This window comes from Castellaniella sp., assembly GCF_049650445.1.
GTDB lineage: Bacteria > Pseudomonadota > Gammaproteobacteria > Burkholderiales > Burkholderiaceae_B > Castellaniella.
The window spans coordinates 1-56,440 of record NZ_JBASAD010000003.1 but is presented as its reverse complement, the minus strand read 5'-3'; the positions used below and the strand labels follow the sequence as shown (position 1 = coordinate 56,440).

Below are 56,440 nucleotides of genomic sequence, written 5' to 3'. Positions count from 1 at the left end.
GGGTGATAGAGCGCGTGATGCGCCAGGCCATGAGGATGCTCAGCAAGAGTGCGCCCAGACCGATCAGGACAATGGTCCGGCGCGCGCTGTCAGCCTGTTCGCCGGCTTGTTCCCCCTCGGCCAGGGCGTTGCTTTTTTCCATGGCCGCCACTTCTTCGCAGGTCTTCGAGAGGAGGCCCAGCTCGACCAGGGTGACCGTCTTCAGTTCCCGAGTGGCTGCTTCTACCTGACCGGAGTCCAGCAGTTCGTAAAAGCGGCCTTGCGACTTCACGTAGTTCAGGCGGGCCTGTTCGGCCTTCTCCAGCAGGGCGCGGGCCTCGGGCAGATTGACGGTATCTTGCAGCAGCTTGTATGCGGCCACAAAGCTTTCGCGTCCCTGCAGGATCTCCTGGCGTAGCTGCTGGCGCTCCTGGTCGCTGCTGATGAGCTGCTGCACCGTGCGGCGCGCGTTGGCGGCGGCCGCATGGATCAGGTCGGCGGCCGCGTCAGTCTTGGCCCATTCTTCGTTGACGATGTGGCGCGTGGTGGTGTTGATGCTGGTGAGGCGCAGCAGGGCTACGGCGACGATGCAAAGCATCATGGCGATGATCACGGCAAAGGCCAGGCCGAGACGGGTGCCGATGCGCAGGCTGCGCGTGGCAGTCAAAGAGGAGGTCGTGGAGGGCATGGAAGAGACTTGGGCTGAGGAGGATGCGAGGGATGTCGTGCAATCCGGGTGGCGCGTGAAGCATGGCGTCACGTTGCTGCCTCCCCACATCAAGCCCGACCTGTTTTTTATAGCGCACCCGATCGGGTCGGATAAAGACCATCTTTGCTGTAGGGTTGATTTACATCAAATTAAAGATCGAATTATTTCCTCACAATGGGCCCGGCTTGAAAATCAAGCCCTTGCCTGTGACTTCATGTATTACTCGAGGATTTATCAAAAAATGGTGATGGAAAGCCCTGCCGGGTTCGATCTTTCGAAGCAGCAGCACAATGCCGCCAAGGCGCTCGATGAAACGTTGCGGGCTCAGATGGCGCAGGCCTGCAGCGGGCTGTCGCCGATCGCCCTGGCCATGGCTCACGCCGATTGGGCCATGCACCTGATGGCTTCACCGGGCCGACAGTCGTTGCTGGCCCAGCGTGCCCTCGAACTGTCGCTGCAGACCTGGCGCAACGTTCTGGCTCAGCCCGAACAGGGCGAGAAGGACAGCCGGTTTGCCGATGAGGACTGGAATGCCTGGCCCTATGTCGCATTGAAAGAAGGCTTCAAGGCCTGTGACGCCTGGTGGCGCGATGCGGCGCAGCAGGGCGGAGGGGTTTCGCGCCATCATCAGCACATGGTGAATTTTTTCACCGGACAGGCGCTGGATGCGATGTCGCCGTCGAACTGGCCCTGGACCAACCCCGAGGTCCAGCGGACGGCTCAGGAAACCCAGGGCCGCTCGCTGCAGGAGGGCATGCGTTTTTTCATGAAGGACTTGCAGGAAACGCTGTCCGCTCACCCCGATACGCCTTCCGAGGCACTGCCGCCGCTCGACTATGCGGTAGGCAAGGACGTGGCCGTGACGCCGGGCAAGGTCGTATTCCGCAACCATCTGATCGAGCTGATCCAGTACACCCCCACGACCCGGGAAGTGCTGCCCGAGCCGGTGCTGATCGTGCCCTCGTGCATCATGAAGTACTACATCCTGGATCTGTCGCCGCACAACTCCATGGTCAAGTACCTGGTGGACCAGGGTCATACGGTGCTCATCGTGTCCTGGCGCAATCCCGATGCTTCCGATCGCGATCTGAAGATGCAGGATTACCTGTGCGGCGTGCTGGCGGCCATCGCTGCCGCCAAGGCGAGCACGGGCGCACCGCGCCTGCACACGATGGGCTATTGTCTGGGCGGCACCTTTCTGGCGATCGTGGCGGCGGCGCTCGGGCGCCTGTCGCGCAAGCCGGGCAGAGCGCGCACGGCCAAGGAAAAGGCGCTGATTCCGGACGATCTGCCCGAGCTGGCCTCGGTCATCCTGTTGGCCGCACAGACCGATTTCACCGAGCCCGGCGAGCTGGGCGTTTTCATTGATGAAGAACAGCTCGCCACCCTGCGCCAGACCATGGGCGAGCGCGGCTACCTGTCGGGCAAGCAAATGGGCGGGTCCTTTGTCTATCTGGCGTCGCGCGGCCTGTTGTGGGGGCGTAATACGCGCCGCTACCTGATGGGAGAAGAAGACGCGAACTTCGATCTCATGAGCTGGAATGCCGACACCACGCGTTTGCCTGCGCGCATGCATTCTGAATATCTGACGGCCTTGTTCCTCAATAATGCGCTGGCCGCCGGCCAGTACCGCTTCGCCGGGGCGACCGTGGCGCTGATGGACATCCGGGCGCCCATGATGGTCGTGGCCACGACGCGCGATCATGTCTCGCCCTGGAAATCGGTCTACAAGATCCATCTGCAGACCGACACCCACGTCACCTTCGTTCTGGCTGAAGGGGGGCACAATGCGGGTATCGTCTCCGAACCGGGCCGTCCGCGCCGCAGCTACCAGATGGGCAGCGTGGAGGACAACATGGGCTGGATCGATCCCGATGACTGGAAAGCCGAGGCGCCTGTGACCCAGGGGTCCTGGTGGGAGGCCATGCATGCCTGGCTCGCAGAACGCTCGGGCCGGCCGGGCAAGCCGCCGGCTTTCAAGCGTGAGCAGGTGCTGTGTGATGCGCCGGGCGAATACGTGATGGTGCGTTATGCCGACTAAGACGGGTTCGAGTATGACCTCGACGCGGCATCGCACAGAGCGCATGGCCCATTCGATGCACACCATCAGCATGCGCATCGCGCTGTTGGCCCGGATGCTGGGTCTGGATTTGAGTCGGGAGAGCGACGTGCGCCGTGTCCTCGACCCGCAGAGTGACGAAGGCGACGGCGCGCGCCAGCGACTCAGGCACCAGGAACTGCACGCGCTGATGCTGATGCGCTACAGCCTGGCCAGCCGTTGCGCGCTGGACATGGGAGCCGACGCGACCTGTTCGATCCTGTTGGATGCCCAGGCGCGCTTTGTCCGCTCGGGCTTCAAGCCCGGCGCCTCGGGTGCCGACGTGAGCCGTCTTTTCGCGCGCTGCTGACGTTCGGCCGGTGAGCGAACCGCCGGCCTGTCCCGGCTATTCATGCTGTTTCTCTGGGGAACGCCATCCGCCCTGCGGGGCGGCGTTCCCCGGGTTTTATTTTATTTTCGAGAACTCGACCATGACACACAATGTCTTTAACCTGGCCGGCAAGAAGGGCCTGGTCCTGGGCCTGGCCAACGACCGTTCCATCGCCTGGGGATGCACCCGGCTGCTGCGCGATATGGGCGCCGAAGTCGTGGCATCCTGCCTCAACGAGAAGGCGCGCAAATACGTCGAACCGCTCACGCAGCCTTTGGGCGTGGATCTGGTGAGTTGCGACGTGGAACAGGACGGCCAGCTCGCCGCCCTCGTCGATCATGCGGTCGTCAAGTTCGGCCAGCTCGACTTCCTCATCCATTCCATCGCCTGGGCGCCGCTGGAGGATCTGCATGGCGACGTAGTGGACAGTTCGCGCGAGGGGTTTGCGCGCGCCATGAGCGTGTCCTGCCACTCGTTCGCCGAGGCTGCCCGGCTGTGCGCGCCGCACATGCCGGATGGCGGCAGCATGCTGGCCATGACCTATCTGGGCTCCGGCGAGGCCGTGCCCCGTTACGGCCTGATGGGCCCCGTGAAGGCGGCGCTGGAATCCATGGTGCATTACATGGCGCTGGAACTGGGCGGCAAGAACATCCGTGTCCATGCCGTCTCGCCCGGCCCCATCCTGACGCGCGCGGCCTCGGGCATTGCCGAATTCGACACGCTGATGGCGACCGCCAAAGCCAAGGCGCCGCTGCAGCGCCTGGTGACGCTGGACGAAATCGCCCAGCTCAGTGCCTTTCTGTGCTCGGACGCAGCCTCGGGGATGACGGGGCAGGCCATCTTCGTGGACGGCGGCGTGCATGCCGTGGATTGATGAACGACCCAAAGGAATTTTCGACATGAATACCCGAGCACCCGATCCCGACTGGATGGAAAACGTCACCTATGATGAGCTGAGTCTGGGCCAGAGCGCCCGGCTGCTGCGCACCGTGACGCTGGCGGACATCCAGGCGTTTGCCGCCGTCTCCGGCGACATCAACCCCGCCCACCTGAACGCCGAGTACGCGGGTGAGACCATATTTCACGGCGTCATCGCCCACGGCATGCTGGGCGCAGCGCTGATCTCGGCGCTGTTTGGCACGCAATTCCCCGGCCCCGGCACCATTTACCTGGGGCAGGAACTCAAGTTCACCAAGCCCGTGCGCATCGGCGACACTTTGACCGTGCTGGCCACCGTCAGCGAAAAGGACGACGAGAAAAAGCGGGTGGCCATGGATTGTCTGGTGACCAACCAGAACGGCGAGGTCGTGCTCAAGGGCGTGGCCCGTCTGATGCCGCCCGTGCAGAAGGTGCGCGTCCCCAAGGTTCATGCACCGCAGATCCAGCTGTTCGACCCCGAAGCCCGCCTCAAGGATCTGCTGGCGCGTGCGGAAGGTCTGGAAGCGGTGCGCTGCGCCGTGGTTCATCCGTGCGATGCGGGGTCTCTGGCCGGCGCCCTGGACGCGGCAAGCCACGGGCTCATCGAACCCGTGCTGATCGGTCCCGAGGGCCGCATCCGCCGCGTGGCCGAGGAGGCCGGCCTCAGCCTGGAAGGCGTCGAGATCGTGTCGGTGGAACATAGCCATGCCGCCGCCGAACTGGCCGCCGGCATGGCGGTGCGCCGCGAGGTCGAGATCCTGATGAAGGGCAGCTTGCACACGGACGAATTGCTGAAGGCCGTGCTGTCCCAGAGCGCGTTGCGCACGGGCCGGCGCCTGTCGCATATCTTCCGCTTCGACGTGCCGCTGTACCCCAAGCCCCTGCTGATCACCGACGCGGCCATCAACATCGAGCCGACGCTGCAGGAAAAGGTCGACATCATCCAGAACGCCATCGACTTTGCGCGGGTCATGGGCACGGACGCGCCCAAGGTGGCGATTCTGTCGGCCGTGGAGACGGTGACGCCCGGCATTCCTTCCACCATCGACGCGGCTGCCTTGTGCAAGATGGCCGATCGTGGCCAGATCACCGGCGGTTTGCTCGACGGGCCGCTGGCCTTCGACAACGCCATCTCGCAGGAGGCCGTGGCCATCAAGGGCATTGTTTCCGAGGTTGCGGGCCAGGCCGACATCCTGGCGGTGCCCGATCTGGAGAGCGGCAATATGGTCGCCAAGCAGCTCGAATACCTGGCTGGCGCCAGCGGCTCGGGCCTGGTGCTGGGCGCGCGCGTGCCCATCGCCCTGACCAGCCGGGCCGACGGCCCCAGAGCCCGTGTGGCATCCACCGTGCTGGCGGTGCTGGTTGCCCATGATCAGCGCAAACAAGAGGCTGAAAACGCCTGGAAACGTGGCTGAAGCGTACGATCACTGACATCGAAAGGATAGTTTCATGGCCATACTCGCCATCAATGCCGGTTCCTCGTCGCTGAAATTTTCGCTGCATCCCCTTGAGGACAGCGTGGTTCGCGCGCATGTGCTGTCGGGCTGCATTCAGGGGCTGGAACCCGGCGGCAACCCGTCCATGGACTGGCAATACCAGGGGCAAAAATACCGGGAAGCCCTGGCGTTTCCGGAGGAGGGCGCCATTTTTGTCACCGCGCTCGAACGCCTGCGCGCCCTGGTGCAGACGCTGCGGGGCGTCAGCATCCGGGCCGTGGCTCACCGCGTGGTGCATGGTGGCGGCGAATACACGGAAAGCGTGCAGGTGACCGACGAGGTGCTGGAGCGCCTGTCGCGCTTTACTTCGCTGGCGCCGCTGCATCAGCCGCACAATCTCGAAGGCATCCGCCAATTCATCGCCGCGTTTCCCGATCTGCCGCAGATCGCCTGCTTCGATACCGCCTTCCATGCCCATATGCCCGAGATGGACTATGCGTTCGCGCTCCCTCGCAGCTTGCAGGATCAGGGCGTGCGCCGCTATGGTTTTCACGGCCTGTCGTACCAGTACATCATGTCCGTGCTGCAGCAGCGGACCCCGCGCGCCGACGGCCGGGTGGTCATGGCGCACCTGGGCAACGGCGCCAGCCTGTGCGCCTGCCGCGATGGCGTCAGCATGGCCACGACCATGGGCTTCTCGGCACTCGACGGTTTGATGATGGGCACGCGCAGCGGCTCGCTGGATGCCGGCGTGCTGCTGTATCTGCTGGAGCAGGGCTGGACGCATGCACGGATCGAACGGCTTCTGTACAAACAGAGCGGCTTGCTCGGTGTGTCGGGCATTTCAGCCGACATGCGCAGATTGCGCGACGAAGTCGCCAGGAACGGTGAGCGCCGTGCGGATGCGCAGCGCGCCATCGACCTGTTCACTCACCGCGTAGTGCGCGAAACCGGGTCGCTGGTGGCCTGCCTGGGCGGGCTGGACGTGCTGGCCTTCAGCGGGGGCATCGGTGAGAACGACGCCGTGTTGCGCGAGCAGGTCTGTGCGTGCCTGGACTGGCTGGGCGTGCGCATGGACGGGCAGCGCAATCGAGAGGTCGATGGCCGGGGGGGGCATGCCGTCCACGCGCCCGACAGCGCCGTGGAGATCTGGGTCGTCCCCACCGACGAAGGCCGGGTAGCGGCGCGTGAGGCGGCTGCCTTGCTGGCGGTGACCGAGCCGGCAGAGTCGTAAAAAAATGCCCGTCACGGCGAACCGTGACGGGCATTTTTCAAGGCCGGGTACCGGCCGGCGCGCAGGACGCCGACCGGGAAGGGCAGGGGCTTAGAAGCCGCCCATGCCGCCCATGCCACCCATGCCGCCCATGTCGGGCATCGGAGCAGCGGGCTTGTCTTCGACGATTTCGGCCACGGCGGCTTCGGTGGTCAGCAGCAGGCTGGCGACCGAGGCGGCGTTTTGCAGCGCGGTGCGAGTGACCTTGGTCGGGTCGATCACGCCTTGCTCGACCAGATCGCCGTACTCGCCGGTGGCGGCGTTGTAGCCGTAGTTGCCTTCGCCTTGCGCAACCGCGTTGACGATCACGCTGGCTTCGTCGCCGGCGTTGCTGACGATGGTGCGCAGCGGGGCTTCGATGGCGCGCAGGACCAGCTTGATGCCGGCGTCCTGGTCAGCGTTGTCGCCCTTGACCTTGGCCACGGCGGCCTTGGCGCGGATCAGCGCGACGCCGCCGCCCGGGACGATGCCTTCCTCGACGGCCGCACGCGTGGCGTGCAGGGCGTCTTCGACGCGGGCCTTCTTTTCCTTCATTTCGACTTCGGTCGCAGCGCCGACGCGGATCACGGCCACACCGCCCGCCAGCTTGGCGACGCGTTCCTGCAGCTTTTCACGGTCGTAGTCGGACGTGGCTTCTTCGATCTGGGCGCGGATCTGCTTGACGCGAGCTTCGATGTTCTTGGCATCGCCGGCGCCGTCGATGACGGTGGTGTTTTCCTTGGCCACTTCGATGCGCTTGGCCTGGCCCAGCTCGGCCAGGGTCGCCTTTTCCAGCGACAGGCCCGTTTCTTCGGAGATCACCGTGCCGCCCGTCAGGATGGCGATGTCTTCCAGCATGGCCTTGCGGCGGTCGCCAAAGCCCGGGGCCTTGACGGCGGTGGTCTTCAGGATGCCACGGATGTTGTTGACGACCAGGGTCGCCAGGGCTTCGCCTTCGACGTCTTCAGCCACGATCAGCAGCGGACGGCTGGACTTGGCGACTTGTTCCAGGACCGGCAGCAGGTCGCGGATGTTGCTGATCTTCTTGTCGAAGATCAGGACGTACGGGTCTTCCAGGACGGCGACTTGCTTGTCCGGGTTGTTGATGAAGTAGGGCGACAGGTAGCCACGGTCGAACTGCATGCCTTCGACGACGTCGAGTTCGTTTTCCAGGGACTTGCCGTCTTCGACGGTGATGACGCCTTCCTTGCCGACCTTGTCCATCGCGTTGGCGATGATTTCACCGACGGAGGTGTCGCTGTTGGCCGAGATCGAACCGACCTGGGCGATGGCCTTGCTGGTGGTGCAGGGCTTGGACAGGGCGTGCAGGCTGTCGACGGCGGCGATCACGGCCTTGTCGATACCGCGCTTCAGATCCATGGGGCTGATGCCGGCGGCCACGTACTTCAGGCCTTCTTCGACGATGGCCTGGGCCAGCACGGTGGCGGTGGTGGTGCCGTCGCCGGCGTTGTCGGAGGTCTTGGAAGCAACTTCCTTGACCAGTTGGGCGCCGATGTTCTCGAACTTGTCCTTCAGTTCGATTTCCTTGGCGACGGAGACACCGTCCTTGGTCACGGTGGGGGCGCCGAAGGAGCGGTCCAGCACCACGTTACGGCCCTTGGGGCCCATGGTGGTCTTGACGGCGTTGGCCAGAATGTTGACACCGCGGACGATGCGGGAGCGGGCGTCGTCGCCGAAATAAACTTGCTTTGCAGCCATGTTGAAATTCCTTGGGATTGAGCAGTGAGGTGGCTTACTGGATCACGGCGAGGATTTCTTCCTCGCGGATGACGAGCACTTCCTCGCCATCGACCTTGACGGACTGGCCAGCGTACTTGCCAAACAGGACCTTGTCGCCGACCTTGACGTCGACGGCGATGACTTTGCCGTCTTCGGTCTTTTTGCCGGGGCCGACGGCCAGGACTTCACCCTGATCGGGCTTTTCAGCCGCGCTGTCAGGGATGACGATACCCGAGGCGGTGGTGCGCTCGTTGTCCAGACGCTTGACGATCACGCGATCGTGCAAAGGACGCAGTGCCATGGAGGAACTCCTGTACATAAGAAATTGAGGGTGCGGGGGCAGGGCATTGTTAGCACTCCACCCCATCGAGTGCTAATTATAAGGACGATTCCTGGGGTTTCAAGAGGGGGGAGGACCTTGTTACAAGTGGATCGCCTGTCGACAGAAGGTTCGACAGATGTCGAACGCCACTGAGTTCTGAACTTCCGCCGCTCAGTTCCGGTTCGCTCGCCGCGTGTGATTCCAGGCAGAGATTCGGGGCCGTGGTCGGGCCGCCGACAGCCGCTGGGGGCATTACATGTTCGTCATGGTTGTAATTTTTTTAGGGATTTCCCGGGGGGGTTCAGGGGTCGCTCCTGATTCATTTCAACAGCAACGATAAGTTTTAGAAATAGTTTTGCTGTGCATTTCCTCTCAAGATGCACTGGTTCGCTACCCGAAAGACTTGGCTGGGTACCGAGCCGGCATTGTGTTCAGGCTCGGTAGCCATCACTACAGGAGAGCCCCCGAATGACTGCTTTTACCATCGCTCCGATAGGAACCTGCCGCATCCATACGCCGCTGCGCGATGCCGTGGGACGCTACCCGATCAAGCTGCAACTCGGCCGCAACTACGGTTTCGTGCATACGGCCGCCGAAGCGCTGCAGCAGGCGCGATTCATGTTCAGCCAGACCGACATCCCCGCCGACGTCCAGCGCCTGATCTTCCGGCCTTCGAATGGCGAGCAGGCTCGCAGGGGTACGCACACGCCGGCCGACATGTACATGATCGAGCTGTCTTCGCGCAAGCTCCTGACCATTGACGGCTTTCCCATTCAATCCAACTACCTGGTCCGCTATTTCAGCGAGTTCTTCGCCGATCGGACGCGTACCCGGCAGTTCTGGTCCATGGCCAACGACCAACGGCTTGCTGAACGCTGCGCCATCCTGGACCAGGATCCGGTCTTCAACAGCCTCAACGCGGACGATCGGGACTTGCTCGCCCGCATCGTCAAGCACGACGAGACGGACGAGGAGGTCGAACAGGAAATGCGCCAGCTCGTCGAACTGCTGGGCAGAGACAAGGTGGTGTTCGTCACGCACGTCAACGCCACTACGCCGGACAACGTGACCATCGAACAGCGGGCGCAGTTGATCGCTGCCGTGACCGCCGCCGCTCAGCGTATCGACGTGCCTTGCTACGACCCGACGCCGCTGATGAACAAGATCGGCCAGGCCGATGCGATGGAGGACGGCGGGCTCGACCTGACGCACTACACCCCGGTCTTTGCCGAGCGCCTGTACACGGACTGGTACAAGAACTTCATGCGTCCGCACATGAGCGCGTCCATCCCGCTGCCTGCCGCGCCCAGGCTGGCCGTCGACGAGAGCGCCGAGCACATTGAAAAGCGCTGGGATTCCGGCGATCTGCGGGGCGCCTCGTGCAGCGTGCGCGAAGTGCTTCGCCGCCACCCCCGGCTGCCCGATCATGTGCTGCTGTTCGCGCGGATCCAGGGGGAGCTGGGCGACTACGAGGGCTCGATGGCGCTGCTGGACAGCCTGGATGGCGCCCTGGCATCGGGCAGCAAGGCCGAACAGATCCTGATGCGAAACGAGTTCAAGCTGGGGCGCTATGACGTGGCGTATTCCTTGGCGGCCAGCCTCTTGGGCGATGAGATCGAGACGCCGGAAATCGTCCGGATCGCGGCGGTGTCCGCAGGCCATCTGGGCTACGTGGACGAAAGTCTGAGCATGTGGAAGCAGTCGTTCCGCATCTCCTCGCCTCAGGATGCAACGGCGCTGGAAGCGGCTGACACGGTGCTTGCGCTGTTGCAGGCTGCGGGCGACATGGCGGCGGTCATCCGGTGGGTCCATGAGGTCCGCGAGGCGCTGCCCGACTATGGTCGCGGCTTCGCGGTGCTGTGGCGGGATCAGTTGCTGGCTGGCGACCGCGACGCGCTGCGCGGCCTGGCCTCGGAGCATCCTTCGCTGGAGGATGCCGCCGTCCTGGAGCTGGTCAAGGAAGCTTCGTGGCGAGGCTGCATCATGGCTGGCGCGACGCTGGCGGTGTCTTGTGGCCTGCTCAAGACCGAGCGGGAGGAAATCGGCGCATGGCTGCGGGCGCAGTCTGCGACCTGGGCCGAGGAGGGCAATCGCGCGCTGGAGGAAGGACGTCTGCGCGACGCAGCCGAGCGAATCTGCGCGCACCGCCTGCTCAATCCCGATGCATTGGCCGGGGTGCGGGCGCAGCGGGCATTTGAGCGCGCGATGCGCCTGGGCGTTCGTGCCGCGCTCGTGGCCGGCAATCACCAGGAAGTGATCGATCTGACCAGTCTGGCCATCGACACCCACGTGGACTTTCCCGAACTGCACGCCATGCGCGGCCGCGCCGCTGATGCGCTGGGGGACAAGAAGACCGCGATGCGGCATCTGGGGCTGGCCGCAGCGGTCGAGTCCGCGCCGCTCAGCGCCAAGCTGCACTTCGCGCGGGTCGCGTTCAGCGGCGGCTGGTTCGGCGAAGCCATCGACGCATACAAGGACGTGCTCGCCCACCCGGCCGCCGACCAGAGTGCCCGGGACGAAGCGCAGCGTCAGCTCGGCAGGCTGGGTCCGCGCGCGATCCGGGGCGCCCGGCAAATCCTGTCCCAGGGGGATCATCAGGCCGCCTGGAGCCTGCTGGACCGCGTTGCCCGGTCGTGGCCCGAGATGGCGGAAGTGGCGCACGAAAAGCGGCGCATCCTGGCCTATCTGTACGCTGAGGCGCGCGCGCTGGAACCATCGAGCACGACCGAGCGCCTGGCCCTGGGCGAGCGCATCGTGAAGCTCGTGCCCGATGATCCCATCGGCCTGCGCCTGGCGGCCGTGGGCGCCATGCGCCTGCGTCGGTTCGAGCAGGCCTTGCCATATTGGAAAAAGCTGCGGGAACGTTCCGAGAGTCCGACTCAGTTCGACCGCTACATCGAGCGTTGCACGGTGTGGATCGAGAAGCTGAATCGGAGAAAGGTGGCATGAGCTCGCCACGGATTGTCGAGCAAGAGAGCGTCACGTTCAATCTTCAACAGGTCCAGGCGCAGTTGGCGGAGATCGTTGCGGAGTCGGGGCGGGTTCAAATCGCACAGGAAAATCTGACACGGGCGAGGGCGCTGGCCGAGGGGTGCATGGAGGACTCGAAGGTCCGCTTCCTGCTGCTTCGCTTGCAGGAGTCGGCGGGCCTGAACGAGGGCATGGCCGAGCAATGGGAGACCCTGCTGCAGGAATGCCCGGACGATCTGCAGATCGTCCGCCATTGCGCCACGCGCCTCGTGAAGGAACGGCGTATCGAAGAGGCCTTGGCGCTGGTCGATCGCCATCTGCCCGAGTCGAAGAGCAACGCCGACCGCCTGTTCGCGCGGGCGAAGCTGCTGGGCGACATCCGGGCGCATGAACAGTCCGATGCCTTGTTCCGCCGCTTGATCTCGCAACATACGGACCGCAACATGCGTGCCGAGTTTGCCAAGCGCCTGCGCAAACGCGGTTTGCTGGCTGATGCGTTCGAGGTGATCGCCCCGGTGGTCAAGCACCTGGCGCCCGGCAGCAAGGCGGCTGAACTTGCCGAGGGGCTGGCCAGTGACTATGCGTTCTACCAGCGCTTCGAACCCGAAGAGGCGCTGGCGGGAAAAGACGTCCGGATCGTGTCGATGAAACATGCGATTCTGCACTTTCGCAACCGGAAGATTGCCGAACATGCACCGGGAAAATCCGTCTCCGTGGCGCTGGTCACCGGCAGCCTGGGCCCCGGCGGCGCCGAGCGGCAGTTGACGCGCCTGGCCGGCGAACTGACCCGCATGGCCAAAGCGCCCAAGCGGCGATCCGCCGATCTTCCCATTCGGCCCAAGAAGGTCGAAGTGCTGGTCAAGCAGCACACCGAGCCGACGGGTTCGCCCAAGCGGCAGGACGATTTTTTCCTGCCCGTCCTGATCAAGGCGCACATTCCCGTCACGGAGATCAACCGCTTGCCGGCCGTCTCGGTGTCTCACCAGACCGTTCCCGAAGGAAGTCTGACCCGCTTGCTGGAACAGTTGCCTCCGCCTGTCCACTATGGCGTGACGCGGCTTGCGCCGGTGTTGCGGACCAAGCCGTTCGACGTGGTGAGCCTGTGGCAGGACGGCACCTGCCTGTTCGGCGCGCTGGCGGCCTTGCTGGCGGGCACTCCGACCATCCATCTGGTGTTCCGAGGCTTGCCGCCGAACATCCGCAAGGATCGCTTCCGCGCGGAGTATCCGGAGCTGTATCAGGCCCTGGCTCAGGTGCCGGGAGTGATCTTTGTCAGCAACAGCCGCAAGGCTGCGCAGGCGTACTCGGAATGGCTGGACATTCCGATCGAGCGCTTTCACATCTTGTACAACGGTGTGCCCGAACTGCCGACCGGCGCGTCGGCCGCCGACAAGAAACTGTGGAAGGCCTTCCAGGCGAGCACGGATGACGCCACGGAAACGATCGGTGGCGTGTTCCGGCTGGAACCGGACAAGCGGCCGCAGCTGTGGATCAAGCTGGCCGCGCTGTACCTGAAGGAGCGACCGCATGCGCGCTTTGTCATCGTGGGTGACGGGCGTCTGCGAGAGAACATCGAGGCGCTGGCGCAAGAGCTGGACGTGACCGACCGGCTCTTGCTGGTGGGCCTGTCGAACCATGTCGGCTATTGGTATTCGCAGATGGATGCCAGCGTGCTGCTGTCGCGTTACGAAGGCTTGCCGAACGTGCTGATCGAGGCGCAATTGCTGGGGGTTCCGGTGGTCTCGACGCCAGCCGGCGGCGCGGGCGAGTGTTTCGTGGAAAACGAGACGGGTCATCTGCTCAGTGACGTCGTGCATCCGGATCTGCACGAGGCGTGCGAGAAGGTCACGTCGATGGTGAGCAAGGCGCACAGCAGCGAGGACGTGGGGGTGCGCAGCCGCCGCCGGGCGCAGAAGCTGTTTTCGCTCGAGGCGATGCTGACTAAATTTCTGAGCCTGTGCATGCCCGTCAGTTCCGGGAACGACGATCACATCGATCTCGCGCCGGCCATGGGCCTGATGCGGGCGTGATGGGCTTAAGCGGCTCAAGCCGAGGGAACTTATGTACATGAAAGTCCTGGCCCCGAACGTGCGGCGCCACACGATCCTGCCTCTGTTGCTGCTGGCCGCGCTGACGCTCTCGGGCTGCCAACTTCCGCGGTCCGGCCCCATGCTGAGTGAAATGACGGGGGCCCACAATGACAAGGACGTCATCGTGATGCCCGTGTCGCGCGAACTCGCGCAGCAGAGCCGGGTGCCCGAGGTGGCCGATTTCCCCGCGCGCTACCGCGACCTGACGCAAGCGGGATTCGACCGCCTGGCACCCGGCGACGGCATCAACATCAAGGTGTGGGAACGCGGCGGCCTGGGCGTATTCGCGACGGACCCGTCTGGTGTGAGCGACCTGGGCAACCAGGAAGTCGACCGTTCGGGTCATGTCACATTCCCCATCATCGGCAAGTTTCGGGCCGAGGGCCAGACCCTGGAACAGTTGCGTGACGCCGTGATGGCGCGCCTGAGCAAGCTTGTGGTTGGCGCCGACATCAGCGTGACGCGCGTGGCCGACGAACGCGGGCAGATGGTGACGGTGCAGGGAAACCTGACCAGGCCCGGCATGTATCCCATCACGCAGACGTCCCAGCGCCTGAGCAGCGCGCTGGCGCAGGCGGCACCGGTGCAGGAGAACCCCGAGCAGATGATCATCAGCCTGCGTCGCAACAAGCAGGTGGCGTCGGTGCGGCTGTCGGATATCTACCGGAATCAGGCCAATGACATTCTGCTGCGGGCGGGCGATGTCATTACCGCCTATGACGCCAAGGCGTTTCTGACCGTGCTGGGGGCGGCCGGTACTCAAGGGCGCGTAGCCATCAGCAAGCGCAATTACAGCGTGCTGGATGCGCTGGCCGATTCCAGGGGGCTGGACGACAAGCTGGCGGATCCGCGTTCCGTGTTCTTGTTCACGCCCGCGAAGGCCGGGGTGGACGGCAAGCCGGACAAGCTGCCCGTGGTCTACCAGTTTGACCTGACCCGTCCGGAGCAGGTGGCGCTGGCGCGCGAGTTCACGGTGCGTGAAGGTCAGGCGATCTATATTTCGGACGCGCCGTTCACGCAGGTGCAGAAGGTCCTGTCGGCCTTCCGCTTCACGATGAGCGCGGGCTTCAGCGCCACGAAAGCCATCGGCAGCGATGCGGGCGCCAGCTCGTCGTCGCTATCCCAATAGCATATCGATGAGTAACGAGGACCGGATCAAAGGCTGGCGATCACGCCGACAAGACAGTCACTACACGGTGGGGGCCGGTGTCGCCGACTGGCGGCTGGATCCGGCCGCCCTGTTCGAAGCCAAGGCTGCGCCGGCCGTGCTGTTCAAGCCTTTGCTCGCCCGCCTGGAGGGCGAGCCGCATGATTCTGTGGCGGCCCGGCGGGCGGTGTACGAAGCGGTGCAGGCGGAGCTGGAGGCGGAGATTGCGCGCAGCGCGGTCGACGAAAGCCTGGCCGATTTTTCCCGGCGGCGCTTGCGCATCATCGTGCGCCTCCTGGAACAGGACATCCGCGCGGGCGTGGCGGTCTTCACGCCGGGCTACATGCCGGACAGGCTGGTGGCCGAGGACGAACGCCTGGCTGCGGCGTACGCGCGGCGCGTGGAGCGGCGCAAGCAGGACGAGGCGCGTGAAGCGCGGCGCTATGCGTCACGCAACGACATAGCGCTGCAGATCGATGTGGCGCAAGACGAAGCGGGCGACCTGGCGATCCTGCGGGACCGCCTGCGCGTCTTGCACGAGGGGCGGCCGCCGGACATGGCCGGCCGGGTCCAGCCGGTCGGGCGCACGCTGATGGCGATGTTCATCTATCAGTTGCGTGTGATGCAAGGCGAGAGCCGTATCGCCCTGGTGTGGGCCCTGGTCGGACCCGTGGTGCTGCTGACCTTGATTTCGTCGCTGTATATCCTGATGGGCACGCATTACATCATGGGTATGGATGTGCAGACGTTCGCGCTGTTGGGCGCGACGACCTGGATCATGTTCCGGCAGATCGCCTTCCGGAGCAGCACGGCCTATGTGTCGGCCCGCGGCCTGCTGAACTTTCAGGGCGTGACGCCGTTGATGTGCGCCCTGGTGCAGGCGCTGATCTATGTGTCGGTGTATCTGGTGGTGTTCGCGGTGTTGATCAGCGCCGGTCATGCCTTGGGTCTCATCACATTGCCGATCAGTTGGGCCGGCTTCATTCTTTTCGTTGTCCTGATGGGGTGTTGCGGCGCGGCGATGGGGCTGCTGTTCGGCACGATCGCGACGTTCTGGCGTTTCTTTTTGCGGCTTGCGCCGATTATCGAACGGTTTTTTCAGATCTTCGCGTCCGTCTTTTTTGTATCGGAACAGTTGCCGGAGCAATTGCGTCCGTGGGTGCTCTGGTCGCCGTTCGCGCATGGCATGCAACTGCTGCATTCCGCTTACTTCCATGCGTACCAGTCGCACGATGCCAGCCTGAGCTATTTCCTGACCTCGCTGGTCTTCCTGCTGGTGGTCGCCCTGATGGCCGAGCGCCTGGCCCGCCCCGATGTCCAGCCCATGTGAGGCAGAACCTATGCGAGGATCCTTGTTGACAGACCCTGGGATGATCATCCGGATCAATGGCGTGACCGACGAGCCGTATGCCTTCGGCCGCAGGCAGGCGCTGTTGGCCAATGCCAGTCTCGATATTCCGGTCGGGCGCTACGCCTTGCTGTCGCCCGTGCCGGAAATGCATCGTCAACTGGTGGACGTGCTGTGCCGCCTGCGTCCGCCACGCCAGGGCTTCGTCACGCACGATGGCAACGTGTCGTGGGCGATCGGCCGGCAGGGTTTCATCCGCAGCAAGGCGACCGGCCTGAGCATGATCGATTTCATCAGCGAGATGTACGAGATCGACGCGGATATGACACACGAACTGGTGGCGGACCTGATCAGCGATCCCAAATGCCTGGCCAAACCCATGGAGCATTGGCCCCCCTATACACGACAGGAATTTTCGTTCGCGCTGGCGTTGGCGCCGGCGTTCGATGCTTACGTGATCGAAGGAAGCATTCCCTTCGAGCCCTGCCGCTTCACGCGCCTCTGGCTCGCCCTGTTCGAAGAACGGCTGGTGGGCCGGACGCTTATTTTCTCTAGTTATCGCCAGAATCAGTTGGCGGACTATTGTTTCAAAGGCTTGATCTATGAACGAAGCGCACTCCGCATCGAAGACGACCTCGACCAGTGCATCCTCAGATTTCCCCCGCGGCGATCGCGAAGCGACGCCGGAACCCACGGGGATGACCACGGAGACGGATTCGACGATGGCCAGCTCGGGTTCTGAAAACGGGTCCGAGATCGAACGCCGTCGCCGCGAGCGTCAGTCGGCGCTGCGCGAGCGCCGCCGCCAGCGCTGGATCAATGCGCTGATCGTCGTCGCGCCGGTGGCGCTCGCCCTGGCCTACGTGTGTCTCTTTGCCATACCGCGCTACGAGGCGGAGTCGCGGTTTTTCGTGCAATCGGCGTCTGGTCAGCAAGGCGGCGCGGGGGCGGCCAGTTTGCTCACCACGGGGAATTCGGGCGGCATGCTGGGCGGATTCGTGGACGGGTGGGCGGTCGCCGACTTCCTGGAGTCGCGCGACAGCATGCGGCAGCTCGACCAGAAGGTCGGCCTGCGCCGTTACCTGACGAATCCCAGTTGGGATCCGTTCAATCGCCTTGCCGAGGATGCCAGCGAGGACGAGCTGTATCGCGCCTACCGGGCGTCGGTGCACGTCTCGTTCAATGCGTTGGAACAGATCGATGTGCTGCAGGTCAGCGCGTTTTCCTCGGAAGACGCGGCCACGCTGTCCAGGGCGCTCATCGAGCTGGCCGAGAAATTCGTCAGTACCATGAACGAGAAGGGCGTCTCCGACAAGCTGACGGTGAGCAAGGAGTCGGTCAGGATGGCGGAGCAGGATGCGCTCGCGGCCCGGGACGCGCTGACGACGTGGCGCACGGCGCATGGAAACGTCGATCCCGCCGCCACGGTGTCGATGCTGCTGGATCTGTCCAGGCAACTGGAAGGGGAGCTCAGCACCGCGCAGATCAGGCTGGACAAGATCCGGGCCTTGAACAACAAGGATCACTTCATGCTCAAGCCCGCCGAGATGCAGGTCGCCGCCCTGAAAAAACGGCTCGCGGCCGTGCGTTATCGCCTGAGCGGGGGCGGCAATGCGGAAGCCAGGCAGCTCAAGTCGTACGAGGCGCTGCGCAACGCCCAGGCGTTCGCGGATTCAAACCTGACCCTGGCGCAGCAATCGTACCAACAGGCGATGACGGACGCTCTGCGCTTGCAGCGGTATCTGTCCATCATCGCGCAACCGGTTCCCACGGACCGGCCCAGCAGCCCGCGCACGGGTCTCCTGCTGTTGCAGGCGCTGGCGCTGGGCTTTGTGCTCATGTTCATCGCTCGCGTGGCGATGGCTTTGTTGAGAGGACTGCGCCATGGTTGATACGACGATGGAGAGCCGCCGGCCTGTGGTTGGCGTCGATCCGCAGAACGCCATCGCCCGCTTGCGCGAAACCATCGGGCGGATCCGCGACGCGGCCGACCCCGAGCGCGACATGACTGCGCTCGAACCGGCATTGCGGCAGGTCAAGGACGGCTGGCGCGATGTCCGGCGATTGCTGGTTTCGCCCTTCGTGCGCGAGGGCCGGCTCGGGCCCGCGATCGCCGCGCTGGGCGTGCTGATTGCCGTTCACCCCTCGCGTGTCGAGGAGCGCCGTCTGCTCGCCAGCCTGTTCGGTCGCATGGGGCAGTGGGATCAGGCGATTGCCGAGGCGGATGCCGCCGCCGGCATCGAGCCGGACAACGCGGCGCTGCATGCCGTGCGGATTCAATTGCGCGTGCGTGCGGGCCGGGTGGCCGAGGCGGCCAAAGCGGCTCGCGCGACCCTGGCCCTGGCCCACAGCGAACCAGGCGAAGCGTATTCCTGGATGATGGCTTTCGTGCGCAACGGCGATGTGGCCGAGGCGGCAGACATCGCGGCGGCACTGGAGCCGGACGAGCTGCCGAACGAACGCGTGGCGACGATGGCCGTGCGCGCCCTGATGGAGGATGGCCGCACGGTGGCGGCAATCCGGCTTGGCGACGCCGCGCTGCGCGCGGGGCACGACTGCGCGGGGCTGCGTTCGTCGCTTGGGCTCTCGCATCTGCGGCGTGGCTCGGAAGCAGATCGCAAGGTGCATGCGGTGGCGCATTTCGAAGCAGGTTTGCAGATGGCGCCGACGGATGTGCGGCTCTTGACGCTGCATGGGGAAACCCTGCTGCGCGCTGGCCGCTACCAGGAAGCGGTGGTGCCGCTGGCGCGGGCCCTTGAACTGGCGCCGGAACTGGAGCATACGCGCGCCCTGTATGCCCGCGCGCTGCGCTACACCCTGCAGTATGGCGATGCAGCCGATCAGTTGATGAGACTGGTCGAAAAGTCCCCGGACAAGCTGCTGTGGCAGCGGGCCGCCATCGGAGCGCTATCGCAGGCGGGCCGCAGGAAAGAGGCCGAGGCGCTGTTCTCGCGATACATCGCCACGCGCAGCGCCCAGCTTCCGGACACGTTCCAGGCAGCCATGGCCCGCATGGAGGGAACGCTGGACACCGCGCCCATCCCGCAGGCACGCCTGGATTGGGCCTGGTCGTTGCGCGGCGATACGTCCATCGATCGTGCGGCCTGGGAGCGCCGGGCGCGCTGGGGCCATCGGGTCGATCATCTGCTGCTCGACTGGCTCGAATGCCGCGAGGAGCGCGTCGAAGAGGCCATGCACCTGCTGGGCGAGCTCGATAACGGCGAGCGCTTTTTCGCGCCGTTGCTGGCGGTCGGGCGCGGTGTCGTGGTCGCCACGGCGCACGTGGGCCCCATGTACGCCGGCTTGATGGCCCTGGAGTTGGTGGGCATCCCGTCCCGCTGGCTGGCGACGGCACCCAGCATCGCCCAGAGCAGCTATTCTGCGGCGCTGATTTCCACCGCCGACCAGACCGAGGCCCAGGTCGCCAAGGCCTGCATGCGCGCGATCAACGCGGGCTACGTGCTGTGTCTGGCCATCGATGGCGCAGCCAATCCCGCCGCGCCGCGCACGACCTTCGAAGGACAGGAGGTGACCTACTCCGGCTTCGCGTCCCATCTGGCGTACCGCCTGGGCGTGCCATCGGTGTTCTACGCGCCTCGCTGGGAGAACGGCCGTGTGACCTACACGCTGGAGATGCTGCCGGCGGCTAATCCGGGCGAGGATGAGCAAGCCTATGCGCAGCGCTGGCGGAAGGCGTATTTCGACCGGCTTCGGGAACACTTGGCCGGCGAGCCGGAGAATCTGCGCCTGAGCGGCGGCATCTGGCGCCATGTGACGTCTGCGGACCGGTCCGCGCAAGCATAGGCGGCTTCGATGTTCGTGCGAAAGAACGCGATGATCTGGCTGCTGGCTCTGGCCTCGCTGTGCAGCGGTCCGGCAGTGGCCGGCGAACGGTGTGCGGCGCCGGATGAGCACTGTCCATTTGTGTCCGGGTTGTTGCAGCAGCGCGAAGGCTATGGGGCACAGGCCACGGGCGGGCTGGGTGGCGATTTCGTCGAGGTGACCTCCGATCAGGATGCGGGGCCCGGCACGCTGCGCGCTGCGCTCGAGCAGGCCCGCAAAGAGCGGTCGTGGATACGCTTCGCATCCGACATGACCATCGTCCTGAAGTCGCAGTTGCGTGTGCCGTCCGACACGACCATAGACGGGCGCGGCAAGCGGGTGGTCTTGATCGACGACGGCCTGGGCGTATATGGCAGCCGGAACGTCATCCTGACGCATCTGACGATAGACGGGCGCCTGAATCGATTCACGCAAGCCGTGAACGTGGCCAACGGCAGCCGCGACGTGTGGGTCGATCACATGGACCTGTCGCGGATGGCTGATCGCCTGCTCAATGTGAAGAACGGTTCAACCGACGTGACGATCTCGTGGACCAGGTTCCACCATTCAAACAAGGTCATGCTGCTCAACAACATCACTTCGAAAAACCTCTTCCAGCACTATGCGCGCGATTCGATCGCGCGCGTGACGCTGCATCACAACTATTTCTTCGACACCGTGCAGCGCAACCCCAGGGCGCAGTTCGGCACTTTCCACCTGTTCAACAACCTGGTGGAGAACTGGGATTTCTATGGCATGAGCTTCAGCCTGGAGGCCAAAGCCCTGGTCGAAGGCAACATCTTCGTCAACGACGCCCGGCGCACGTGCGTGGAGCCTGAATTCTTTGCCACGGTGGAAGGCATCAATGTGAATTACTGCCGCTATATCCCCGGTGCGCCCCAACGCAGTGCGCTGGGTAACGGCGAATCCGATCGCCGGGCTTACGAGAAACTGAAGTTCCGGTACGGCTATACCCGCGACTACAAGGCCTTTCTGCGCGTGAAAGACAATCTGTACCTGGGCGATGCGAAGCCGGTGCTGCGGGACTACCGACCCGAATCGGTGCCGACGCCTCCGTACTGCTACGGCTATGAAAAGCCGACGCAGGCCCTGGCCGAAAAGATACGGAAGTCTGCGGGCAACACGTCCGGGGATAGCCCGCTGCCCGACTTGCGCACCGTCATGAGTTGTCCGGGCTGAAACGGAAGTGCCTCAAGCGATGCTCAGGCGACGTGCGCTCAATGCGCTATGGCTCGATCCTCTGCGAGCCGACCCATCAGGCAGGCATGCACCCCCTGGGCAATCGCCCAGGCCAGCCGCCTGATCGTTGCCGACTGTCCAAGCCGCGCTTCTTCTTCAGGATTGACGATCACCCCCGCCTCTACCAGCACGGCAGGCATGGGCGCGGTCCGCAGCACCGCCAGCCCGTCGTAGCGGTGGACGCCCAGGCGGCGGTCGAGGAATGGGTGGTTTTCCCCCTCGACCTGCGCGGCGTGGTATCCGGAAGGGCGCTCGCCCGCCGCGTGCAGGTATGACCCGATGTTCCGCGCGCACGCCAGGCTGCGCGCGGGATGCGGGTTCAGCGCCGAGACGAAGATCGAATAGCCGGCGAATTCGGCCTGGCGGCCCGCCGCGAGATAACGCCCCTGTGCCGAGTCGTGGTGGATCGACACGAGGAGATCGGCGTCCGGCGCGATTGCCGCGCGCCGGGACGGTGGGATGTCCGCGCCGATGCCCTCGGCCCGGGTCGTCCGGTCGCCTAGCGCCGCAAGCGCGCGGGCGAGGGCGGCGGCCAGGTCCCGGTTGTACAGAGACTCGGCGCGGCCGCTGGCGCCTGCCGCGCCCGGCCGCTCCGGTCCGTGACCCGCGTCCACCAGGATGTGCGCGGCCTGCGCCGGCCAGGCGCAGCACAGGGCCAGCAGGAGCGCGGACAGGGCGCGCGCCGGACGCTCGCGGAGGGGGCATGCCGGCACCCGGGGCGGTGCCGGAAGGACGATGTTGCGAAGCGGCGTGACCATGCGTGCAGTGTAGGGCTCGGTGTGTGGCCGTGCACGCCGGCCGTCTGACGCGCGCCCGTCCTACGACGCGACTGCCAGACGCGGCGAGGCCACGTGCCGGGGCAGCACGGGCGCGCCGACGGCCGTGCCCCGCCGGAACACACCGGCCGCGCTGGCCAGGTTCAGGGTCTGGCCGTCCAGGGTCTGCACGGCGGTAAAGGATTCCTCGGCCATGGCGGCGTTGCCCCGGGTCAGGTCGCCCAACTGAATGAAGGTCTGCTGGATGCGCGCCAGGTCTCCGGTCTGTTCCTGGCCCGCGTCGTGGATCTGATCGATCAGTGCGCCGACTTGGCGGTTCTGTTCCAGAATGTGGCCCATGGCTTCGGTGGCCTCGCGCGTGCGGGCCACGCCGCCCTGGGCGATCTGTACGGTTTCGCGGATCAGGCCGCCGATTTCCTTGGCGGCGCCGGCCGAACGCTGGGCCAGTGCACGCACTTCGCCGGCGACTACGGCAAAGCCGCGTCCCTGTTCGCCCGCGCGGGCGGCTTCGACCGCTGCGTTCAGGGCCAGAATATTGGTCTGGAAGGCGATGCTGTCGATCACGCTCACGATTTCGCCGATCTTCTGGCTCGCCGCATCCATGCGCTCGATCTGCTGCGCGGCCTGATTCACGACACCGGCCGCGCGGGTGGCGGCGTCACCCGAATCTTTGGCCAGGGCGACGGCCTGTCGAGCACGCTCGGCATTGCCGTCGATCAGTTCGGCGAGTTGCTCCAGCGAGCTGCTGGTCTCGGCCAGACGGTTGGCTGCTTGTTCGGTCTCGTTGCTGAGATGCTGGCTGCCTTGGGCGATTTCGGCCGAGGCGCCGCGCAGACCGCCGAGCTGGCCGTGCACGTCATCGATGAAAGAGCGCAGATTCAGGCTGGATTGCGTGATGGCCTTCTGGATCGAGGCGATCTCGTCCAGGCGGGGCAGCCGCCAGTCGTCCACGGGCTGGCCTGTAGCGGCCTGGACCGCTTGGCGCTGGATGGCGCGCAGCGGCCGCACCAGCCGGTGATCCAGGAGCAGGCCGGCCAGCAGGACCAGCACGGCGCCGCCGCTGCTGGCGCCCAGCCAGGCCGCGTCTCGCAGTCCGGCCAGCCAGGCGAGGCCGGCCCAGAGGGGAATCAGGCTGCCCAGGGTCAGGGCCAGCCGCTGGCGCAGCGACTGGGTGCGTGCGCCGTTGCGCCAGCGCCGCCATCCGGTGTCCATCAGCAGGCCGTGGTGAAAACGCCCGGCGGGCCGGCCGGCCTGGAAGGTCGCGCAGACGCGCTCGGCTGCGGCGATTTCCTCTCGGCTGGGCTTGGTGCGGACCGACAGGTAGCCGCTGAGCGTATCCTGATGGTAGACGGGCGCGACATTGGCGCGCACCCAGTAGTGATCCCCGTCCTTGCGCCGGTTTTTGACCACGGCCGTCCATGAGCGGCCCTGCTTCAGGGTATCCCACAGATCCTGGTAGGCTTCGGGGGGCATGTCGGGGTGGCGCACGATGTTGTGGGCCTTGCCCAGCAGCTCGTCGTACTCGAAGCCGCTGATGCGCACGAACGCCGCGTTGGCGTAGGTGATGTGGCCCTTGAGGTCGGTGACGGACAGCAGCGTTTCATCCCCGGGGTAATCGTATTCCTGTTGGCTGACGGGCAGGTTCTTGCGCATGGATATCCTCAGGATTGTTAAGGATTAAAATATCTTTGGTATCAATGACTTACGGCTGTCCTTGGAGTAATTCGGCATCATACTGGGAATTCATGATTTTTTTGCATGTTTATCCATGCTAATTCCGCATAGAGAGGGGCCTCTCAATCATGTTTCAGAACACAGAGCCCATTTCAATAGTTGAAAGCAATCGACTCTATTTAAACAATCAATTTTACTTATGGAATGGGCTCGCCTACACTGGTCTCCGTTGGCCTCATGGCCCTTTCACTGAACCCCTGAACGAGGAGCTTTTTTCATGTCCCTGATCAACACCACCATCAAGCCCTTCAAGGCCACCGCCTATCACAACGGCAAGTTCGTCGACGTCTCCGAGCAGACCGTCGCCGGCAAGTGGTCCGTGTTCGTGTTCTATCCGGCCGACTTCACCTTCGTCTGCCCGACCGAACTCGAAGACCTGGCCGACCACTACGCCGAATTCCAGAAGCTGGGCGTTGAAGTCTATTCCGTGTCCACCGACACGCATTTCGCCCACAAGGCCTGGCACGACACGTCCGACGCCATCAAGAAGGTCAACTACCCGATGATCGGCGACCCCACCCACGCGCTGTCGCGCAACTTCGACGTGCTGATCGAAGAAGAAGGCGTGGCGCTGCGCGGCACCTTCGTGGTGAACCCGGCCGGCGAAATCAAGGTCCTGGAAATCCACGATCTCGGCATCGGCCGTGACGCGTCCGAACTGCTGCGCAAGGTCAAGGCTGCCCAGTACATCGCCAGCCACCCGGGCGAAGTCTGCCCCGCCAAGTGGGAAGAAGGCGCCAAGACGCTGACCCCCTCGCTGGATCTGGTCGGCAAGATCTGATCTCCATCGCCTGAACGGCGCGCGGCGGCACGGTCCGCCCGCGTGTCCGGAGCGATCGCGGCCCGTCCACGGGCGGGCCGCATTTTGACCCCGATACCCTCATTGGGCAGTACCATAAAGGTCTGTCCCGGGGCAGTTTTTTTCCAAAAAGGTGTGAATATGCTGGATGCGAACCTCAAAGGACAATTAGGAACCTACCTCGAACGGGTCACAGAGTCCGTCGAGCTGCGCGCCTCCCTGGATGGCAGCACCCAGGCGCAGGAGTTGCGCGTCTTTCTGGAAGAAATCGCCAGTCTGTCCGACAAGATCACCCTGACGGATGACGCCGCTGGCGCGCGCGTGCCGTCTTTCGAAATCGCCCGGAAGGGCACCGACATCGGTGTGCGCTTCGCCGGTATTCCCATGGGCCACGAATTCACTTCGCTGGTGCTGGCGCTGTTGCAGGTCGGCGGCCATCCGCCCAAGCTGGACGAGGACGTGGTCGAACAGATCCGCAACCTGCCGGGCGACTACACCTTCGAAACCTATTTCTCCCTGTCGTGCCAGAACTGCCCGGACGTGGTCCAGGCGCTGAATGCGATGTCGGTCATCAATCCGCGCATCCGCCACGTGGCGATCGACGGCGCCCTGTTCCAGGACGAAGTCCGGCAGCGCGAGATCCTGTCCGTGCCCGCCGTGTTCCTGAATGGTGAACTGTTCCATCAGGGCCGTGCCGGAGTCGAAGAATTCCTGGCCAAGCTGGATGTCGGCAATGACGAGGCCAAGGTCGACGCCCTGAACGCCCGTGAAGAATTCGACGTGCTGGTGGTCGGCGGTGGCCCGGCGGGTGCGGCAGCGGCCGTCTATGCCGCTCGCAAGGGCATCCGCACCGGTGTGGTGGCCGAGCGTTTTGGTGGCCAGGTGCTGGACACCATGGCGATCGAGAACTACATCTCCGTGCTGGAAACCGAAGGGCCCAAGTTCGGCGTCGCGCTGGAGCAGCACGTCAAGGCCTACGAAGTGGATATCATGAACCTGCAGCGGGCCGCCAAGCTGGTGCCGGGCAAGTCCGTCCAGGTCGAACTGGCCAGCGGCGCGGTCCTGAAGGCCAAGACCGTCATCCTGTCGACCGGCGCGCGCTGGCGCCAGATCAACGTGCCCGGCGAAGACGAATACCGCAATCGCGGCGTGGCCTATTGCCCGCACTGCGACGGCCCCTTGTTCAAGGGCAAGCGCGTGGCGGTGATCGGCGGCGGTAATTCCGGCGTCGAGGCGGCAATCGACCTGGCCGGCATCGTGGGCCACGTCACACTGATCGAGTACGGCGATGCGCTGCGGGCCGATGACGTGCTGCAGCGCAAGCTGCGCAGTCTGCCCAACGTGACCGTCATCACCTCTGCCCAGACCACCGAGATCCATGGCGATGGCAAGCGTGTGATCGGCCTGAGCTACAAGGACCGTCAGGGTGGCGAATCGCATCGCGTCGAGCTGGAAGGCGTGTTCATCCAGATCGGCCTGGTGCCCAATACCGAATGGCTCAAGGGCACGGTCGAGCTCAGCAAGCACGGCGAGATCATGGTCGACGCCCGGGGCCAGACCTCGGTGCCCGGCGTGTTCGCGGCGGGCGATGCGACCACGGTTCCGTACAAGCAGATTATCATCGCCGCTGGCGATGGCGCCAAAGCCGCGCTGTCAGCCTTCGACCATCTGATCCGCAGCTCGGTGGAGGCGGAGGCGACGGCTGCCGCCTGATTGAGTCTTCGGTGTTCATCCAAGGCCCTGCAAAATCTGCAGGGCCTTTTTTGCATGTGACGTGTGGCGTGTCGCTGTAACGCTGTGCCGTATATGACTATTTGACGTTAATTTAGCCTTATAAAAACAGAGGCCATGCTTATAATTTCGATCGGCCTTTTTTGCCGTATGCCGTTATTGCGAAAAAAAAGATAAAAAAATGTGCTTGTCCATGCGGCTTGTCTGAACATCCCTTCTGAGTATTTTATGAAACTGCGAAACAAGATTGTGTTGACCACAGGGGTTTCCTTTGTGGTTTTTTTGCTGGCATTGACAATGGCGTTGATCGGCATGCAAAGCACAAAATCACGTTTTCAGCAATTCATCGATTTTGATCAGAGTCTGCTGCAGGCTGAAAACGCCATGTATACCCAAGGTTTGCAGATGGGGCAGGCTTTACGCAACATCGTCATGGATCCTGGTAATGAAAGGGCTTATGCAAATCTTGACAATGCTGCGGGTGCCTTTCAGAAAGCCTATCAGCTTGCCGGTCGTGTTGGGGCGGATGATGCGTCAACGCAAAAAATGTTGCAAGCAGTCAATACGTTGCGGAATACGCAGAAAAACATACAGGAACGCATCGTTGGAATGGCTCGCGAAAGCCAGCAACAAGCGGCGATACAGGCCATTGCAAACGATGAAACACCGGTATGGCGTGAAATGCGCGATTTGCTCACCACATCCATACGCGACAGGCAAGAGGCAGTCGAGCTGTCAAAAGCGGAAATGGCCGCTTTCACCCAGAAAATCCTGATGATCAGTTTATTGCTGGCGGTGACTGCCTTGGTGCTGGGTGGTGTCATGATGGCGTGGCTGACACGTAGCGTCATGAGACAGCTGGGCGGCGAGCCCGATTATGCTGCGGAAATCGCTCGCGATATTTCTTCAGGCGATTTTTCTAATGCAGTAGCCTTGCGCCAGGGTGATCGGCATAGTCTGATGTTCGCCATGCATACCATGCAGCAAAATCTGGCCCAGTCCGTCCGTGATATTCAGCAGGCCACGGAAACCATCGATACTGCCGCGACGGAAATTGCGATGGGCAACTCGGATTTGTCGGCGCGTACGGAATCCCAGGCGGCCAGCCTGGAGGAAACCGCAACGGCGATGGAGCAACTGACCAGCACCGTTCAGCAAAATGCCGATAACGCCCGGCAGGCGGATGGCTTGGCAAGCACGGCATCTGAAATTGCTTCCAAGGGGGGCGATGCTGTCGCTGGCGTGGTGAATACGATGGAGTCCATCAAGGAAAGCTCCGGCAAGATTGTCGATATCATCAGCGTCATTGATAGTATTGCTTTTCAAACCAATATTTTGGCGCTTAATGCTGCGGTTGAAGCCGCGCGCGCTGGTGAGCAAGGTCGTGGCTTTGCCGTCGTGGCTTCAGAAGTGCGTACTTTGGCGCAGCGCTCCGCAGCCGCTGCACAGGAAATTAAAAGCTTGATCGATGATTCGGTTGCGCGGGTGCAAGCGGGCGACCGTCAGGTCGAAGAAGCTGGCCGCACCATGTCCGAGGTGGTCAGGTCAGTGAAGGAAGTGGCTGTCATCATGAGCGAAATCACTGCGGCCAGTCAGGAGCAAAGTGTCGGTATTGGTGAAATTGGCCAGGCAGTCACGCAAATGGATAATACGACCCGGCAAAATGCCGCTTTAGTCGAGCAGGCGGCAGCCGCTGCCAAAAGCCTGGAGGATCAGGCGGGCAAGCTGGCTCTGGTGGTGTCGCGCTTCAAACTGCCCAATGTCGTGACCCTTGAGGCAGAGGCCGTACAACCGGGTCATCGCATGGTATTGGCCCGGTAAAACCTGCCTGAGAGGGCAAGCAGGCGAAGCCTGTGCGGCGTGTGGGCGTTTTCCACCGTCGGGCCGGTCGTTCAATCAGGTTCGGTGTCCTCCATCCGGGGCCAGGGGCCGTCGATGTGCTGGCGGCACAGGTCCACCCAGGCCTGGGCCGCGTGGCTGAGCATTGGCCATGCGGCCGCTAACAGGGCGATGTCCCATTTCAGCGTCTCGGGGCCCAGGGGGCGGGCGTCGAGTCCCAGCGATTCCGGATCCTGGATGAAAGGCTCGGGCAGCAGTGCAATGCCCATGCCCGCCTGTGCCATGGACAGCGTCCAGTCCCACTGGCCACTGCGGGCGGCAACGTGCGGTTCATAGCCGGCCGCCTGGAATTGCCGGTCCAACAGGCGGGCCAGCGCAAAGTCGTCGTCGAGCAGCACCAACGGCCGTCCGTTCAAGTCCCGGATGTGGGGCGAGGCGGGCAGCGCCTGCATCAGCCCGGGTTGGCCGATCGCCAGAATCCGGTATCGGGCGACGATCCGCGGGCGCAGGCCCAGCTCCGGCGCCACGGGCATCAGACTGAACCCCAGGTCCAGCCGGCCTTCGGCCACCTGGTGTTCGATGGCGCGGCCCGTGTCCTCATGCAACGCGACTTCAATCCTGGGATAGCGCTGGCGATACTCTTTGAGTGGCGTGGTGAACAGGCGGTTGATCATCGGCGGCAGGCCGAGATCCAGCCGACCCAGCTCCAGCGTCTGCGTGCGGGTGATGTCGCGCAGCAGGGCACTGTGCGCCGCGAGTACGTCCTGCCCGCGCGCCAGGACCACGCGCCCCATGTCGGTGAGCCGCGCCGGTCGCCGTTCGCGGTCCAGCAACGGGGCGCCGATCTCGTCTTCGAGCTGTCGGATCATCTTGCTGATCGTCGATTGCGTCACGCCCAGGGCCGTTGCGGCGTGGGTGAAATTTTGCCGCTTGGCGGTTTCGATGAAGTAGCTGAGGGCGCGCATATCCATCGTGGCAGGCCTATTACTATGAATAAATAGAATTGTATCTATCTATTTAATGAATATTGCCAATGATATTCTCGTTTCATCATCGCATCAATAGACGAGGAGACCATGATGATGGAGCGCCTGCAATGTGCCGGATTGAGATCGAAGATCATGACGGCGTCGGCGGCCGCTGCGCTGTTCAGGGACGGCATGACGGTCGGGATGAGCGGTTTCACGCGAGCCGGGGATTGCAAGGCTCTGCCTGCGGCGCTTGCGGAGCGGGCGCGGCGTGAGCCTTTGCGGCTGAACCTGATTACGGGCGCGTCCCTGGGTAATGACAGCGATGGCGTCATGGCCGAGGCCGGTCTGCTGGCGCGCCGCCTGCCGTTCCAGGCCGATGCCCGGTTGCGTCGCGAAATCAACGAAGGTCGGGTCATGTTCATCGACCAGCACCTGTCCGAGACCGTGGAGCAACTGCGCGTGGGCCACTTGCCCAGGATCGACATCGCCGTGGTCGAGGCCGTGGCCATCCTGCCCGACGGCAGCATCGTACCCTCCATGTCCGTCGGCAATTCCGCCAGCTTCGCCGCCCAGGCCGAGCAGGTCATCGTCGAGCTGAACACCAGTGTGCCCATGAGTCTGATGGGCCTGCACGACATCTACCTGCCTGAGGACCGGCCTGGACGCAAACCCATTCCCCTGACCGAGCCGGATCAGCGCATCGGCACGCCGGCGATTCCCGTCGATCCTGCGCGCATCGCCGCCATCGTCGTCACCGATCACCCGGACAGTCCTTCCACCGCCTTGCCGCCCGATGAGGATACCCGGGCGATCGCCCGCCACATCACCGGCTTTCTGCAGGGCGAGGTGGCCGCAGGCCGCATGACCGATACGCTGCTGCCGCTGCAGGTCGGTATCGGCACGATCGCCAACGCCGTGGTGCACGGACTGGTGGATGCGCCGTTCCGCAACCTGCGGATGTATTCCGAAGTGCTCCAGGACAGCGCCATCGCCTTGATCGACGCGGGCCGCGTATCCTTCGCCTCGGCGTCTTCGATCACCCTGTCCGAGCCCATGTACCGCCACTTCATGGAGCGTCTGGACGAATATGCCCGGCGTATCGTGTTGCGCCCCCAGGAAATCAGCAACCATTGCGAGATCGTGCGGCGCCTGGGCGTGATCGCCATCAATACCGCGCTGGAGTTCGACCTCTACGGCAACGTGAACTCCACGCACGTCGGCGGCACGCGGATGATGAACGGGATCGGCGGCTCGGGGGATTTCGCCCGCCAGGCGCACTTGTCGATTTTTGTGAGCAAGTCGATGGCCAAGGGCGGCGACATCTCCAGCGTGGTTCCGATGGTGGCCCACGTGGATCATACCGAGCATGACGTCGACATCCTGGTGACCGAGTGGGGGCTGGCTGATCTGCGCAATCTGGCGCCGCGAGAGCGTGCGCCCCGCATCATCGAGCAGTGCGCGCACCCGGACTACCGGGAAGCTTTGATGGATTACTTCCAGCGCGCCTGTGCGAAGGGAGGCCATACGCCCCACCTCATCGGCGAGGCGCTGGCCTGGCACGAGCGGTATGCCGATACGGGATCGATGCGCGTCGCCGAGTCGCTGGCCTGCGCGTGAATGCGGCGGCGCGTCGCCGGCTTCAGGCTGTCCGCGTTGCGCCGCCTTCTATCGCCGGCAGGGCCGGCCGGCGATAGAATACCGCCTTCTCCTTTTTTTCGGTGGCGAGGCCTGTCATGCTGACGCAATACGGCGTGCTGGACGTCTGGACCTATCTGGCCGGCGTGGTGTTCATCATCCTGCTGCCGGGACCCAATTCCCTGTTCGTGCTGGCGATCGGCGCCGGGCGCGGTGTGCGCGCCGGCTATCAGGCGGCTCTCGGCGTGTTCGTCGGCGATTCCATCCTGATGACGCTGACGGCGGCCGGTGCGGCCTCGGTGCTGCGGCTGCTGCCCATGGTGTTCATCGCCCTGAAGGCCGCCGGGGCGGTTTACCTGACGTACCTGGGGATCCGTTTGCTGATGTCGGCCTGGCGGCCGGGGCCGGCGCAGACTCACGCGGTCGCCGGCGGTCCGGGCAGCCCGTTTCGCAAGGCGCTGCTGCTCAGCCTGCTCAATCCCAAGGCCATCCTGTTTCTGCTGTCGTTCTTCGTGCAGTTCGTCGATCCGACCTACCCGCATCCCGCGCTGTCCTTTCTGATCCTGGCGACCATCCTGCAGGTCTGCAGCGCCGTGTATCTGTCTACCCTGATCTTCGGCGGTTCGCGCCTGGCGACGTCGTTCAGGCGGCGCCAGGGCCTGGCGCGCGCCGGCAGCGGCCTGGTGGGATTGCTGTTCCTGTGGTTTGCGGGGCGCATGGCGTTTGAAGCCTGAAATGTTCCCGTGCGGACGCTGTTACAGAACATCATCATCGTGCAATAATGTTGATCATTCATATTGAGTGATGTTCCGGTGTTTTCGCCCGTTGCGCCTCTGGTGCGGCGGTGGCGGGTCGCGCATGTCCGGCCAGGGTAGGGGTTTATCCCCTTTAGGTGGCCTTGCGCATCCTGAGTAGAATTTTTTGCATCCCGGGTGTTTCACGAACGATTCGAACAGGATGCCTGCATGTCCCCGCGACTGGCTTTACGCAATATCAGCAAATCCTACCCGGCCGTCCGGGCCAATGATGCAATCGATCTGACCGTCGAACCCGGCGAGATCCACGCCATTCTGGGCGAAAACGGGGCCGGCAAGTCCACCCTGATGAAGATCATCTACGGCGTGGTCCGTCCAGACGAGGGCACGGTTCACTGGGATGGGCAGGAAGTCCGGATCGCCAACCCGGCAGCGGCACGAGCCCTGGGCCTGGGCATGGTGTTCCAGCACTTTTCCCTGTTCGACACCCTGACCGTGGCGGAAAACATCGCCCTGGGCCTGCCGCCGGGTACGGACATGCAGGTGCTCGAAACGCGGATCGCCGCCACGGCGGCGCAATACGGCCTGGACGTCGAGCCGCGCCGCCACGTGCATACCCTGTCGGTGGGCGAACGCCAGCGCGTGGAGATCGTGCGCGCCCTGCTGGGCAAGCCGCGCCTGCTGATCCTGGATGAACCGACCTCGGTGCTCACGCCGCAGGCCGTGCTGCGCCTGTTCGAGGTGCTGCGTCAACTGGCGGCCGAAGGCTGCAGCATTCTGTACATCAGCCATAAACTCGACGAGATCCGCGCCTTGTGCCATCGCTGCACGGTGATGCGCGCCGGCCGGGTCACCGGGGTCTGCGACCCGCGCCAGGAAACCGAGGCTGGCTTGTCGCGCCTGATGATCGGCGCCGATCTGCCGGTGCACGAGCACCGGGCACGGCAAGAGGGGCCTGTGCTGTTCCAGGCGCGCCGCCTGAACCTGCCGCCCGCGCACCCTTTCGCCACGCCGCTGGTGGACGTCGACTTCGACCTGCATGCAGGGGAGATCCTGGGCGTGGCAGGCGTGTCCGGCAACGGCCAGCAGGAATTGATGGGCGTGCTGTCGGGCGAAGACACGCGCGCCGCCCGGGACGGCATGCTGTTCGACGGCCAGCCCGTGGGCCAGCGCTCGTCGGCCTGGCGGCGCGCGCGCGGCATGGCCTTCGTGCCTGAAGAGCGCCTGGGACGCGGTGCCGTGCCCGAACTGTCTCTGGCGCGCAATCTGCTGCTCTCGCACCAGGGGCCGGATACGGTGCGGCGCGGCTGGATACGCACCGGGGCCGTGCGCCGCATCACCGCCGACATCATCGAACGCTTTCGCGTCAAGGCGCCCGGTCCCCAGGCCCTGGCCGGCAGCCTGTCGGGGGGCAATCTGCAGAAATACATCGTCGGCCGCGAAGTCGTGCGCCGGCCCCGGCTGCTGATCATCGCCCAGCCCACCTGGGGGGTGGACGTGGGCGCGGCGGCGCAGATCCGGGGCGAACTGCTGGCGCTGCGCGATGCGGGCTGCGCCATCCTGCTGATTTCCGAGGAACTGGACGAATTGTTCGAACTCTCCGACCGTCTGGTCGTTCTGGCCAAGGGGCGCTTGTCGCCCGCCATCGACCGCGCTCAGGCAACGCGTGAACAGATCGGCCAGTGGATGAGTGGTCTGTGGCCCGGGGCCGAGGCGCCAGGCGCTCAGGCCGGGCATGCTCCTGCCGCTGCGGAGGCCGTCCATGCTTGAGCTCATCCCTCGCGCCGAGCCTTCGCGCCGGATGGTGTGGCTGTCGCCGCTGCTGGCGGTCGCGCTGACAGCGCTGTGCGGCCTGTGCATGTTTCTGGCCATGGGCAAGCCGCCCTTGCAGGGTCTGGCCGTCTTTTTCATCGAACCGCTCGCCAGCCGGCACGGCTGGGCCGAGGTCGGCGTCAAGATGGCGCCGTTGCTGCTGTGTGCGGTCGGACTGGCACTGTGCTTTCGCGCCAACATCTTCAACATCGGGGCCGAGGGCCAACTGGTCGTCGGAGCCATCGTGGCCGGCGCCTTCATCCTGCAGTTCGATGACGGGACTGGCGGTGGGGGCGGACCGCTGATGGTCGCGCTGGCGCTGCTGGCCGGAGCCCTGGGCGGCGCGCTGTGGGCGGGGCTGGTGGCCTGGCTGCGCGATCGTTATCACGCCAATGAAATCCTGGTGTCGCTGATGCTGGTGTATGTGGCGCAACTGCTGCTCAGCTATCTGGTGCACGGCGTGATGCGCGACCCGGACGGTTTCGGCTTTCCCCAGTCGCGCTTGTTCGACGACGGATTCCTGCTGCCGGTGTGGCCGGGCACCCGCCTGCACCTGGGTTTCGGGCTGGCCCTGGCCGCGGCTTTGGCTGCCTGGCTGTTGCTGTCCCGCCTGTTCGCCGGCTACCGCCTGACCGTGGGGGGGCTGGCACCGCTGGCGGCGCGCTACGCCGGGTTTTCCTCGCGCCGCGCGCTGTGGGGCTGCATGCTGGGCTCCGGCGCGCTGGCGGGGGTGGCCGGCGCCTGTGAAATCATGGGGCCGATCGGTCAGCTCACGCCCTCGGTTTCGCCGGGCTATGGCTTTGCCGCCATCATCGTCGCCTTTGTGGGGCGGTTGCATCCCATCGGCGTGATCTTCGCCAGCTTCGTCATGGCCCTGTTCTACATCGGCGGCGAGCTGTCCCAGACGCGCCTGAACATGCCCGATGACATCACCGGCATCTTCCAGGGCATCCTGCTGTTTTCGCTGCTGGCCTGTGATGTGTTGATCCACCAACGCCTGCGCTGGAGGCGCTGACACCATGGACGTACTGGCTCCCCTGATCGCAGCCGCCATGAACGCCGGCACGCCGCTGATGCTGGCGGCCCTGGGCCTGCTCATCAACGAGAAATCCGGCGTCATCAACCTGGGTTCCGAAGGCATGATGCTGGTGGCGGCGGCCCTGGGCTTTGCCGTGACCGTGCAGTTCGGCAGTTCCGGGCTGGGGTTTCTGGCCGGCGCGGCCGCCGGCGCCCTGATGGCCGGTCTGTTCGCCTGGCTGGTGGTCTGGCTGGGGGCCAATCAGGTCGCCTGCGGTCTGGCCCTGTCCCTGTTCGGCGTCGGCCTGTCGGCCTTCATCGGCTTGCCCTACGTGGGCGCCACGATCCAGGCCGCATCCTGGGCGGTGCCGGGGCTGGCCGATCTGCCGTTTGTCGGCCCGGCACTGTTTCAGCACCATCCCCTGGTCTACGGGGCACTGGCGCTGGCCGTCGGGCTGACCTGGTTCCTGTATCGCACGCGTCCCGGGTTGATCCTGCGCGCCGTGGGCGAATCCCCCGAATCCGCCCATGCCCTGGGTTATCCGGTGCGCCGTATCCGTCTGGCGGCTTTGCTGTTCGGCGGGGCCTGCTGCGGTCTGGCCGGGGCCTTCATGTCGCTGGTCTACACGCCGATGTGGGTCGAGAACATGGTCGCCGGGCGCGGCTGGATCGCTCTGGCGCTGACGCCGTTTGCCACCTGGCGCCCGCTGCGGGTGCTGGTCGGCGCCTATCTGTTCGGCGGCATCACCATCCTGACCTTCCACATGCAGGCGCTGGGCGTGCCGATTGCCTCTCAACTGCTGTCGATGCTGCCCTACCTGGCCACCATTCTGGTGCTGGTCCTGATCTCGCGCAACGTGAACTGGATCCGCATCAACATGCCTGCGTCCCTGGGACGCGTGTTCAACCCCAATCACTGATTGTTGTCGTCCTACGGAGATCCTCCCCATGAAAACCCGCTTGATTCGTCACACACTGGCGGCCGCCACCGCTGCGGCATGCCTCTGGACCGCCGGCCCCGCCGCTGCCCAGGAACCTCTGAAGATCGGTTTCGTTTACGTCAGCCCGGTGGGCGAGGCCGGCTGGTCCTGGCAGCAGGATCTGGGCCGCAAGTACATGGAGCAGCAACTGGGCGACAAGATCAAGACCCAGTACGTCGAGGACGTGCCCGAGGGCGCCGACGCCGAGCGCGTCATCCGCGACCTGGCCCAGCAGGGCAACAAGCTGATCTTCACCACCTCCTTCGGCTACATGAATCCGACCATCAAAGTCGCCAAGCAGTTCCCGGACGTGAAGTTCGTGCACTCCACCGGCTACAAGACCGCGCCGAACGTCGCCACCACCAACGCCCGCTTCTACCAGGCGCGCTACGTCGCCGGCATCCTGGCCGGGCACAAGACCCAGACCGGCGTGGTCGGCTATGTGGGCGCCTACCCGATCCCCGAGGTCCTGCAGGGCATCAATGCCTTCACGCTCGGCCTGCGCAGCGTCAAGCCCGACGCCACGGTGCGCGTCATCATGGTCAATAGCTGGTTCGATCCGGGCAAGGAACGTGACGCCGCGCTGGCGCTGCTGGACCAGGGCGCCGATATCGTCACCCACCACACCGATTCGACTGCTACCGTGCAGGCGGCCGAGGAACGGGGCAAGTGGGCCATCGCCTACCACTCCGACATGTCGAAGTTCGGCCCGAAGGCCCAACTGGGCGCCGTCACCCACCATTGGGGTGAATACTTCACTCGCGAAGCCAAGGCCATGCTGGACGGCACCTGGAAGTCCGATCAGGTCTGGGGCGGTTTCAAGGAAGGCATGGTCGCTCTCGAAGGCTTCGGTCCGGCTGTGGACGATGCGCTGAAGGCCGACCTCAAGGCCAAGGAAGACGCCATCGCCAACGGTTCCCTGAACCCGTTCGCTGCGCCGATCAAGACCAACGAGGGCAAGGTGGTGCTGGCCGAAGGCGCGCTGGATGACAAGGGCCTGAACGCCATGGACTATTACGTCGAGGGCGTGGTCGGCAAGCTGACGAAGAACTAAGGGCCCCCACGCTGCGCAGCCCTTGGCTGCTTGCTGCCCCCCAAGGGGGCGCGTTTTGCCTTGGGGCGGCCCGGCGGCAAAACAGCCCCTACGCTGCGCAGCCTCCGGCGGCAAAAAGGGTTCTTAAGCCGCCTTACGTGGCACCGACCAGGTGCTGACGACCTGGGCGACCGGGTCGCCACCGCCTTCGGGCAGCAGCAGTGCCTCGCCGGCCGTCATGCGGCCGGTTTTCAATATCCGCGCCTGGGCGATGATTCCGCCGGCCGGCGCTCCCCGCAGAAAATTGATCGTCAGGCTGGCGGTGACGGATTCGGCGACCCCGGTGGCGCCGACCACGGCCGCGTACAGGGCCAGATCCGCCAGGCCCATCAGCATCGGCCCGGCGACGATGCCTCCCAGCCGCTGGTTGGCCGGGCTGGGGGGCAGGCGCAGCGTGGCCTGCCCGTATTGGATGTCCAGGATCTCGATGCCCAGTACGGCTGCAAAGGGATGCAGTCGGTCCAGCAGTTCGCGGAAGCCTTCCAGACTGATGCGGGCCTCGGGGGTCGAGACGTCCGGCGCGGCGGTTTCAGCGATGATTTCAAGCGGCTTGGACATAACGCAAAGAGTGGTCGAAAAGCCCATAGTACACTGGCCCAGCCGGATCAGACGGGTGCTGGCCGGCCGCGCCGGCCGGCGTTCCGGCCGGTTCATCCGCAGGGTCGCTTTCGTTTCCTGCGGGTCACATCATTGGGTAGGAAATGAATAGATTCTTGACGCGCACACTGGGAATTTCGGCTGGCCTGCTGCTGGCGACCTCGGCCTGGGGGCAGGGACACGGCGCCGCCCACGGCGCGCCGGCCGCCGCCGCACCGGCCAAGGCATCCGCCACTGTGACGGCGTCCGATTGCTGGATCCGCATGATCCCGTCTCCGGCTCCTTCAGGCGGTTTCTTCGTGGCCCACAACGCCGGCTCTGCGGATGCCGTTCTGACGGGGGCCCATTCGCCTGACTACGGCATGGTAATGCTGCACGAAACGACCGAATCGGGCGGCATGAGCAAAATGGCGATGGTCCACCAGGTCGCCATTCCGGCGGGCAAGGACCTGGCGTTCAAGCCGGGCAGCTACCACATGATGCTGGAACAGCCTCGTGACGGGCTGAAAATTGGCGATACCGTGCGAGTGGATTTCACCTTGGCCGATGGCGAGGGCTTTTCCGCGACCTGCGAACTCAAATCGCCCAAGACCATGTCCGGTACGGCCGGGCATGGCATGAAGCACTGATCAGACGTTCGCGACGAAATCCAGCACGGCGCGGTTGAAGGCCCGGGGGTTGGCCAGGTTCATGCCATGGGAGGCCAGGGCGATGCGTACGCGTCCGGCCTGCGGCAGCAGTTGGTGCAGCCGTTCCAGGCGGGTGCCGTACTTGGCAGGGCTGTTCGCCCCGGTGATCAGCAGCAGCGGGCAGGACAGGGCGGCGGCGTCCCGGGGGGCCACGGGCAGATTGGCCTCCTGGATCTGCGACAGCAGCGTCGCAGCGTTGTCCCGTACCATGTCTTTGAACCAGCCGACCATCTTGCGCCAGGTGTCGGTGCCGTTCACCGTGTCGATGAACTGTTCGATCGCGCCTTCCGTATCCCCATCTCGCAACCGTTGCACGGCGTCGGCGTAGAAGACGGGTGTTTCGGGCTCGTCCGCAAAACGGAATCCCGGGTCGGCCAGCGTCAGCGAGCGGCACAGGCCCGGTGCCTGGATCGCCAGAGCCAGGGCCACCTGGGCGCCCCGCGAATGGCCGATCACGTGCGCGCCGCCGTGCTCGTCCAATGCGCGCAGCAGGTGCGCCAGATCGCCGGCGTGGCCATCGATGGCGTATGTTGTCTGGGGATGGGTCTGCGCATCAGGCCAGCAGCCGCGCAGACTGGGGGCGATGACGCGGCGTGTGTCGGCGAAGGCCGGCATCTGCCAACGCCAGTAGCGATAGTCGCACAGCGAACCGTGGATCAGCAGGATGGGCGTGCCCGCACCCACACCCGCCTGGGTGTAGTGCAGGTCGCCATCGGGCAGGGGCAGGATGTGGTGCGGCGGTTCGGTGTGCGGGGCCGGCATTACAGCAGCTTCAGGCGGCTCTTGGCTGTTTCGGCAGACGGGCTGCCGGGGTAGTCCTTGATGATGCGCTGCAGGCTGGCCTTGGCGCTCTTCATGTCGTTGAGTTCGATCTGGTCGGCAGCCACCACCAGCAGCGCGTCCGGCGCGCGGGGATCTTCGGGGCGGTTCTTCACCAGGGTCTGCATGGTCTGGATGGAGTTCTTGAAGTCCTTGGAGGCGTACTGGCTGCTGCCCAGGTAGAACTGGGCGTCACCGGACAGGTCGCTGTCGGGATAGGACTGGATGAAGGCCGAGAAGCTGGCTGCGGCTTCTTTGTAGCGGCCATTGCGGTACTGGTCGGCCGCGGCTTCGTAGACGGCCTGCTCCTGCGGGTCGCCTGCTTGCGGTGTCTGGGGTGCGTTGGCATGGCCGGCGTTGCCGCCGGCCGAGGGCCCGCGCTGGCTCAGCTCTTCGACGCGGCCGCGCAGCGAGGCGATTTCCTGATGCAGCAGGTCCATCTGGTCGGCCAGTTGCAGCCGGGCCTGCTGGTTCTGTTCGTTGATCTGTTTGATCTGGGTGCGCAGTTCCAGGATGGCGCGGCGCGCCTCGTCGTCCGAAAACGCCTGGGCGGCAGGTGTTGCCAGCGTCAGGGCCAGCAGAGCGGCGGAGGAAAGGGCGTGCAGGCGAAGGATCGATGCGGTCATGAGTCTTCCATGAAAAAATGCCCCCACGCTGCGCCTTCGGCTTGCCGCCCCCCGAAGGGGGCTTTTCATCTTGGGGGCGCCCGGCGATGAAAAAACGCCGTAGCGGGGGCCGCTACGGCGTTTCACAGCGTGGCTGACGATCAACGTTGATAGTTGATGTCGGCGCGGCGGTTCTCGGCGTAATCGGCGTCGGTGTTGCCCAGGGCCTTGGGACGTTCCTTGCCGAAGCTGATGGCTTCGATCTGATTGGCATTGACGCCCAGCAGGGTCATCATGCGTGCCACGGCATCCGAACGGCGCTGGCCCAGGGCCAGATTATATTCGGTGCTGCCGCGTGCGTCGGTGTTGCCTTCCACGCGGACCTTCTGGCCCTGGTGGCTGCTCAAGTAGTTGGCATGCATCTCGACGACGCTACGGTACTGTTCGGGCACCGTATAGCTGTCGAAGTCAAAGTAGACCGAGCGTTGTTGCGCGAGCGGGCTTTGCGGATTGAAGGGATCCATGATTTGCCCAGAGGACGCCGAATCGGAACCGTTTCCGGCACCGTTCTGGTCCAGCGGCACGGAGCTGCAGGCGGCCAGCGAGGCAGCGAAAGCGGCGATGGTCAGGGTCCTGGTGATGCGCGAGCTCATTTAATGTCCTTTAGAAAAGAGTCACACGAAAAAATCAGTCTGTGAAAGGGCCCCAGGCCGGCTCGCGGACCTTGCCGTTGAGTACCGACAAGGTCTGGCGTACGCGGCCGTCGATCGAGGTCACCGCCAGTACGCTGCGACCGTTCTGGATGGCGCTGTAAAGCACCTGCATTCCATTGGGCGCGTAGCTGGGGGATTGGTCGTCCGGGCCGTCCGTCAGCACTTGCTCGGAACCCGAGTTCAAGGCGAGGCTTGCAATCCTGAAAGCACCATTTCTGCGAGTAACGTACACCAGTTGTTGTCCATCCGGCGATACCCTAGGTGAAATATTGTAACTGCCCGAGAAGGTCAGACGCTGGGCGTCCCCGCCACCCGCCGGCACTTTGTAGATCTGGGGGCTGCCGCCCCGATCGCTGGTGAACACCAGGGACTGGCCGTCGGGGGAGAAACGCGGTTCGGTGTCGATCAGCGGCGAACGCATCACCCGGCGCAGATCGGATCCATCCGCGTTGATGGTGTAGATCTGGGAAATGCCGTCTCTTGACAGCACGATCGCCATACGATGGCCGTCCGGCGACCAGGCGGGTGCACTGTTGTTGCCCTTGTAATTGGCGATCGGCTGGCGCTGGCCGGTCGCCAGCGTCTGCACATAGATCACGGACTTGCCCGATTCGAAGCTGACGTAGGCCAGCCGCGAGCCGTCCGGCGACCAGGCGGGCGAGATGATGGACTGCTTTGAACGCAGCATGACCTGCGGATTCTGGCCGTCGGCGTCAGCAATTTGTAACTCATAACCGTTGCCAGTCTGCAACACATAGGCGATCCGGGTCGAGAATACGCCGCGCACGCCGGTGATTTTTTCGTAGATGCGATCCGCGATCCGGTGCGAAATTCGGCGCATTTCCGCTTCAGAGCCGCTGTAGGACGCCTGATCCAGTTCGGTCTTGCGGACGTTGTCCACCAGTCGGTAGCTGACCGTGTACTGGCCGCCGTTCTGGGCGACCGTGCCGTAGGCAAGATAGTCGGCGCCGCGCGCCTGCCAGGTGCCGTAGTCGATCTTGCTCTGGACGTCCAGGCCGGCGCCCGAGGCGCCGATCAGACGGAACTGACCGGAGCGGGTCAGGTCGGCGCGGATGACCTCGGGGGTCGAGGTGGTGCCGGACGTGCCCGCAAAGTCGGCGATGGCGATGGGGTACTGAGTGGCGCCGACGCCGGAAATGTCGACGCGCAACTGGGCATGGGCGGCCGGCGCGACGGCGGCAGCCAGCGCGAGGCCCAGGCCGGCCGCTGAAGCGCGCCGCCAGAGACTTCCGAGGAAGCCGGAGGCTGTGAATACGGTCATGGTGACGATCTCCTTAGTCGTACATGCGGTAGTCCACGTCAATATACGACGGATACTTGCCGCCAGGCGGTTTCGGGAAGGGCGAGCAGGCCAGAATCCCCTTCTGGATGGCATCGTCGAAACGGGGGTTGCCAGAAGAGCGGGTCAGGTCGGCGCCCTGGACTTGTCCAGAGGATTGCAGGCGGACACGGAAGGTGGCCGTGGGATTGGCGGAGCCGTTTTGCTGAGGGGGGTTGAACACCACCCGTGGCTGGACGCAGGCGCGTACCTTGGCCGCATAGCCGTCGTTGCCGCCGCCGCCGCGCTGATTGCGGTCGGCGTTGCCGTTGGGAATGCCGGCGGCCTCCAGCGCGTCGCCACGCATGGCGGCCAGCAGGGCCTGGCGCTTGGCCTCGGCTTCCTTCGCGGCCTTTTCCTTTGCGGCTTTTTCCTTTGCGGCTTTGTCAGCGGCTGCTTTTTCGGCGGCAGCCTTTTCAGCGGCGGCTGCTTTTTCAGCCTTTTCCTTGTCAGCCTTCTCTTTCTCGGCTTTTTCCTTGGCGGCCTGCGCGGCGGCTGCCTTGTCGGCCTTTTCCTTGTCGGCCTTTTCCTTGGCGGCCTTGTCCGCTGCAGCCTTCTCGGCTGCCGCCTTTGCCGCTTTTTCCTTCTCGGCCTTTTCCTTTTCCGCCTGCTCCTGGGCGGCCTTTTCGTGCGCGGCCTGGGCGGCGGCTTCCTTCTCAGCCTTTTCCTTGGCTTCCTGTTCGGCCAGCCGGCGTTCCATGTCCTCGCGTGCCTTGCGTTCCTTGGCCAGGGCGATCTCGGCATCGGCCTTGGCTTGGGCAGCCGCAGCGGCGCGCGCCTGGGCCTCGGCGACCTGGGCCTGTCGGGCGGCCTCGGCCTGGGCGGCTTGCTCGGCCTCCTGGGCTGCCTGCTCGGCGGCCTGGCGTGCGCTGTCGTCCGGCTTCGGTTCGGGCTCCGGCGTGGGTTCGGGTTCCGGTTGCGGCTGTTGTTCTTCGGGCTGCTCCTGCGGCGCGGCCGCGTCGGCCACCGTGCCCTGGGCCCAGAGTTCGACCTGGACGGGACCGGGATTGTCGGGCGCGGTGGAAAAACCCACCACCATCAGCAGGATCAGCAGCCCGTGGGCGACCAGAGAGACGATCAGGCCGCGCCGATCATCACGCGCGCCGGGGCGCGCATCGTCATCAGTACCGGCGTTGAAGAAACGGTCGAACAGATTCATGGGGCAGGATGTCAGCGCGTGGCCGGGGCGTTCTGGTTGACCAGCAGCCCCAGCTTGCCGATCCCGCCGTTGCGCAACTGGTCCATGACCTGCATGACGGATTCGTAGGGCACCTTGCCGTCGGCGGAAATCACCACCGGGGTGTCCGCCGTGGCGACGGCGCGGACCTCGGCCAGCAAGTTGGCCTTGTCGACGGGGCGGAACGAGGCGCCGCCTTCGCGGACTCGCAGGGCGATCGCGCCTTGCTCGTCGATCTGGACTTCGATGGGCTGCACGGGCACGTCAGAGGCCGTGCCGACCGAGGGCAGCTCGATCTGGCCCGGGGTGATCATGGGCGCGGTGACCATGAAGATCACCAGCAGGACCAGCATGACGTCGATGTAGGGTACGACGTTGATGTCGTTCTTCATGCGGCGTGAGCGACGGCTGCTGAGCGAAGTCATGTCAATGCACCTGACGCTGGAGAATATTCAGGAACTCGTCGACGAAGCTTTCGAAACGGATCGACAGCCGGTCGATTTGATTGGTGTAGCGGTTGTATGCCAGCACCGCCGGAATGGCGGCGAACAGGCCGATGGCGGTCGCGATCAGGGCCTCGGCGATGCCAGGGGCCACGGCGGCCAGGGTGGCCTGCTGCATGGTCGACAGACCCATGAAGGCGTGCATGATCCCCCAGACCGTGCCCAGCAGCCCGATGTAGGGGCTGACCGAGCCGGTGGAGGCCAGGAAGTTCAGGTGCGATTCCAGGCTGTCCATCTCGCGCTGGAAGGCGGCCTTCATGGCGCGCCGGGGGGCGTCCAGCAAGGTATCGCCCCGGCTGGAGGAGCGGCGCGCCTTGACGAACTCGGTCATGCCGGCGTCGAAGATGCGCGCCAGGGCGCCGTGTTCGTTGCGGCGGCTGGCAATGGCCTGCTGCAGGACGGTCAGATCGCCGCCCGCCCAGAAATCGTCTTCGAAACGACGGGTCTGCTCGTCGGCGCGACGCAGGGCCGCCCGTTTGCTGAAGATGTAGGTCCAGGACAGGACCGAGGCGCCGAGCAGAATCAGCATCACGATCTGCACGGGCAGGCTGGCGTTGCCGATAAGGGACAGCAACGACAAATCGCTAGAGGCTTGCATGGTTAATGAAGGGCCTTTTCCAGTAGATCCCTGACAGGGGGGGAGAGACGAATGGGTTTGAAGCTGAGGGCGTGCACCGTGCAGATGTCGATGTCTGCGCTGGCGAGCAAGGTGTCGCCGCGCAGCGCCTGCTGGCTGAACCGGATCGTCGAGGCGCCCAGTTCAGTCACGGCGGTCCGGATGAGGATGCGGTCGTCCAGGCGGGCCGGTTGCCGGTAGGCAATGTCCGCATGCTTGACCACAAACATCATCTGTTCCTGTGTTGCGAGAGTGTGTTGATCCATTCCGAGCGCGCGTAACCATTCGGTGCGACCGCGTTCGAAGAATTTGAGGTAGTTCGCGTAGTACACGACGCCACCGGTGTCGGTGTCTTCGTAATATACGCGAATGAACAGTTCGCCGGGGGGATTGGTTCGATCCGGATTCATTTTTTGGTGAGGCCTTGTGACACGGGCACCGTGAGGTCGGCGCCCGTGTCAGGACACCGGAGTCTACAGGGATTCCAGCCGTTTCAGTACGTACGCCAGGGCGTCGGCCTGGGCGATGCGCTGCGCTTGTTCGTCGCGGCGCGCCTGGATCTCGACGATGCCTTCCTTCAGGCCGCGTTCGCCCAGCGTCACGCGCAACGGCGCGCCGATCAGTTCCCAGTCGGCGAACATGATACCCGGCCGGGTGTCGCGGTCGTCCAGAATCACGTCCACGCCTTGCGCCTGCAGTGCCTGGTACAGCGATTCGGCGGCCTCGCGTACGGCTTCGCTCTTGCCGATGCCGATGGGGCACAGCACGACCTCGAACGGCGCGATGGCGCGCGGCCAGATCATGCCCCGGGCATCATGGTTCTGCTCGATGGCTGCGGCCGAGATGCGGCTGACGCCGATCCCGTAGCAGCCCATCTGCATCACGGCCGGCTTGCCGTCCGTTTCCAGGAAGGTCGCGTTCAGGGCGCGCGAATACTTGTCGCCCAGGAAGAACACGTGGCCGACTTCGATGCCGCGCTGAATCGCCAGGGTGCCGCCACGCGGATCGGGATCGCCCGCCACCACGTTGCGCAGATCGGCGACCATATCCGGCTCGGGCAGGTCGCGGCCCCAGTTTACGCCGCTCAGGTGGTAGCCGGCCTCGTTGGCGCCGCAGACGAAGTCACCCATATGAGCGACCGTGCGGTCGGCAATCACGGTGATGGCCTTGGGGGCCAGGCCGACGGGGCCCAGGTAACCCGGGATGCAGTGGAAGACCGCGTCGATTTCGGCCTCGGTGGCCAGACGGTGGCCGTCTTCAAAGCCCGGCAGTTTGCCGACCTTGACCTCGTTGGTTTCGTGGTCGCCGCGGATCAGCAGCAGCCACAGGCGGGCGGGGCCTTCGGCGGGGTCGGTGGCCAGCACCACAGCCTTGATCGTGCGCGACAGCGGCAGACCCAGTTGTTCGGCCACGATCTCGCATTTGGGGGCGTCGGGCGTGGCGCGCTTTTCCAGGGCTTCGCGCGCCGGTTCACGTTCGGCCAGCAGGCAGGGCGCATCCGCCAGTTCGATGTTGGCGGCGTACTCCGAGTCCGGGTTGTAGACGATCAGATCCTCGCCCGTGTCGGCGATCACCTGGAATTCGTGGCTGCGGGAGCCGCCGATCGAGCCGGTGTCGGCCGCCACGGCGCGGAATGTCAGGCCCAGGCGCGTGAAGATGCGCTGGTAGGCGGCGTACATGGCGTCGTAGCTGGCCTGGGCGGCGCTCTCGTCGCGGTCGAAGGAATAGGCGTCCTTCATGGTGAATTCGCGTCCGCGCATCAGGCCGAAGCGCGGCCGGCGTTCGTCGCGGAACTTCGTCTGGATGTGATAGAAGTTCACCGGCAACTGGCGCCAGCTATGGATTTCGTTGCGGGCGATGTCGGTGATGACCTCTTCGGACGTCGGCTGCAGCACGAAGTCGCGCTGGTGGCGGTCCTTGATGCGCAGCAGCTCGGCGCCGTACTGTTCCCAGCGGCCCGACTCCTGCCAGAGTTCGGCCGGCTGCACGACCGGCATCAGCAGTTCGATGGCTCCGGCGCGGTTCATTTCTTCGCGCACGATGGCCTCGATCTTGCGCAGGACCTTCAGGCCCATCGGCATGTAGGTGTAGACGCCTCCGGCGATTTTGCGGATCATGCCCGCCCGCGTCATCAACTGGTGGCTGACGACTTCCGCTTCGGCGGGGGCTTCCTTCAGGGTGTTCAGGTGGTACTGGCTGGCGCGCATGGTAGGGATTCCGGTTGGTACGTATAATCGACGGTAATTGTATTGAATTCACAACCGAGGTGGCCCCATGTTGGATCGCGAAGGCTACCGTCCGAATGTCGGCATCATTCTCGTGAACCAGAAAAATGAGGTTTTCTGGGGTAAGCGCATCCGGGAACACGCATGGCAGTTCCCCCAGGGAGGCATCAAGCACGGCGAAACCCCCGTGCAGGCGATGTACCGCGAACTCCACGAGGAAACCGGCCTGCTCGCCGAACATGTGCGCATTCTGGGACGGACCCGGGACTGGTTGCGTTATACCGTGCCGGATCATTACGTGCGCCGCGAACTGCGCGGCCACTACAAGGGCCAGAAGCAGATCTGGTTTCTGCTGCGCATGGTGGGTCGCGACAGCGACGTCAGCCTGCGCGCCACCGACACGCCCGAATTCGACGCATGGCGCTGGAACGCCTATTGGGTGCCCCTGGAAGCCGTCATCGAATTCAAGCGCGAGGTCTACTCCCTGGCGCTCAACGAACTATCGGGCCTGCTGTTCCGCCGGGGGCGTGAAAACCGCTATCTTCGTCACCGGGGCCCTCGCGGCGCCGGGCCGCATGAACGCGTCGCCGACCAGACAGCGGATGCGCCGGCTCCCAAAACCTCACGGCCTGAACAGGTATGATTCAATCCCTTTTGTGGCGCATCGCGCCGGCACCCCCAAAGGTTTGACCGCATGCTCCAAGACCTCGACGCCTTGTCCCAGCGCATCCGCCAAGTCGCTCAGCTTGCGCGGGATCTTCAATCCGAACGCGCCGCCTTGCAGGCCAAGGTCCGGCAGCTCGAACAAGAATGCCAGGCCCTGAAAGACCAGCAACTGCGCGAAGGCCAGGAATTCGCCCGCATGTCCGAGCGGCTTGCGCGCCACGACCAGGAACTCCAGGCCGCACGCGACGAATCCGGTCAGCATCGGGCTGCCCTGGAATCCGAGGCGCGTGATCATCAGATCCGTTCCGATTCCCTGCAGCGCCGCCTGATCCAGGTCGAATCCGAACGCGACCGCCTGCGCGAGGCCGCCACCGGCGCTCAGCAGCAGATCGAACTCATCCTCGAGCGCCTGCCCGGCGCGCAGGCCCAGTAGGGCCTGCCCACACTGACCCAAGGAGCCGCGAAGCATGGAACGCGTCGACATCGCTATCCTCGGCCGCGATTATTCGCTGGCCTGCCCCCCCGAAGAAAAAGCCGCCCTGCTGTCCGCTGTGCGCTTGGTCGATCAGCGCATGCTGGCCATCAAGGGCGTCGGCAAGATCGCCAGCAACGAGCGTATCGCCGTGATGGCGGCCATCCAGATCGCCAACGAGCTGCTCAGCATGCGCGCGCCCGATGGTCCCCTCGGAAATATTGCCTTGGGCGATTTCAAGGGTAAAATCGAATCCATGAACGGTATGCTCGACGAAGTCCTCGGCAGCACCGTTTGACGTTTACTTTCCGGATGCGTCAGGTCATCCGGTCGTTTAAGTCCCTGCCGTGTTCGTGACCTGGCCATACATTCCTTGAACCAATGCTATTTGGCATAGGTTGCCGGATTGACAGATAGGAGCGCTGCCTTCATTGGACGGCCCGAAACCTGACTGATGGCGACCACCGTGAACCCTCGGTTCCGGGATGCCGGCCTAGACGGCACAGGCGGGGCATTACCAGAAAGCTCGTCGTGATTTCGCGACGGGCTTTCGTCTTTTTAGGAGTTGCAAATGTATCGAGGCGTGCGCAATCGCAAACAACTTCTGGTTGGTTCTTTATTGGCCTTGTCGGTCTTGGCGCTGCCCGCCCTGGCCCATGAAGCCCATGAGCCTGCCGAACCCCGGGCCTCGCTGTCGGCCGAGGCTTCGTCCGAGGTCGGTCAGGACACTGTGGAAATCACCCTGGCGGCAGAGCTGTCCGGGAAGTCGCAGACCCAGGTCGCTGAAACCTTGAATCAGCGCCTGGATTCAGTCATGAAGCAGGCCAAGGGACACGAAGGCATCGAGGCCCGCAGCGGGTCTTACCGGATCTGGCCGACGACCGACCGTGACGGCAAGATCGCCGAATGGCGGGGCCAGGCCGAAATTCTTCTGGAATCGCGCGATTTCCCCGCTGTCTCGAAGCTGGCGGCCAGCCTGGGTGACCGCATGCCGATTGCCGGCCTGGCATTCTCGGTCTCGCGGGAACGGCGCGCGGCCGAAGAGCAAAAACTGCTGGGTCAGGCCGTCGAGGCGTTCAAGGCTCGCGCGCAGGCGCTGACCCAGGCGCTGGGCTTTGCCGACTATCGTTTTCGTACCGTCGATCTGGGCGGGCAGGGCGCCATGCCGTATGCGCCCGCACCTCGCATGATGATGAGTGCCATGGCCGCCGAAAAGACCGCTGCGCCTGTCGAGGGCGGGCGCGAGCGGATCAGCGTGTCGGTGCAGGGGACGATCGTTTTGCTGCCCAAATGAACAGGGCCAGCCCGATCAGGATCATGGGCAGCGACAGGATCTGACCCATGGTCAGTCCGCCTGCCAGCAGCCCCAGAAAGTCGTCCGGTTCACGGGTGAATTCCACCAGGAACCGGAACAGCCCATAGCCCATCAGAAAGACGGCGCCCACCTGACCTGTCGGGCGGGGTGTGCGGGCGAACCACCACACCAGGGCGAACAGGGCAAAGCCCTCCAGCCCCATCTCGTACAACTGCGAAGGGTGGCGCGGCGTGCCGTCGCCTGCTCCCGGAAAGACCATGCCCCAGGGCAGGTCCGTGGGGCGGCCCCACAGTTCCCCGTTGATGAAATTGCCCAGCCGCCCGGCTGCCAGGCCCAGGGGGATCAGGGGGGCGATGAAATCCCCGATCGCCAGCAGCGGCTGGCCGCGCTTGCGGGCGAAGTACAGCATCGCCAGAATCACGCCGATCAGACCGCCGTGAAAGGACATGCCGCCCTGCCAGACCTCGAAGATCGCCAACGGATGGGCCAGGTAGTCGTCGAACTTGTAGAACAGCACGTAGCCCAGGCGTCCACCCAGTACGACGCCCAGCACGCCGTAGAAAATGATGTCCTCCAGGTCGCGCAGCGTCAGCCCGTCCGGGACGGGATGGTGCTGGATGCGCCAGCGTCCCAGCAGCCAGGCCAGGCCGAAACCGGCCAGGTACATGAGTCCGTACCAGTGGATCGCGATGGGACCGAGTTGCAGGGCGATGGGGTCGATGTGGGGGAAGGGCATGGACGCGGCCGAGAAGGAAAACAATCATGGATAATACCGTGATCGGGGCGGCGGGCGTTGGCCCGGCGCTTGGCGCAGGTGCTCCGGACAAAGGACCAAGGAAACAGGCAATGGCGGGATGCAACAAGGCGTTCGGGATCGTGCTGGCGGCCCTGCTGACCATGTGCGCGACAGGCGCCCGGGCGGCTGGCGGGGCGGCGGCCGATGGTCTGGCGCTGGCCAGTCAGCGCCAGTGTCTGGGCTGCCATCAGGTCGATGCCCGCCGGGTGGGCCCGCCGTTTCGCGCCATCGCCGAGCGTTTCCAGGGGCGGAAGGAATCCGCTGATCACCTGGCCCGCGCCATGCGCGAAGGCAGCCGCGGTCAGTGGGGCGCGATTCCCATGCCGGCCCAGCCCCGCCTGTCCGACATCGAAGCGCAGCGCCTGGCGCTATGGATCCTGTCGCTGAAGGACACCCCCGCAGCGGATTGACAGCCCGCCTGATCGGTCCGCCATCTGCACGAGACGAGGAGCATCGCATGGAAAACTCAGGAACCCCTGCACTCAAGACGGCGATCTTCGGCGGTGGCTGCTTCTGGTGTCTGGAGCCCGTGTTCCGCGCCCTGGACGGCGTGCGGGATGTGCAGCCCGGCTACTGCGGCGGCCACGTCGATCACCCCACCTACGAGCAGGTCTGCCGCCAAAACACCGGCCACGTCGAGGTCGTGCAGGTGACCTTCGATCCGGACCGCGTCGGCTACCGCACCCTGCTGGACGTCTTTTTCGGCACGCACGATCCGACCACGCTCGACCGCCAGGGCAACGACGCGGGGCCGCAGTACGCGTCGGTGGTCTTCTACGAGGACGAGGCCCAGCGTCTAGAGGCCGAAACCGTGCGCGCCGAGGCCCAGACCGCTTTCGATGATCCGATCGTCACCCGCATCGAAACGGCCGGTCGGTTCTGGCCTGCCGAAGCAGTGCATGCCGAATACTACCGGCGCAACCCCGAACAAGGTTATTGCCAGTTCGTCATCGCGCCCAAGCTGGCGAAATTTCGCCAACGCTACGCGCATCTGCTGCGCTGAAGGTCGGGGCGGTTCGCACTCGCAGGCCTGTTCGAGACGCCAAGGCCTGTCGCGATCGAGCCTATCGCGCCGCTGCCGCCAGCTTGCGGCCCCAGGCGGTGTTCGGCCGCGTCAGCGCCGCCAGGGCCGCCAGCACGCCCAAGGTCGCCAGTCCGCGGATGACCAGGATCACCCACAGGTTCGCGCCCAGCGCCAGGATCAGCAGTGTGTCCTCGATCAGGGCGTGACACAGCGACAGCCAGGACAGGGCCAGCAGCCGCGTGCGCGGGCTGTAGTTCTCGCGTTCGGCGGCGTCGATGATCAGCGCGCCGCCGTAGGCCAGACCCAGCAGGACGCCGACCGTGGTCAGGGGCGCGGCGCGCTCCTCCAGGCCGGACAGGCGCAGCACGGGTGTCAGCAGCCGGGTGACGAGCCGCGTGATCCCCAGGCGCTCCAGCACGTCCAGCAGGACGACCAGACCGATGATGATGACCAGCACCAGCGCCAGCGATTGCAGTGTGGACAGGACCCAGGGCCAGAAATCCGGAGGGCCCTGGGTCAGCCCCGCGTCCTGGCGCATCCAGGCCAGAGAGACCGGGTCCTGCAGCACGTCCAGCGCCCGGCAGGTCCAACTGACGGCAGCGCCGTAGAGGATCGCGACGATGATGCGCAATGCGCCCGTGATCAGCGCGCTGGCGCCCGCGCGGCGCACCACGGACTGTTCAGTGGGGATGTTGTGGGCGAACAGCATCATCGATCCCAACGCGCTGACCTGGGCCACCGTCATCTGCATGCCGTCGGACAGCGCGGCCATCGAGGCCATGCCGCCGTAGATGTTGGTCAGTGCGGTGGTGGCCCAGATGATGCCGGCCTCGGGCGGCAGCCCCAGCAGCGCCATGGCTGGCGTCAGGGCCTCGCCGGCCAGGCGCACCAGGCCCAGGCGGTCGGCGATGTAGACGATCACCATCACCGGCAACATGATGCGCGTGATCGTCAGGAACATGCGCGTGCTGCGCAGCCGGATGGTGTTCAGATAATGGAGCATGGACGGGTTCCGGGAGGATCGCGGCGCCAGCGGACGGGCCGTGTCCCGGTATTGTAGGGGGAGGCCGATCCTTCCGGCGTGTCTGTAATGCGGCCCGGGCGCGGGGCGGCGCCCGGGCCGCGCCTCAAGCCCGCAGCACGCCCCGTCGGATCTGGTCCAGTTCGATGGATTCGAACAGCGCCTTGAAATTGCCTTCCCCGAAACCCTCGTCGCCCTTACGCTGGATGATCTCGAAGAAGATCGGCCCGATCTGGTTGGCGGTGAAGATTTGCAGCAGCAGGCCGCCGCCCGGGGCGCCATCCAGCAGGATGCGGTTGCGGCGCAGGCGTTGCACGTCCTCGCCGTGGCCCGGCAGCCGACTGTCCAGCAACTCGTAATAGGTGTCCGGAGTGCTCAGGAACTTCACCTGCCCGCTCAGTTGTTCCACCGTGCGGTAGATGTCGCCGGTGGACAGGGCGATGTGCTGGATGCCTTCGCCCCGGTACTGGTCCAGGTATTCCTGGATCTGGCCTGGGGTTTCGCCGCCTTCCTCGTTGATGGGGATGCGGATCAGGCCGCAAGGCGAGGTCATCGCCTTGGATTTCACACCGGTCAACTGGCCTTCGATATCGAAATAGCGGATTTCGCGGAAGTTGAAGATGCGCTCGTAGAATTCGGCCCACTCTTCCATCCGGCCGCGATGCACGTTGTGGGTCAGGTGGTCGATGCCGAGCAGCCCGGCGCCCGCGTGGCGCAGATCGTCCTGGGCGGTGGCGTGGTCCAGGGGCTCGAAGTCCACGTCATAGATGCCGATGTCGCCGATTCCGCCGTGGCCGTGCTTGCCGCGCCAGCGGTCCACCAGATAGATGAGGGAATCGCCGATGCCCTTGATGGCGGGGATGTTGAGTTCCATCGGGCCGCTGTGCGAATCGAAGCCCCAGGCCCCGCGTTCCAGGGCCAGCCTGTAGGCACGGGCCGCGTCCTGGACGCGCAGGCCGATGGCGCAGATCGATGGGCCGTGCTGGCGCGCGAAGCGCTGCGCGAAGGAATCGGGTTCCGCATTGACCAGGAAGTTGATCGCACCCTGGCGGTACAGCGTGACGGCTTTCTTGCGGTGCCGGGCGATGGCCCGAAAGCCCAGGGCCTCGAACACGCGGCCCAGCGCGGCGGGATCTTCCGCCGTGTATTCCACGAATTCAAAGCCGGCAGTGCCCAGGGGGTTGTCCCAGGGGGTGAAGGATGTGTTCATGAGTGCCTCCATTGCCTTTCTGGAATTCTAGGGAAAACAGTGTGGGGAAAGATTGCAAACTTGAGGTACGATTCCCTACCGTGACGCAATCATTCATCTAATAATTCGTGATTGAGACAATATGATGCCTATCGACGACCTGGACAGGACAGATCGCCTGATCCTGACGCATCTGCAGCGCGACGGCCGGATCAGCAATCAGGATCTGGCTCAGCGGGTGGCCCTGTCGCCCAGCCCCTGTCTGCGGCGCGTCAAGCGCCTGGAGGACCAGGGCTACATCCGCCGCTACGTCGCGCTGGCAGATCCGGAAAAGCTCGGCCTGGGCCTGCTGGCCTACGTCTTCGTCCGCCTGGACAAGTCGCATCGCGCCGAACACGGCGCCATGTCCGCGTTTGCCCGCGACGTCCAAAGCTGGTCGGAAGTCGTCCAGTGCTACGCCATGTCGGGCGACATGGACTACCTGCTGCGGGTTCAGGTCGAGGATCTGGCAGCCTTTTCCCGGTTCGCCATGGACACGCTGATGCGGCATCCTGCCGTCGTCGACATTCGCAGCAGCTTTGCGCTGCAGTCCATCAAGGAAACGACCGAGCTGCCGACCACGTGATACCAGGCCTGAGATAGTTGATTGCTATCAACTCAACAGCAATATTCAATTTTATTTATTCTATAGACCTCGTTAGACTGTTTTCATGAGGAGCCCGCAACGCGGGCTCCACGATTCCCCGATCGGGCGCCGCGCATCCGGTGGCGCCACTGCACAGGAGAAGCTCATGAAGCAACTGACTACCGCCGCCGGTGCCCCCGTCGCCGACAACCAGAACATCCAGACGGCCGGCCCGCGCGGCCCGGCCTTGTTGCAGGACGTCTGGCTGCTCGAAAAACTGGCCCACTTCGACCGCGAAGTGATCCCCGAGCGACGCATGCACGCCAAGGGCGCAGGCGCCTACGGCACCTTCACCGTCACTCACGACATCACCCGCTATACGCGTGCCGCGCTGTTCTCCCAGATCGGCAAGCAGACCCCGATGTTCGCCCGCTTCTCGACCGTGGCCGGTGAGCGCGGTGCGGCTGACGCCGAGCGCGACATCCGCGGCATCGCCATGAAGTTCTACACCGAGCAGGGCAACTGGGACATGGTGGGCAACAACACCCCGGTGTTCTTCTTCCGCGACCCGCTGAAATTCCCCGACCTGAACCACGCGGTCAAGCGCGACCCGGGCACCGGCATGCGCAGTGCCCAGAACAATTGGGAATTCTGGACCGGCCTGCCCGAGGCCCTGCATCAGATCACCATCGTCATGAGCGACCGCGGCATTCCGTCCGACTACCGCCACATGCATCTGTTCGGCAGCCACACCTTCAGCTTCATCAATGCTGCCAACGAACGTTTCTGGGTGAAATTCCACTTCCAGTCACAGCAGGGCATCCGCAACCTGACGGATGCGCAGTCCGCCGAACTGATCGGCCGCGACCGTGAAAGCTCGCAGCGCGACCTGTACGACAGCATCGCCAAGGGCGACTTCCCGCGCTGGACGCTGTCCGTCCAGGTCATGCCTGAAAAGGATGCCGGCCGCTACCACCTGAACCCCTTCGATCTGACCAAGGTCTGGCCGCACGGCGACTACCCCCTGATCGAGGTCGGCGTCCTGGAACTGAACCGCAACCCGGAAAACTTCTTCGCCGAAGTCGAACAGGCCGCCTTCACTCCGGCCAACGTCGTCCCGGGCATCGGCTTTTCGCCGGACCGCATGTTGCAGGCTCGTCTGTTCTCTTATGGCGACGCCCAGCGCTACCGCCTGGGAGTCAACCACCATCAGATCCCGGTCAACGCCCCGCGCTGTCCGTTCCACAGCTACCACCGCGACGGCGCAATGCGGGTGGATGGCAACCACGGCGGCCTGACGGGCAACGAACCCAACCGTGCCGGCGAATGGGCCGAACAGCCCGACTACCGCGAACCGCCGCTCAGCCTGGAAGGCGCCGCCGACCACTGGAACCACCGCGAGGACACCGACTACTTCTCGCAGCCGGGCGCGTTGTTCCGCCTCATGACGTCCAAGCAGCAACAGGCCCTGTTCGACAATACGGCCCGCGCCATCGCCGGGGTCACCGCCGACGTGCAAGCACGCCACATCGAGCACTGCACCCAGGCCGATCCCGCTTATGGGGCTGGGGTGGCCGCAGCCATCAAGGCTTTGCAGGCATGACGCGGTGCACCGGGCAGTCCTTCACGCACTGTCCGGTGCCTGCCGGATCCGGGCGGCTTGCACGCTGCACGGTGGCGAGCTGTCCGGCGTCCACGTTGTCTCGGGAAGCCGGCCGAACAATTTGACGATTTGCGATATGTTGATTTAATATCCGGAGATGGATCTGGATTTGGCACTCAAGGCGCTGGACAACATGCACCGGCGCACCGTCCTTTCGGCGATGCGGGACCCGCGCAGGCATTTCAGGCCTATCGGCGGGACGGACCCTTTGACCGATGGGGTGTGTGTGACGCAGGTCGCCGAACTGCTGGGCGTCAACCAGTCCACGGCATCGACCTATATGTCGATGTTGCGTACCGCCGGTCTGGTCACGGCGTCCCGGGTCGGGAAATACACACGTTATCAACGGGACGAACAGGCGGTGGCTGCGGTGGCCGCCGCCATCATCCGGGATCTCTGATCCCTGGCGGCTTCATCGCCGCTGGGGGTGGTTCTGGTTTCGTCCGTATTTTTTTGTCTTAACGTATTGATAAATCCAAAATTGTAGATGTGAAATCATGAGTATCTCCCCTCGCTATCAGATTCTTTTGCTTGCCATGACGACATTCGTTGCCGGGGCCAATGAATACATTCTTGCCGGCATCCTGGATCTGGTGGCCCCGGGACTGGACGCTCCGGTCGCGCTGACGGGGCAGTTGATCACCTTGTACGCATTTGTCTATGGCCTGTGCGTACCGGTCGTCGTTGCGCTGACCAGTCATATCGGCCGGCGCAAGATCATGATCGCTGCGATGATGGTCTATGCACTTGCCAACCTGGCGACGGTATGGGTGGACGACTTCTGGATGTTCCTGCCGATACGGGTCGTCCAGGCCCTGTCGGGCGGGACGGCCGTGGTCACCGCCTTGTCGACGGCGGCTGCGATCGCGGGGCCGCAGCGGCAGGGGAGGGCCATCGCGACGGTCATCATGGGGTTCACCGCGTCCTTGATCGTGGCCGTCCCGATCGGCCGGGAGATCGCCTTGCGTTTCGGCTGGCATGCCATTTTCCCTCTGATCGGCCTGCTGAGTCTGGCCACGGCACTGAGCCATCGGCTCGTGCTGCCGGCCCTGAGTCCGGCGGCCTCCATTCCCTTGGGGGCGCAACTGGCCCTGCTCCGGCGCCTGCCGGTGTTGGGCGGCCTGATGGTGACCGTACTGTGGATGGCAGGCTATGTCATGACCTACAGTTTTCTTACGCCCTATCTCATAGAGGTCCAGCATCTGTCCCCTGCGTGGATCAGTCCAGTGCTGCTGGTATTCGGCGTGGCCAGTCTGGCGGGTTCGCAGTTGGGCGGCAGCGGGACCGACAGGCATGGATTTCATGCGACGCTGGTGACGTCCAAGTTCCTGCAGATGATCTTTTTACTGGCCCTGCCGCTGGTGCTCTGGTTCTGGCCGTCTGGCTCGGTGCTTGTGGTGACTGTAGCCCTGGTGTTGTGGGCCGTGACGGCTTGGGCGTCCGGGCCCGCCCAGCAGGTTCGGGCCGCAGCCCTCGTGCCGAAGGCCCGGGGCGTTCTGGTCGGACTCAATCAATCCGGCATGCAGATGGGGATTGCCTTGGGCACCGCCCTGGGCGGACTGGTCACCCGGACTTCAGGCCTGGCGGATCTCCCCTATCTATCTGCAGCCATGATCCTGGCTTCCCTGCTGCTGATGGTGGTCTGCAGACGGATGGGCAGTACTGTGCCGGCGCCTGCATAAGGGCAGGGCACGAGTTTTTTGACGTTTTGAAGACAGGATTTGCATTGCATAAAAAAGCTGTGCTATAGTCTCGTTTCTTCGCCGCCAGGCACTCGGGTTAACCCCTAGATTGAACGGTTTTACCAGAATGGTTGCCGCAT

The 56,440-nt window shown here is 64.5% G+C and carries 52 protein-coding genes and 1 other RNA gene (1 of these 53 cut by a window edge); 34 read left to right on the top strand and 19 right to left on the bottom strand.

Annotated elements, in window-relative coordinates; genetic code table 11:
• Positions 1-667: the start of a methyl-accepting chemotaxis protein gene (locus WA983_RS00950; RefSeq protein ID WP_424311488.1), read on the bottom strand. The gene continues 983 nt to the left of window position 1, outside the view; the window shows 667 of its 1,650 coding nt (coding positions 1-667); its start codon is at positions 665-667; the stop codon falls past the left edge of the window.
• Between the two features lie 262 nt (positions 668-929).
• Between WA983_RS00950 and WA983_RS00945 the strand changes: the two genes are divergently transcribed.
• From WA983_RS00945 to WA983_RS00925, 5 genes are all read left to right on the top strand, one after another.
• Positions 930-2,729, top strand: coding sequence for a PHA/PHB synthase family protein (locus tag WA983_RS00945; RefSeq protein ID WP_424311487.1), 1,800 nt, complete (start codon positions 930-932; stop codon positions 2,727-2,729).
• Between the two features lie 43 nt (positions 2,730-2,772).
• Positions 2,773-3,096, top strand: a complete 324-nt coding sequence (locus WA983_RS00940; RefSeq protein ID WP_424248117.1) for a hypothetical protein — start codon at positions 2,773-2,775, stop codon at positions 3,094-3,096.
• Between the two features lie 121 nt (positions 3,097-3,217).
• Complete coding sequence (gene fabI / locus WA983_RS00935; RefSeq protein WP_424248119.1) at positions 3,218-3,991, top strand: enoyl-ACP reductase FabI; 774 nt, start codon at positions 3,218-3,220, stop codon at positions 3,989-3,991.
• 25 nt (positions 3,992-4,016) lie between these two features.
• On the top strand, positions 4,017-5,450 hold the full coding sequence (locus tag WA983_RS00930; RefSeq protein WP_424248121.1) for a bifunctional enoyl-CoA hydratase/phosphate acetyltransferase: 1,434 nt from the start codon (positions 4,017-4,019) through the stop codon (positions 5,448-5,450).
• A gap of 34 nt (positions 5,451-5,484) precedes the next feature.
• Complete coding sequence (locus tag WA983_RS00925) at positions 5,485-6,705, top strand: acetate/propionate family kinase (protein WP_424248123.1); 1,221 nt, start codon at positions 5,485-5,487, stop codon at positions 6,703-6,705.
• Positions 6,706-6,795: 90 nt separating this feature from the next.
• On the opposite strand, the gene groL is transcribed toward WA983_RS00925, so the two are convergent.
• Together groL and WA983_RS00915 are read right to left on the bottom strand one after the other, a co-directional pair.
• A complete protein-coding gene (gene groL, locus WA983_RS00920; protein WP_424311486.1) occupies positions 6,796-8,442 on the bottom strand; it encodes a chaperonin GroEL in 1,647 nt (548 codons plus the stop codon).
• 34 nt (positions 8,443-8,476) lie between these two features.
• A complete protein-coding gene (locus tag WA983_RS00915; RefSeq protein WP_376817783.1) occupies positions 8,477-8,764 on the bottom strand; it encodes a co-chaperone GroES in 288 nt (95 codons plus the stop codon).
• Between the two features lie 489 nt (positions 8,765-9,253).
• On the opposite strand from WA983_RS00915, the gene WA983_RS00910 reads away from it, so the two are divergent.
• From WA983_RS00910 to WA983_RS00875, 8 genes are read left to right on the top strand one after another with little or no spacing between them, the layout of a single operon-like run.
• Positions 9,254-11,734 carry a hypothetical protein gene (locus WA983_RS00910; RefSeq protein ID WP_424250553.1) on the top strand — a complete coding sequence of 827 codons (2,481 nt, stop codon included), beginning with the start codon at positions 9,254-9,256 and terminating at the stop codon, positions 11,732-11,734.
• Positions 11,731-13,785: a glycosyltransferase gene (locus tag WA983_RS00905; protein ID WP_424250565.1), complete on the top strand. Its 2,055-nt coding sequence runs from the start codon at positions 11,731-11,733 to the stop codon at positions 13,783-13,785. The genes WA983_RS00910 and WA983_RS00905 overlap by 4 nt, the downstream gene beginning before the upstream one ends.
• A 37-nt stretch (positions 13,786-13,822) precedes the next feature.
• Positions 13,823-14,974 (top strand): polysaccharide biosynthesis/export family protein, encoded by a 1,152-nt coding sequence (locus WA983_RS00900; protein WP_424250555.1) that lies wholly within the window; start codon positions 13,823-13,825, stop codon positions 14,972-14,974.
• 7 nt (positions 14,975-14,981) lie between these two features.
• A complete protein-coding gene (locus tag WA983_RS00895) occupies positions 14,982-16,322 on the top strand; it encodes an ABC transporter permease (RefSeq protein ID WP_424250567.1) in 1,341 nt (446 codons plus the stop codon).
• A gap of 43 nt (positions 16,323-16,365) precedes the next feature.
• Positions 16,366-17,082: an ATPase gene (locus tag WA983_RS00890; RefSeq protein ID WP_424311501.1), complete on the top strand. Its 717-nt coding sequence runs from the start codon at positions 16,366-16,368 to the stop codon at positions 17,080-17,082.
• Positions 17,039-18,232 carry a sugar ABC transporter gene (locus WA983_RS00885; protein WP_424311485.1) on the top strand — a complete coding sequence of 398 codons (1,194 nt, stop codon included), beginning with the start codon at positions 17,039-17,041 and terminating at the stop codon, positions 18,230-18,232. The genes WA983_RS00890 and WA983_RS00885 overlap by 44 nt, the downstream gene beginning before the upstream one ends.
• Positions 18,225-20,144: a tetratricopeptide repeat protein gene (locus WA983_RS00880; protein WP_424311484.1), complete on the top strand. Its 1,920-nt coding sequence runs from the start codon at positions 18,225-18,227 to the stop codon at positions 20,142-20,144. The genes WA983_RS00885 and WA983_RS00880 overlap by 8 nt, the downstream gene beginning before the upstream one ends.
• Positions 20,145-20,174: 30 nt before the next feature.
• A complete protein-coding gene (locus tag WA983_RS00875; protein ID WP_424311483.1) occupies positions 20,175-21,362 on the top strand; it encodes a pectate lyase family protein in 1,188 nt (395 codons plus the stop codon).
• A 38-nt stretch (positions 21,363-21,400) separates the two neighbouring features.
• Here WA983_RS00875 and WA983_RS00870 read toward each other — a convergent pair whose 3' ends face one another.
• Together WA983_RS00870 and WA983_RS00865 are read right to left on the bottom strand one after the other, a co-directional pair.
• Positions 21,401-22,180: an N-acetylmuramoyl-L-alanine amidase family protein gene (locus WA983_RS00870; RefSeq protein ID WP_424311482.1), complete on the bottom strand. Its 780-nt coding sequence runs from the start codon at positions 22,178-22,180 to the stop codon at positions 21,401-21,403.
• Positions 22,181-22,240: 60 nt separating this feature from the next.
• Positions 22,241-23,851, bottom strand: coding sequence for a methyl-accepting chemotaxis protein (locus WA983_RS00865; protein WP_424311481.1), 1,611 nt, complete (start codon positions 23,849-23,851; stop codon positions 22,241-22,243).
• A gap of 298 nt (positions 23,852-24,149) precedes the next feature.
• On the opposite strand from WA983_RS00865, the gene ahpC reads away from it, so the two are divergent.
• The 3 genes from ahpC (at position 24,150) to WA983_RS00850 (ending at position 28,283) form a co-directional block, all read left to right on the top strand.
• A complete protein-coding gene (gene ahpC, locus WA983_RS00860; protein WP_424249954.1) occupies positions 24,150-24,713 on the top strand; it encodes an alkyl hydroperoxide reductase subunit C in 564 nt (187 codons plus the stop codon).
• A 159-nt stretch (positions 24,714-24,872) separates the two neighbouring features.
• Positions 24,873-26,444: an alkyl hydroperoxide reductase subunit F gene (gene ahpF, locus WA983_RS00855; protein ID WP_424249953.1), complete on the top strand. Its 1,572-nt coding sequence runs from the start codon at positions 24,873-24,875 to the stop codon at positions 26,442-26,444.
• A gap of 246 nt (positions 26,445-26,690) precedes the next feature.
• Positions 26,691-28,283, top strand: coding sequence for a methyl-accepting chemotaxis protein (locus WA983_RS00850; protein ID WP_424311480.1), 1,593 nt, complete (start codon positions 26,691-26,693; stop codon positions 28,281-28,283).
• 71 nt (positions 28,284-28,354) lie between these two features.
• On the opposite strand, the gene WA983_RS00845 is transcribed toward WA983_RS00850, so the two are convergent.
• Positions 28,355-29,272 (bottom strand): LysR substrate-binding domain-containing protein, encoded by a 918-nt coding sequence (locus WA983_RS00845; protein WP_424249949.1) that lies wholly within the window; start codon positions 29,270-29,272, stop codon positions 28,355-28,357.
• A 105-nt stretch (positions 29,273-29,377) separates the two neighbouring features.
• Between WA983_RS00845 and WA983_RS00840 the strand changes: the two genes are divergently transcribed.
• From WA983_RS00840 to WA983_RS00815, 6 genes are all read left to right on the top strand, one after another.
• Entirely contained in the window at positions 29,378-30,889 is a 1,512-nt protein-coding gene (locus WA983_RS00840; protein ID WP_424249948.1) for an acetyl-CoA hydrolase/transferase family protein, read from the top strand.
• Positions 30,890-31,005: 116 nt separating this feature from the next.
• Positions 31,006-31,641: a leucine efflux protein LeuE gene (gene leuE, locus WA983_RS00835; protein ID WP_424249946.1), complete on the top strand. Its 636-nt coding sequence runs from the start codon at positions 31,006-31,008 to the stop codon at positions 31,639-31,641.
• A gap of 231 nt (positions 31,642-31,872) precedes the next feature.
• A complete protein-coding gene (locus WA983_RS00830) occupies positions 31,873-33,432 on the top strand; it encodes an ABC transporter ATP-binding protein (protein WP_424249944.1) in 1,560 nt (519 codons plus the stop codon).
• Complete coding sequence (locus tag WA983_RS00825) at positions 33,425-34,489, top strand: ABC transporter permease (RefSeq protein ID WP_424311479.1); 1,065 nt, start codon at positions 33,425-33,427, stop codon at positions 34,487-34,489. The genes WA983_RS00830 and WA983_RS00825 overlap by 8 nt, the downstream gene beginning before the upstream one ends.
• A 4-nt stretch (positions 34,490-34,493) precedes the next feature.
• Positions 34,494-35,411, top strand: coding sequence for an ABC transporter permease (locus WA983_RS00820; protein ID WP_424247162.1), 918 nt, complete (start codon positions 34,494-34,496; stop codon positions 35,409-35,411).
• Between the two features lie 28 nt (positions 35,412-35,439).
• Complete coding sequence (locus tag WA983_RS00815) at positions 35,440-36,525, top strand: BMP family ABC transporter substrate-binding protein (RefSeq protein WP_424247160.1); 1,086 nt, start codon at positions 35,440-35,442, stop codon at positions 36,523-36,525.
• 123 nt (positions 36,526-36,648) lie between these two features.
• Here the strand turns inward: WA983_RS00815 and WA983_RS00810 are convergent, their stop codons facing one another.
• Positions 36,649-37,122, bottom strand: coding sequence for a PaaI family thioesterase (locus WA983_RS00810; RefSeq protein ID WP_424311478.1), 474 nt, complete (start codon positions 37,120-37,122; stop codon positions 36,649-36,651).
• A gap of 155 nt (positions 37,123-37,277) precedes the next feature.
• On the opposite strand from WA983_RS00810, the gene WA983_RS00805 reads away from it, so the two are divergent.
• Complete coding sequence (locus WA983_RS00805; protein ID WP_424311477.1) at positions 37,278-37,790, top strand: copper chaperone PCu(A)C; 513 nt, start codon at positions 37,278-37,280, stop codon at positions 37,788-37,790.
• Here the strand turns inward: WA983_RS00805 and WA983_RS00800 are convergent, their stop codons facing one another.
• From WA983_RS00800 to WA983_RS00760, 9 genes are all read right to left on the bottom strand, one after another.
• Positions 37,791-38,612, bottom strand: coding sequence for an alpha/beta fold hydrolase (locus tag WA983_RS00800; protein WP_424250151.1), 822 nt, complete (start codon positions 38,610-38,612; stop codon positions 37,791-37,793). It lies immediately after the preceding gene.
• Positions 38,612-39,295: a tol-pal system protein YbgF gene (gene ybgF, locus WA983_RS00795; protein WP_424250149.1), complete on the bottom strand. Its 684-nt coding sequence runs from the start codon at positions 39,293-39,295 to the stop codon at positions 38,612-38,614. The genes WA983_RS00800 and ybgF overlap by 1 nt, the downstream gene beginning before the upstream one ends.
• 140 nt (positions 39,296-39,435) lie before the next feature.
• Entirely contained in the window at positions 39,436-39,927 is a 492-nt protein-coding gene (gene pal, locus WA983_RS00790; RefSeq protein WP_424250147.1) for a peptidoglycan-associated lipoprotein Pal, read from the bottom strand.
• Positions 39,928-39,961: 34 nt separating this feature from the next.
• On the bottom strand, positions 39,962-41,269 hold the full coding sequence (gene tolB / locus WA983_RS00785) for a Tol-Pal system beta propeller repeat protein TolB (protein ID WP_424311476.1): 1,308 nt from the start codon (positions 41,267-41,269) through the stop codon (positions 39,962-39,964).
• A gap of 13 nt (positions 41,270-41,282) precedes the next feature.
• The gene (gene tolA, locus WA983_RS00780; protein ID WP_424311475.1) at positions 41,283-42,485 is read right to left on the bottom strand and encodes a cell envelope integrity protein TolA; all 1,203 of its coding nucleotides are present in this window, start codon (positions 42,483-42,485) and stop codon (positions 41,283-41,285) included.
• A gap of 11 nt (positions 42,486-42,496) precedes the next feature.
• Positions 42,497-42,928, bottom strand: a complete 432-nt coding sequence (locus WA983_RS00775; RefSeq protein WP_424248597.1) for an ExbD/TolR family protein — start codon at positions 42,926-42,928, stop codon at positions 42,497-42,499.
• Between the two features lies 1 nt (position 42,929).
• Complete coding sequence (tolQ, locus tag WA983_RS00770) at positions 42,930-43,604, bottom strand: protein TolQ (RefSeq protein ID WP_376811031.1); 675 nt, start codon at positions 43,602-43,604, stop codon at positions 42,930-42,932.
• A gap of 2 nt (positions 43,605-43,606) precedes the next feature.
• Positions 43,607-44,032 carry a tol-pal system-associated acyl-CoA thioesterase gene (ybgC, locus tag WA983_RS00765; RefSeq protein WP_424248596.1) on the bottom strand — a complete coding sequence of 142 codons (426 nt, stop codon included), beginning with the start codon at positions 44,030-44,032 and terminating at the stop codon, positions 43,607-43,609.
• A gap of 63 nt (positions 44,033-44,095) precedes the next feature.
• Positions 44,096-45,829 (bottom strand): proline--tRNA ligase, encoded by a 1,734-nt coding sequence (locus tag WA983_RS00760; protein WP_424248595.1) that lies wholly within the window; start codon positions 45,827-45,829, stop codon positions 44,096-44,098.
• 67 nt (positions 45,830-45,896) lie between these two features.
• Between WA983_RS00760 and WA983_RS00755 the strand changes: the two genes are divergently transcribed.
• The 5 genes from WA983_RS00755 to WA983_RS00735 all read left to right on the top strand — a co-directional run bounded on the left by WA983_RS00755 (position 45,897) and on the right by WA983_RS00735 (position 48,279).
• Positions 45,897-46,490, top strand: coding sequence for an RNA pyrophosphohydrolase (locus WA983_RS00755; protein ID WP_424248593.1), 594 nt, complete (start codon positions 45,897-45,899; stop codon positions 46,488-46,490).
• A gap of 51 nt (positions 46,491-46,541) precedes the next feature.
• On the top strand, positions 46,542-46,946 hold the full coding sequence (locus WA983_RS00750) for a hypothetical protein (protein ID WP_424248592.1): 405 nt from the start codon (positions 46,542-46,544) through the stop codon (positions 46,944-46,946).
• 34 nt (positions 46,947-46,980) lie between these two features.
• A complete protein-coding gene (locus WA983_RS00745; protein WP_424248590.1) occupies positions 46,981-47,283 on the top strand; it encodes a cell division protein ZapA in 303 nt (100 codons plus the stop codon).
• 38 nt (positions 47,284-47,321) lie between these two features.
• Positions 47,322-47,502, top strand: a non-coding RNA gene (ssrS, locus tag WA983_RS00740) — 6S RNA.
• Positions 47,503-47,556: 54 nt separating this feature from the next.
• Positions 47,557-48,279, top strand: a complete 723-nt coding sequence (locus WA983_RS00735) for an SIMPL domain-containing protein (protein ID WP_424248588.1) — start codon at positions 47,557-47,559, stop codon at positions 48,277-48,279.
• On the opposite strand, the gene lgt is transcribed toward WA983_RS00735, so the two are convergent.
• On the bottom strand, positions 48,236-49,036 hold the full coding sequence (gene lgt / locus WA983_RS00730; RefSeq protein ID WP_424248586.1) for a prolipoprotein diacylglyceryl transferase: 801 nt from the start codon (positions 49,034-49,036) through the stop codon (positions 48,236-48,238). The genes WA983_RS00735 and lgt overlap by 44 nt on opposite strands.
• 110 nt (positions 49,037-49,146) lie before the next feature.
• Between lgt and WA983_RS00725 the strand changes: the two genes are divergently transcribed.
• Both WA983_RS00725 and msrA read left to right on the top strand, forming a co-directional pair.
• The gene (locus tag WA983_RS00725; protein ID WP_424248584.1) at positions 49,147-49,506 is read left to right on the top strand and encodes a c-type cytochrome; all 360 of its coding nucleotides are present in this window, start codon (positions 49,147-49,149) and stop codon (positions 49,504-49,506) included.
• A 47-nt stretch (positions 49,507-49,553) separates the two neighbouring features.
• Positions 49,554-50,099 carry a peptide-methionine (S)-S-oxide reductase MsrA gene (gene msrA / locus WA983_RS00720; RefSeq protein ID WP_424248582.1) on the top strand — a complete coding sequence of 182 codons (546 nt, stop codon included), beginning with the start codon at positions 49,554-49,556 and terminating at the stop codon, positions 50,097-50,099.
• 61 nt (positions 50,100-50,160) lie between these two features.
• On the opposite strand, the gene WA983_RS00715 is transcribed toward msrA, so the two are convergent.
• Both WA983_RS00715 and hppD read right to left on the bottom strand, forming a co-directional pair.
• Positions 50,161-51,123, bottom strand: a complete 963-nt coding sequence (locus tag WA983_RS00715) for a nucleoside recognition domain-containing protein (RefSeq protein ID WP_424311474.1) — start codon at positions 51,121-51,123, stop codon at positions 50,161-50,163.
• 124 nt (positions 51,124-51,247) lie between these two features.
• Complete coding sequence (hppD, locus tag WA983_RS00710; protein ID WP_424311473.1) at positions 51,248-52,351, bottom strand: 4-hydroxyphenylpyruvate dioxygenase; 1,104 nt, start codon at positions 52,349-52,351, stop codon at positions 51,248-51,250.
• Positions 52,352-52,475: 124 nt separating this feature from the next.
• Here hppD and WA983_RS00705 point away from each other — a divergent pair, with 124 nt between their 5' ends.
• From WA983_RS00705 to WA983_RS00690, 4 genes are all read left to right on the top strand, one after another.
• Complete coding sequence (locus WA983_RS00705) at positions 52,476-52,955, top strand: Lrp/AsnC family transcriptional regulator (RefSeq protein WP_424311500.1); 480 nt, start codon at positions 52,476-52,478, stop codon at positions 52,953-52,955.
• A 166-nt stretch (positions 52,956-53,121) separates the two neighbouring features.
• Positions 53,122-54,558, top strand: coding sequence for a catalase (locus WA983_RS00700; protein ID WP_424311472.1), 1,437 nt, complete (start codon positions 53,122-53,124; stop codon positions 54,556-54,558).
• A 157-nt stretch (positions 54,559-54,715) separates the two neighbouring features.
• Positions 54,716-55,018 (top strand): ArsR/SmtB family transcription factor, encoded by a 303-nt coding sequence (locus WA983_RS00695; protein WP_424311471.1) that lies wholly within the window; start codon positions 54,716-54,718, stop codon positions 55,016-55,018.
• A 136-nt stretch (positions 55,019-55,154) separates the two neighbouring features.
• Positions 55,155-56,300, top strand: a complete 1,146-nt coding sequence (locus tag WA983_RS00690; RefSeq protein WP_424311470.1) for an MFS transporter — start codon at positions 55,155-55,157, stop codon at positions 56,298-56,300.
• Positions 56,301-56,440: the final 140 nt, after the last annotated feature.

Coding starts and splice junctions, on each gene's coding strand:
- WA983_RS00885 (WP_424311485.1), top strand. CDS start 17,039: ATGACCACGGAGACGGATTCGACGATGGCCAGCTCGGGTTCTGAAAAC.
- WA983_RS00940 (WP_424248117.1), top strand. CDS start 2,773: ATGGCCCATTCGATGCACACCATCAGCATGCGCATCGCGCTGTTGGCC.
- WA983_RS00700 (WP_424311472.1), top strand. CDS start 53,122: ATGAAGCAACTGACTACCGCCGCCGGTGCCCCCGTCGCCGACAACCAG.
- fabI (WP_424248119.1), top strand. CDS start 3,218: ATGACACACAATGTCTTTAACCTGGCCGGCAAGAAGGGCCTGGTCCTG.
- WA983_RS00825 (WP_424311479.1), top strand. CDS start 33,425: ATGCTTGAGCTCATCCCTCGCGCCGAGCCTTCGCGCCGGATGGTGTGG.
- groL (WP_424311486.1), bottom strand. CDS start 8,442: ATGGCTGCAAAGCAAGTTTATTTCGGCGACGACGCCCGCTCCCGCATC.
- tolB (WP_424311476.1), bottom strand. CDS start 41,269: ATGACCGTATTCACAGCCTCCGGCTTCCTCGGAAGTCTCTGGCGGCGC.
- leuE (WP_424249946.1), top strand. CDS start 31,006: ATGCTGACGCAATACGGCGTGCTGGACGTCTGGACCTATCTGGCCGGC.
- ahpC (WP_424249954.1), top strand. CDS start 24,150: ATGTCCCTGATCAACACCACCATCAAGCCCTTCAAGGCCACCGCCTAT.
- WA983_RS00745 (WP_424248590.1), top strand. CDS start 46,981: ATGGAACGCGTCGACATCGCTATCCTCGGCCGCGATTATTCGCTGGCC.
- WA983_RS00705 (WP_424311500.1), top strand. CDS start 52,476: ATGCCTATCGACGACCTGGACAGGACAGATCGCCTGATCCTGACGCAT.
- lgt (WP_424248586.1), bottom strand. CDS start 49,036: ATGCCCTTCCCCCACATCGACCCCATCGCCCTGCAACTCGGTCCCATC.
- WA983_RS00775 (WP_424248597.1), bottom strand. CDS start 42,928: ATGACTTCGCTCAGCAGCCGTCGCTCACGCCGCATGAAGAACGACATC.
- WA983_RS00915 (WP_376817783.1), bottom strand. CDS start 8,764: ATGGCACTGCGTCCTTTGCACGATCGCGTGATCGTCAAGCGTCTGGAC.
- WA983_RS00810 (WP_424311478.1), bottom strand. CDS start 37,122: ATGTCCAAGCCGCTTGAAATCATCGCTGAAACCGCCGCGCCGGACGTC.
- ybgF (WP_424250149.1), bottom strand. CDS start 39,295: ATGACCGCATCGATCCTTCGCCTGCACGCCCTTTCCTCCGCCGCTCTG.
- WA983_RS00845 (WP_424249949.1), bottom strand. CDS start 29,272: ATGGATATGCGCGCCCTCAGCTACTTCATCGAAACCGCCAAGCGGCAA.
- WA983_RS00895 (WP_424250567.1), top strand. CDS start 14,982: ATGAGTAACGAGGACCGGATCAAAGGCTGGCGATCACGCCGACAAGAC.
- WA983_RS00830 (WP_424249944.1), top strand. CDS start 31,873: ATGTCCCCGCGACTGGCTTTACGCAATATCAGCAAATCCTACCCGGCC.
- WA983_RS00755 (WP_424248593.1), top strand. CDS start 45,897: ATGTTGGATCGCGAAGGCTACCGTCCGAATGTCGGCATCATTCTCGTG.
- WA983_RS00725 (WP_424248584.1), top strand. CDS start 49,147: ATGGCGGGATGCAACAAGGCGTTCGGGATCGTGCTGGCGGCCCTGCTG.
- WA983_RS00800 (WP_424250151.1), bottom strand. CDS start 38,612: ATGCCGGCCCCGCACACCGAACCGCCGCACCACATCCTGCCCCTGCCC.
- WA983_RS00695 (WP_424311471.1), top strand. CDS start 54,716: ATGGATCTGGATTTGGCACTCAAGGCGCTGGACAACATGCACCGGCGC.
- ahpF (WP_424249953.1), top strand. CDS start 24,873: ATGCTGGATGCGAACCTCAAAGGACAATTAGGAACCTACCTCGAACGG.
- WA983_RS00750 (WP_424248592.1), top strand. CDS start 46,542: ATGCTCCAAGACCTCGACGCCTTGTCCCAGCGCATCCGCCAAGTCGCT.
- WA983_RS00905 (WP_424250565.1), top strand. CDS start 11,731: ATGAGCTCGCCACGGATTGTCGAGCAAGAGAGCGTCACGTTCAATCTT.
- WA983_RS00910 (WP_424250553.1), top strand. CDS start 9,254: ATGACTGCTTTTACCATCGCTCCGATAGGAACCTGCCGCATCCATACG.
- tolA (WP_424311475.1), bottom strand. CDS start 42,485: ATGAATCTGTTCGACCGTTTCTTCAACGCCGGTACTGATGACGATGCG.
- WA983_RS00735 (WP_424248588.1), top strand. CDS start 47,557: ATGTATCGAGGCGTGCGCAATCGCAAACAACTTCTGGTTGGTTCTTTA.
- WA983_RS00850 (WP_424311480.1), top strand. CDS start 26,691: ATGAAACTGCGAAACAAGATTGTGTTGACCACAGGGGTTTCCTTTGTG.
- WA983_RS00815 (WP_424247160.1), top strand. CDS start 35,440: ATGAAAACCCGCTTGATTCGTCACACACTGGCGGCCGCCACCGCTGCG.
- WA983_RS00865 (WP_424311481.1), bottom strand. CDS start 23,851: ATGCGCAAGAACCTGCCCGTCAGCCAACAGGAATACGATTACCCCGGG.
- WA983_RS00820 (WP_424247162.1), top strand. CDS start 34,494: ATGGACGTACTGGCTCCCCTGATCGCAGCCGCCATGAACGCCGGCACG.
- ybgC (WP_424248596.1), bottom strand. CDS start 44,032: ATGAATCCGGATCGAACCAATCCCCCCGGCGAACTGTTCATTCGCGTA.
- hppD (WP_424311473.1), bottom strand. CDS start 52,351: ATGAACACATCCTTCACCCCCTGGGACAACCCCCTGGGCACTGCCGGC.
- WA983_RS00945 (WP_424311487.1), top strand. CDS start 930: ATGGTGATGGAAAGCCCTGCCGGGTTCGATCTTTCGAAGCAGCAGCAC.
- WA983_RS00760 (WP_424248595.1), bottom strand. CDS start 45,829: ATGCGCGCCAGCCAGTACCACCTGAACACCCTGAAGGAAGCCCCCGCC.
- tolQ (WP_376811031.1), bottom strand. CDS start 43,604: ATGCAAGCCTCTAGCGATTTGTCGTTGCTGTCCCTTATCGGCAACGCC.
- WA983_RS00925 (WP_424248123.1), top strand. CDS start 5,485: ATGGCCATACTCGCCATCAATGCCGGTTCCTCGTCGCTGAAATTTTCG.
- WA983_RS00715 (WP_424311474.1), bottom strand. CDS start 51,123: ATGCTCCATTATCTGAACACCATCCGGCTGCGCAGCACGCGCATGTTC.
- WA983_RS00690 (WP_424311470.1), top strand. CDS start 55,155: ATGACGACATTCGTTGCCGGGGCCAATGAATACATTCTTGCCGGCATC.
- msrA (WP_424248582.1), top strand. CDS start 49,554: ATGGAAAACTCAGGAACCCCTGCACTCAAGACGGCGATCTTCGGCGGT.
- WA983_RS00840 (WP_424249948.1), top strand. CDS start 29,378: ATGATGATGGAGCGCCTGCAATGTGCCGGATTGAGATCGAAGATCATG.
- WA983_RS00880 (WP_424311484.1), top strand. CDS start 18,225: ATGGTTGATACGACGATGGAGAGCCGCCGGCCTGTGGTTGGCGTCGAT.
- WA983_RS00900 (WP_424250555.1), top strand. CDS start 13,823: ATGAAAGTCCTGGCCCCGAACGTGCGGCGCCACACGATCCTGCCTCTG.
- pal (WP_424250147.1), bottom strand. CDS start 39,927: ATGAGCTCGCGCATCACCAGGACCCTGACCATCGCCGCTTTCGCTGCC.
- WA983_RS00875 (WP_424311483.1), top strand. CDS start 20,175: ATGATCTGGCTGCTGGCTCTGGCCTCGCTGTGCAGCGGTCCGGCAGTG.
- WA983_RS00870 (WP_424311482.1), bottom strand. CDS start 22,180: ATGGTCACGCCGCTTCGCAACATCGTCCTTCCGGCACCGCCCCGGGTG.
- WA983_RS00930 (WP_424248121.1), top strand. CDS start 4,017: ATGAATACCCGAGCACCCGATCCCGACTGGATGGAAAACGTCACCTAT.